The sequence below is a fragment of the Burkholderia perseverans genome (assembly GCF_022870505.1).
GTDB lineage: Bacteria > Pseudomonadota > Gammaproteobacteria > Burkholderiales > Burkholderiaceae > Burkholderia > Burkholderia plantarii.
Genome location: NZ_CP045094.1, coordinates 1,863,982 through 1,920,990, shown reverse-complemented (window position 1 = coordinate 1,920,990; position 57,009 = coordinate 1,863,982). Strand labels below are relative to the sequence as shown.

Annotated in this window: 47 protein-coding genes and 3 tRNA genes (2 of these 50 cut by a window edge); 18 read left to right on the top strand and 32 right to left on the bottom strand. The window is 67.6% G+C overall.

The annotated features are described in order from the left end of the window. Window positions 1-420: the start of a ribonuclease R gene (gene rnr, locus BpN12_RS23100; protein WP_246797743.1), read on the bottom strand. It extends 2,046 nt beyond the left edge of the window; the window shows 420 of its 2,466 coding nt (coding positions 1-420); its start codon is at window positions 418-420; the stop codon falls past the left edge of the window. A gap of 217 nt (window positions 421-637) precedes the next feature. Here rnr and BpN12_RS23095 point away from each other — a divergent pair. After that, window positions 638-724: transfer RNA gene (locus tag BpN12_RS23095), tRNA-Leu, on the top strand. A gap of 379 nt (window positions 725-1,103) precedes the next feature. Here BpN12_RS23095 and BpN12_RS23090 read toward each other — a convergent pair. The 4 genes from BpN12_RS23090 to BpN12_RS23075 all read right to left on the bottom strand — a co-directional run bounded on the left by BpN12_RS23090 (window position 1,104) and on the right by BpN12_RS23075 (window position 4,188). Continuing rightward, window positions 1,104-2,162, bottom strand: coding sequence for an NAD(P)H-dependent flavin oxidoreductase (locus BpN12_RS23090; protein WP_246797742.1), 1,059 nt, complete (start codon window positions 2,160-2,162; stop codon window positions 1,104-1,106). A 121-nt stretch (window positions 2,163-2,283) separates the two neighbouring features. After that, the gene (locus BpN12_RS23085; RefSeq protein WP_246797741.1) at window positions 2,284-2,532 is read right to left on the bottom strand and encodes a tautomerase family protein; all 249 of its coding nucleotides are present in this window, start codon (window positions 2,530-2,532) and stop codon (window positions 2,284-2,286) included. 118 nt (window positions 2,533-2,650) lie between these two features. Continuing rightward, window positions 2,651-3,364: an SDR family NAD(P)-dependent oxidoreductase gene (locus tag BpN12_RS23080; RefSeq protein WP_246797740.1), complete on the bottom strand. Its 714-nt coding sequence runs from the start codon at window positions 3,362-3,364 to the stop codon at window positions 2,651-2,653. 101 nt (window positions 3,365-3,465) lie between these two features. After that, window positions 3,466-4,188 carry an MBL fold metallo-hydrolase gene (locus BpN12_RS23075; protein WP_246797739.1) on the bottom strand — a complete coding sequence of 241 codons (723 nt, stop codon included), beginning with the start codon at window positions 4,186-4,188 and terminating at the stop codon, window positions 3,466-3,468. Between the two features lie 92 nt (window positions 4,189-4,280). Here BpN12_RS23075 and BpN12_RS23070 point away from each other — a divergent pair, with 92 nt between their 5' ends. From BpN12_RS23070 to BpN12_RS23055, 4 genes are all read left to right on the top strand, one after another. Then, entirely contained in the window at window positions 4,281-5,168 is an 888-nt protein-coding gene (locus tag BpN12_RS23070; protein ID WP_246797738.1) for a LysR family transcriptional regulator, read from the top strand. Between the two features lie 87 nt (window positions 5,169-5,255). Continuing rightward, window positions 5,256-5,342, top strand: a tRNA-Leu gene (locus BpN12_RS23065). 367 nt (window positions 5,343-5,709) lie between these two features. Next, window positions 5,710-6,003, top strand: a complete 294-nt coding sequence (locus tag BpN12_RS23060) for a hypothetical protein (protein WP_246797737.1) — start codon at window positions 5,710-5,712, stop codon at window positions 6,001-6,003. Between the two features lie 115 nt (window positions 6,004-6,118). Beyond that, window positions 6,119-6,205, top strand: a tRNA-Leu gene (locus BpN12_RS23055). A 99-nt stretch (window positions 6,206-6,304) separates the two neighbouring features. On the opposite strand, the gene BpN12_RS23050 is transcribed toward BpN12_RS23055, so the two are convergent. Together BpN12_RS23050 and BpN12_RS23045 are read right to left on the bottom strand one after the other, a co-directional pair. Then, a complete protein-coding gene (locus BpN12_RS23050) occupies window positions 6,305-8,026 on the bottom strand; it encodes a SulP family inorganic anion transporter (RefSeq protein WP_246797736.1) in 1,722 nt (573 codons plus the stop codon). A 1-nt stretch (window position 8,027) separates the two neighbouring features. After that, on the bottom strand, window positions 8,028-8,432 hold the full coding sequence (locus BpN12_RS23045; protein ID WP_246797735.1) for a ParB-like protein: 405 nt from the start codon (window positions 8,430-8,432) through the stop codon (window positions 8,028-8,030). A 327-nt stretch (window positions 8,433-8,759) separates the two neighbouring features. On the opposite strand from BpN12_RS23045, the gene BpN12_RS23040 reads away from it, so the two are divergent. From BpN12_RS23040 to hfq, 5 genes are all read left to right on the top strand, one after another. Further along, entirely contained in the window at window positions 8,760-9,980 is a 1,221-nt protein-coding gene (locus tag BpN12_RS23040; RefSeq protein WP_246797734.1) for an MFS transporter, read from the top strand. Window positions 9,981-10,188: 208 nt separating this feature from the next. Then, window positions 10,189-10,986 carry a TetR/AcrR family transcriptional regulator gene (locus BpN12_RS23035; protein ID WP_246797733.1) on the top strand — a complete coding sequence of 266 codons (798 nt, stop codon included), beginning with the start codon at window positions 10,189-10,191 and terminating at the stop codon, window positions 10,984-10,986. A gap of 176 nt (window positions 10,987-11,162) precedes the next feature. Next, entirely contained in the window at window positions 11,163-12,917 is a 1,755-nt protein-coding gene (locus BpN12_RS23030) for an AMP-binding protein (protein ID WP_246797732.1), read from the top strand. Between the two features lie 32 nt (window positions 12,918-12,949). Continuing rightward, window positions 12,950-13,876, top strand: coding sequence for a DUF1571 domain-containing protein (locus BpN12_RS23025; RefSeq protein ID WP_246797731.1), 927 nt, complete (start codon window positions 12,950-12,952; stop codon window positions 13,874-13,876). Window positions 13,877-14,219: 343 nt separating this feature from the next. Further along, the gene (hfq, locus tag BpN12_RS23020; RefSeq protein WP_246797971.1) at window positions 14,220-14,795 is read left to right on the top strand and encodes an RNA chaperone Hfq; all 576 of its coding nucleotides are present in this window, start codon (window positions 14,220-14,222) and stop codon (window positions 14,793-14,795) included. A 164-nt stretch (window positions 14,796-14,959) separates the two neighbouring features. On the opposite strand, the gene BpN12_RS23015 is transcribed toward hfq, so the two are convergent. The 14 genes from BpN12_RS23015 to BpN12_RS22950 all read right to left on the bottom strand — a co-directional run bounded on the left by BpN12_RS23015 (window position 14,960) and on the right by BpN12_RS22950 (window position 29,055). Then, window positions 14,960-15,682 carry a DUF2968 domain-containing protein gene (locus tag BpN12_RS23015; protein WP_246797730.1) on the bottom strand — a complete coding sequence of 241 codons (723 nt, stop codon included), beginning with the start codon at window positions 15,680-15,682 and terminating at the stop codon, window positions 14,960-14,962. A 53-nt stretch (window positions 15,683-15,735) separates the two neighbouring features. After that, the gene (locus BpN12_RS23010; RefSeq protein WP_246797729.1) at window positions 15,736-17,127 is read right to left on the bottom strand and encodes a sigma 54-interacting transcriptional regulator; all 1,392 of its coding nucleotides are present in this window, start codon (window positions 17,125-17,127) and stop codon (window positions 15,736-15,738) included. A 19-nt stretch (window positions 17,128-17,146) separates the two neighbouring features. After that, window positions 17,147-19,012 carry a TadG family pilus assembly protein gene (locus BpN12_RS23005; protein ID WP_246797728.1) on the bottom strand — a complete coding sequence of 622 codons (1,866 nt, stop codon included), beginning with the start codon at window positions 19,010-19,012 and terminating at the stop codon, window positions 17,147-17,149. Between the two features lie 14 nt (window positions 19,013-19,026). Further along, window positions 19,027-19,557 carry a DUF3613 domain-containing protein gene (locus BpN12_RS23000; RefSeq protein ID WP_246797727.1) on the bottom strand — a complete coding sequence of 177 codons (531 nt, stop codon included), beginning with the start codon at window positions 19,555-19,557 and terminating at the stop codon, window positions 19,027-19,029. 77 nt (window positions 19,558-19,634) lie between these two features. Continuing rightward, complete coding sequence (locus BpN12_RS22995) at window positions 19,635-20,465, bottom strand: tetratricopeptide repeat protein (RefSeq protein WP_425306361.1); 831 nt, start codon at window positions 20,463-20,465, stop codon at window positions 19,635-19,637. Window positions 20,466-20,499: 34 nt separating this feature from the next. Then, a complete protein-coding gene (locus BpN12_RS22990) occupies window positions 20,500-21,492 on the bottom strand; it encodes a type II secretion system F family protein (protein ID WP_246797726.1) in 993 nt (330 codons plus the stop codon). Window positions 21,493-21,502: 10 nt separating this feature from the next. Further along, a complete protein-coding gene (locus tag BpN12_RS22985) occupies window positions 21,503-22,531 on the bottom strand; it encodes a type II secretion system F family protein (RefSeq protein WP_246797725.1) in 1,029 nt (342 codons plus the stop codon). Continuing rightward, window positions 22,524-23,870 carry a TadA family conjugal transfer-associated ATPase gene (locus BpN12_RS22980; RefSeq protein WP_042624735.1) on the bottom strand — a complete coding sequence of 449 codons (1,347 nt, stop codon included), beginning with the start codon at window positions 23,868-23,870 and terminating at the stop codon, window positions 22,524-22,526. The genes BpN12_RS22985 and BpN12_RS22980 overlap by 8 nt, the downstream gene beginning before the upstream one ends. A gap of 3 nt (window positions 23,871-23,873) precedes the next feature. Continuing rightward, on the bottom strand, window positions 23,874-25,121 hold the full coding sequence (locus BpN12_RS22975) for a fimbrial protein (RefSeq protein WP_246797724.1): 1,248 nt from the start codon (window positions 25,119-25,121) through the stop codon (window positions 23,874-23,876). A 75-nt stretch (window positions 25,122-25,196) separates the two neighbouring features. Then, window positions 25,197-26,630 (bottom strand): type II and III secretion system protein family protein, encoded by a 1,434-nt coding sequence (locus tag BpN12_RS22970; RefSeq protein ID WP_246797723.1) that lies wholly within the window; start codon window positions 26,628-26,630, stop codon window positions 25,197-25,199. 66 nt (window positions 26,631-26,696) lie between these two features. Further along, window positions 26,697-27,623 carry a Flp pilus assembly protein CpaB gene (cpaB, locus tag BpN12_RS22965; protein ID WP_246797722.1) on the bottom strand — a complete coding sequence of 309 codons (927 nt, stop codon included), beginning with the start codon at window positions 27,621-27,623 and terminating at the stop codon, window positions 26,697-26,699. Between the two features lie 186 nt (window positions 27,624-27,809). After that, on the bottom strand, window positions 27,810-28,280 hold the full coding sequence (locus BpN12_RS22960) for a TadE/TadG family type IV pilus assembly protein (protein WP_246797721.1): 471 nt from the start codon (window positions 28,278-28,280) through the stop codon (window positions 27,810-27,812). Next, a complete protein-coding gene (locus BpN12_RS22955; protein WP_246797720.1) occupies window positions 28,277-28,777 on the bottom strand; it encodes an A24 family peptidase in 501 nt (166 codons plus the stop codon). Before BpN12_RS22955 ends, BpN12_RS22960 begins: the two co-directional genes overlap by 4 nt. A gap of 83 nt (window positions 28,778-28,860) precedes the next feature. Next, entirely contained in the window at window positions 28,861-29,055 is a 195-nt protein-coding gene (locus BpN12_RS22950; RefSeq protein ID WP_246797719.1) for a Flp family type IVb pilin, read from the bottom strand. A gap of 653 nt (window positions 29,056-29,708) precedes the next feature. Here BpN12_RS22950 and BpN12_RS22945 point away from each other — a divergent pair. The 4 genes from BpN12_RS22945 (at window position 29,709) to BpN12_RS22930 (ending at window position 35,365) form a co-directional block, all read left to right on the top strand. Next, on the top strand, window positions 29,709-31,514 hold the full coding sequence (locus BpN12_RS22945) for a collagen-like triple helix repeat-containing protein (protein WP_246797718.1): 1,806 nt from the start codon (window positions 29,709-29,711) through the stop codon (window positions 31,512-31,514). 43 nt (window positions 31,515-31,557) lie between these two features. Beyond that, window positions 31,558-32,919 (top strand): collagen-like triple helix repeat-containing protein, encoded by a 1,362-nt coding sequence (locus tag BpN12_RS22940; RefSeq protein WP_246797717.1) that lies wholly within the window; start codon window positions 31,558-31,560, stop codon window positions 32,917-32,919. Window positions 32,920-33,053: 134 nt separating this feature from the next. Next, a complete protein-coding gene (locus BpN12_RS22935; protein WP_246797716.1) occupies window positions 33,054-34,736 on the top strand; it encodes a ShlB/FhaC/HecB family hemolysin secretion/activation protein in 1,683 nt (560 codons plus the stop codon). Between the two features lie 167 nt (window positions 34,737-34,903). Then, window positions 34,904-35,365, top strand: coding sequence for a DUF2147 domain-containing protein (locus tag BpN12_RS22930; protein WP_246797715.1), 462 nt, complete (start codon window positions 34,904-34,906; stop codon window positions 35,363-35,365). A gap of 132 nt (window positions 35,366-35,497) precedes the next feature. Here BpN12_RS22930 and BpN12_RS22925 read toward each other — a convergent pair whose 3' ends face one another. The 6 genes from BpN12_RS22925 to typA all read right to left on the bottom strand — a co-directional run bounded on the left by BpN12_RS22925 (window position 35,498) and on the right by typA (window position 45,281). Next, window positions 35,498-35,929: a transposase gene (locus BpN12_RS22925; RefSeq protein ID WP_246797714.1), complete on the bottom strand. Its 432-nt coding sequence runs from the start codon at window positions 35,927-35,929 to the stop codon at window positions 35,498-35,500. 203 nt (window positions 35,930-36,132) lie between these two features. Next, window positions 36,133-37,230, bottom strand: coding sequence for a cell division protein ZapE (zapE, locus tag BpN12_RS22920; protein WP_246797713.1), 1,098 nt, complete (start codon window positions 37,228-37,230; stop codon window positions 36,133-36,135). A 118-nt stretch (window positions 37,231-37,348) separates the two neighbouring features. Further along, complete coding sequence (lpdA, locus tag BpN12_RS22915; RefSeq protein ID WP_246797712.1) at window positions 37,349-38,779, bottom strand: dihydrolipoyl dehydrogenase; 1,431 nt, start codon at window positions 38,777-38,779, stop codon at window positions 37,349-37,351. Window positions 38,780-38,867: 88 nt separating this feature from the next. Continuing rightward, window positions 38,868-40,145, bottom strand: a complete 1,278-nt coding sequence (odhB, locus tag BpN12_RS22910; RefSeq protein ID WP_246797711.1) for a 2-oxoglutarate dehydrogenase complex dihydrolipoyllysine-residue succinyltransferase — start codon at window positions 40,143-40,145, stop codon at window positions 38,868-38,870. A gap of 123 nt (window positions 40,146-40,268) precedes the next feature. After that, a complete protein-coding gene (locus BpN12_RS22905) occupies window positions 40,269-43,136 on the bottom strand; it encodes a 2-oxoglutarate dehydrogenase E1 component (protein WP_246797710.1) in 2,868 nt (955 codons plus the stop codon). A gap of 324 nt (window positions 43,137-43,460) precedes the next feature. Beyond that, a complete protein-coding gene (gene typA, locus BpN12_RS22900) occupies window positions 43,461-45,281 on the bottom strand; it encodes a translational GTPase TypA (protein ID WP_246797709.1) in 1,821 nt (606 codons plus the stop codon). Between the two features lie 397 nt (window positions 45,282-45,678). Between typA and BpN12_RS22895 the strand changes: the two genes are divergently transcribed. The 4 genes from BpN12_RS22895 to BpN12_RS22880 all read left to right on the top strand — a co-directional run bounded on the left by BpN12_RS22895 (window position 45,679) and on the right by BpN12_RS22880 (window position 50,658). Further along, a complete protein-coding gene (locus tag BpN12_RS22895; RefSeq protein ID WP_246797708.1) occupies window positions 45,679-46,185 on the top strand; it encodes a MarR family winged helix-turn-helix transcriptional regulator in 507 nt (168 codons plus the stop codon). 50 nt (window positions 46,186-46,235) lie between these two features. Continuing rightward, complete coding sequence (locus BpN12_RS22890) at window positions 46,236-47,795, top strand: efflux transporter outer membrane subunit (protein ID WP_246797707.1); 1,560 nt, start codon at window positions 46,236-46,238, stop codon at window positions 47,793-47,795. Between the two features lie 64 nt (window positions 47,796-47,859). Then, window positions 47,860-49,077 carry an HlyD/EmrA/EmrK family protein gene (locus BpN12_RS22885; protein ID WP_246797706.1) on the top strand — a complete coding sequence of 406 codons (1,218 nt, stop codon included), beginning with the start codon at window positions 47,860-47,862 and terminating at the stop codon, window positions 49,075-49,077. Window positions 49,078-49,095: 18 nt separating this feature from the next. Next, window positions 49,096-50,658, top strand: a complete 1,563-nt coding sequence (locus tag BpN12_RS22880) for a DHA2 family efflux MFS transporter permease subunit (protein ID WP_246797705.1) — start codon at window positions 49,096-49,098, stop codon at window positions 50,656-50,658. Window positions 50,659-50,770: 112 nt separating this feature from the next. Here BpN12_RS22880 and truB read toward each other — a convergent pair whose 3' ends face one another. From truB to rimP, 5 genes are all read right to left on the bottom strand, one after another. Then, a complete protein-coding gene (gene truB / locus BpN12_RS22875; protein WP_246797704.1) occupies window positions 50,771-51,733 on the bottom strand; it encodes a tRNA pseudouridine(55) synthase TruB in 963 nt (320 codons plus the stop codon). Between the two features lie 37 nt (window positions 51,734-51,770). Further along, a complete protein-coding gene (rbfA, locus tag BpN12_RS22870) occupies window positions 51,771-52,139 on the bottom strand; it encodes a 30S ribosome-binding factor RbfA (protein WP_015875994.1) in 369 nt (122 codons plus the stop codon). Window positions 52,140-52,252: 113 nt separating this feature from the next. Then, entirely contained in the window at window positions 52,253-55,243 is a 2,991-nt protein-coding gene (infB, locus tag BpN12_RS22865; protein ID WP_246797703.1) for a translation initiation factor IF-2, read from the bottom strand. Between the two features lie 93 nt (window positions 55,244-55,336). Next, window positions 55,337-56,812, bottom strand: a complete 1,476-nt coding sequence (gene nusA / locus BpN12_RS22860) for a transcription termination factor NusA (protein ID WP_198252470.1) — start codon at window positions 56,810-56,812, stop codon at window positions 55,337-55,339. Next, window positions 56,809-57,009, bottom strand: partial view of a ribosome maturation factor RimP gene (gene rimP / locus BpN12_RS22855; protein ID WP_015875997.1) — the 3' end only. Its footprint extends 261 nt past the window's final position; the window shows 201 of its 462 coding nt (coding positions 262-462); the start codon falls outside the window, past its right edge; its stop codon occupies window positions 56,809-56,811. The genes nusA and rimP overlap by 4 nt, the downstream gene beginning before the upstream one ends.

The following is a 57,009-nucleotide window of genomic DNA, read 5'->3' as shown; positions in this document are numbered from 1 at the left end:
GCGCTTGTTGGCGCGGTCGGTGACCTCGACCACGTGCCCTTCCGGGCGGCCGCGGCGGTCGTAGCCGACGATCCGCGCGAGCACGCGGTCGTTGTGCATGACCTTCTGCATCTCGCCGCTCGGCAGGAACAGGTCGTCCTGGCCGTCGTCGCGGATCAGGAAGCCGTAGCCGTCGCGATGGCCCTGCACGCGCCCGGCCACGAAATTCGACGGATGGGTCAACTGATAATGCCCGCGCTTGTCGAGCCGGATCTGGCCGTCGCGCTCCATCGCGGCGACGCGCCGGAAGAAGCCCTCGCGCTCCTGGCGCTTGATCGACAGCGCTTCGGCGATGTCGTTCGCGGCCAGCGGGGCGTCGCTCGTGCGCAGCACGCCGAGGATTTCTTCGCGGCTCGGGATGGGATACGGATACTTGCTCAAGGGCTTGTCGATGGTTGTTCTCGTTGCGTGGACTACTCGTCCGGTTCGAACGATCGGACGCCAGGTTGCGGGCCATTCTATCACCCGCCGCCGCGCCGAAAGCCGCGAAACGGGGCACGAGGCGCATGAGCGGGCCGATCACGGTTGCGATGCAAAAAGGTGTTGACACAATTATCCGCGCTGCTATGATTACGGTCTTGCTTGATAAGCAGCTTGTGCCCAGGTGGCGGAATTGGTAGACGCACTAGGTTCAGGTCCTAGCGGTGGCAACACCGTGGAGGTTCGAGTCCTCTCCTGGGCACCACAAGTTTAAAAAGGTCGGCTTCATGCCGGCCTTTTTCATTTCCGCCCAGGAAGCAAAGTGCCTGCGCACTTTGCGTGGGGACTCGAAAGGTTTCGCTTGCCAGCGAAACCGGGGTCGCGCCTGCGTGACCGAGTCCTCTCCTGGGCACCACAAGTTTAAAAAGGCCGGCTTCATGCCGGCCTTTTTCATTTCCTGCCCAGGAAGCAAAGTGCCTGCGCACTTTGCGCGGGGACTCGAAAGGTTTCGCTTGCCAGCGAAACCGGGGTCGCGCCGCGTGACCGAGTCCTCTCCTGGTTAAAGCTAAAAAAGCCGGCTTTCCAAGCCGGCTTCTTCATTTGTCGCCCCTCGCGAAGCGACAAATCAACAAAACAAACGCACCTTAATCCCACGCCCCAACCAGATACCGCGTCAACTCCGCCGTCGACATCTCGCGCGCGAGCCGCGCCGCCTGCCCCGCCCACATATTGCTGAAATCCGCCTTGTCGGCCTTCTCGGTCACCGCGCGCAGGGGCACCAGCGCGCCGCCCGCAGTCGGGAACACCGGCGCCGCCGCCGAGATCGGGCCGATCTCGCGCATCAGCCGGTTCGTGATGCCGCGCGCCGGGCGCCCGGTAAACAGGTTGGTCAGCGCCGTCTGGTCCTCGCCGGCCGTGCGCAGCGCCTCGCGATGGAACGCGCTGACCTTCGCCTCGGGCGTCAGCAGATAGGCCGTGCCGACCTGCACGGCCGACGCGCCGAGCGCGAACGCGGCCCGCACGCCGCGCGGATCGGCGATGCCGCCCGCCGCGATCACCGGCACCGGCACCGCGTCGACGATCTGCGGCACGAGCGCGAGGGTGCCGACCTGGGTCGACATGTCGTCCGACAGGAAATTGCCGCGATGGCCGCCCGCCTCGTAGCCCATCGCGATGATCGCGTCCACGCCGCGCTCCGCGAGCCAGCGCGCCTCCGCGACCGTCGTCGCCGACGAGATCACGCGCGCGCCGGTACGCTTCACGCGCTCGACGAGCCGCGCCTCGGGCAGGCCGAAATGGAAGCTGACCACTTCCGGCCGGTACGCCTCGACGATCTCGCAGTAGGCGTCGTTGAACGGCGCGCGGCTCGAGGACGGCACCGGCTCGGCCGGATCGAGTCCGAGCTCGACGTAATAGCGCGCGAGCGCCGCGCGCCACGCCATCTGCGCGGCCGGGTCCGGCGCCGGATCGGTATGCGAGAAGAAATTGACGTTGATCGGCTTGCGCGTCGCGCCGCGAATCTCGTCGAGCGCGGCCTTCATCTGCTCGACCGACAGCAGCGCGGCCGGCAGCGAACCGAGGCCGCCCGCCTCGCTCGCCGCGATCACCATCGCGGCCGTGGTCGCTCCCGCCATCGGCGCCTGGATGACCGGCAGTTCGATGCCGAACAGATCGAGGATACGCGTGTCTTGCCCGTTGCCCATGAGTGCATGCTCCATCGAATGACGTAGTGAATGGCGCCCGGCCGGCGCGGGGTGCGTGACAGCCTTCGCGCGCCATCGTACCGCAGGCGGCTGCCGGACGGCGCCGGGCCGCCGACGCGTGCTATTTCGTTTCGCCCGTCGCGGCCTTGCGCTGCTGCTCGCGCCACTCGGGCGTGGTCACGCCGCCCACGCCCCAGCTGTCGAGCTCGACCTCGTCGATCACGACGAACGTGGTGTGGGGCGGCTTGCCCATCACCTCGAACAGCAGGTCGCTGACGCCCTTGATCAGCGCCTGCTTCTGCTCCGGCGTGGTGGCCGTCGCGCCCGGCGCGGTACCTTCGCGGGTCACCTTGATGTTGACGTATGGCATGGCGTTGTTCCTGTGAGGTTGTTCCCGTGAGTAGCAACACGCGGCGCGGCGGCTCGTGCCTGCCGGCAGCCGCACCGCGCGTGCCGGAGGGCGGCCGCACCGCCCTGCACGGTGCGATTTACCAGCGGCCGGCGTGCTGGCCGCCGTCCACGTTCAGCGTCTCGCCCGTCACGAAGTTCGCGTGCTCGAGGTACATCGCCGCCTCGACGATCTCCGAGATTTCACCCATGCGGCCCATCGGGTGCATCGTGCCGAGCACGTCATGCGTTTCGGCCGGATGCATCGGCGTCTTGATGATGCCGGGGGCGATCGCGTTCACACGCACGCCGCGCTTCACGTACTCGATCGCGAGGCCGCGCGTGACCGCGTCGAGGCCGCCCTTGGTCAGCGTCGCGAGGCCCGTCGGCGCGTCGGCGATCGCCTGGCGCACCAGCGTCGTCGTGATCTGGACGATATGGCCGTGGTGCCGGGCGAGCATCGGTTCGAGCGCGAGCTGCGTGACGTGGAAGAAGCCGGCCAGATTCACGTTCAGCACGTTGGTGAAATCCTCGACCGTGTATTCCGTGAACGGCTTGCCGATGAAGATGCCGGCGTTGTTGATCAGCGTGTCGATGCGGCCGAAGCGATCGAGTGCGGTCTTCACGACGCGTGCCGCCACCTCGCGGTCGCTGATGTTGCCGGGCACGGCGACGATGCCGTCGTCGGCGCCCTGGCTGATGTTGCGCGAGTTCGCGACGACCACGAACCCTTGCTTGCGGTATGCCTCGACGATGCCTGCGCCGATGCCTTGCGATGCGCCCGTCACGATGGCGACTTTCGGTTGATTGCTCATCACAACACTCCTTTTCCTTAGGTTAACTAAATAATCCGAATCGTTTTCGGACCTGCCCTCACGGGCCTGGCTTCCAACACCTGCTTCAGTCCATCACGCGATCACCCGGTAATCGCGAGCGGCCTGCCCTTCCTGACGAATTTCAGTCGCCCGGCCAGCCCGACCCGGGCGAACGTGAGCGCGAGCGGCTCACGGCATGGGGGCCGCGCGTGGCCGTCATCGCCTGCCGCCACCAGCGTCGCGCCCGGAAACGCCCGCGCGGTCCGCAGCGCGTCGTCGCCGCTCATCGCGGCACGCCCGATCCCCCGTGCGTCGAACGCCGCCGCGAACAGCAGCACGGCCCTCGGTGCAAAGCGATCGGCCACCTCGGCCATGCCTTCATGCCAGACGGCCGCGCCCGCCACGTACAACAGATCGCCGGGGCGATCGGCGCCGAGTGCGAACCCGATCGTTTCGTCGCCGACGGCGTCGTGCCCGACCGGCGTCGCCGTGACCAGCAGCAGGCTGCCGTCGTCGCGGCAGAGCGGACTGGTCTCGAACGGCGCAAGGCCGATGGCGTTGCCGCCCAGGCGCGCCGCGGCCTGCCGCGTCGCACAAGTCCGGCGCGGCGGCGCGGCCAGACGGGCCACCCGTGCCGCCAGATCCGCCCTGCAACCCCGGCCGTCGCCGAGCAGCACCGCGTCGAGCGCCGCGCCCGCGGCCTTGCTCGCGCGCTTGCCCATGCCGGCCGGCGAGGCCGGACCGACACCGGCCGGCTCGCTCAGCAGCCGGATCGAGCCGAACTCGATCAGGACCGCCGGACCGCCGACGAGGGTGAGTGTCAAGCTTGCGTCTCGCATTCGAGGCACCGTGTTGCATTGCGTTGGACGTAGCGTATGCCGGTTGCCGCTGTTGCAAAATCCGCTATCCTCTCTCAATGGCTGAGAAAAAACGCACAGAGGTGGATTGGCAGGACGTCCGCGTATTTCTTGCGCTCGGGCGCCACGGCAGCTTGTCGGCGGCGGCGCGGGCGCTGGGGGTCAATCACGCGACGATTTCGCGGCGCATCCAGTCGCTCGAGGCGACGCTCGGCGAGAAGCTGGCCGAGCGCCGGCCGGAGGGCTACGTGCTGACGCCGGCCGGCACGCTCGCGCTGAGCGTCGCGAGCGACATGGAGACGGCGGTGCAGACGCTCGGGCGCGGCGGCACCGATGGTTCGCCAAAGGGCGTGGTGCGGGTCAACGCGCCGCCGGCGCTGTCGCAGGGCTTCCTGATCCGGCAGCTGGCCGAGGTGCCAATACGGCATCCGGGGCTCGACATCGATCTCGCCACCGATCTGCGTTCGATCAGCCTGGAGCGGCACGAAGCCGACATCGCCGTGCGCGTCGACCGCCCTGAGGACGGTGATTTCATTGCGAAGCCGGTGGGGTCGATGGCCTATGGTTTCTATGGCACGCCGGCGCTGTGCGAGCGCATCGAGGGCGGTGCCGCGCCGGTGCTGGTGGGTTTCGACGAGGCCAACACCTACATCCCCGACTCGGGCTGGCTGGCCCAGCAGTTTCCGCAGACGCGCGTGGCGTTCCGTGCCAACAATCACATGGCGCAGGCGGCCGCCGCACGCTCGGGCGTCGGGCTTGCCCTGCTGCCGCACTATGTCGGGCGCCAGGAGGCGGAATTGCGGCTATGTCACATGGGGCCGGTCAGGCCGCCGCGCGAGATCTGGCTGTTGATCCGGCGGCAGGACCGCAAGGATCTGCCGATCCGGACCGTCGTGGATTACCTGACGCAGGTATTCGACGAGGCGCGGCCGTTGTTTCAGCCATGAGATCGCAAACGCGGCCATGATCACAGAAATTGTTGACACATTCTGCTGGCACGCTATAATCGCATTCTTGCTTGATAAGCAGCTTGTGCCCAGGTGGCGGAATTGGTAGACGCACTAGGTTCAGGTCCTAGCGGTGGCAACACCGTGGAGGTTCGAGTCCTCTCCTGGGCACCACAAGTTTAAAAAGGCCGGCTTTCATGCCGGCCTTTTTCATTTTTGCCCAGGAAGCAAAGTGCCTGCGCACTTTGCGCGGGGACTCGAAAGGTTTCGCTTGCCAGCGAAACCGGGGTCGCGCCTGCGTGACCGAGTCCTCTCCTGGTTGGAGTTGAAAAAGCCGGCTTTCCAGGCCGGCTTTTTCATTTGTCGCTCCTCGCGAAGCGACGAAAATCCCCCACGTCCCTCCTCAAAACCCACACGCACCAACTGGCGTAAACACCCCTAAAGTTGGCGTTTGTGCATTTAGCGATTGCGCCTGCCGTCGCTAGACTCCTCCCTGTTGCGCAACACTCCCCATCCTTTCACACATCTGCAGGAGTCGCCCATGAAGGTTCTCGCCATCGGCAACATCGTCAAGCCTGTCACGCAGGAACAACGCAGCACGATCATGCCGCAGGAAGTGCCGGCCACGCTGAAGCTTTACCTCGACGGCAGCATCGAGCAGTTCTGGTATCGCCAGGACAAGCCGGGCGTGGTGTTCCTGATGAACGTCGATTCGCTCGATGCCGCGCGCGCGGCCACGGGTTCGCTACCGCTCGTGGCCGAGGGCATTGCCGAATACGAGTTCATGCCGCTCGGCCCGCTGGCACCGCTCGGCATGCTGATCCAGGGCCATTAATGGGCGGGCGAACGGCGACATCGCCCGCCCGGCACGAACTATCGATTTGTCCCGAAAAAGCATTGACAGGACCGTGGAGAGCTATATAATTGCGGTCTTGCTTGATGCAGCTTGTGCCCAGGTGGCGGAATTGGTAGACGCACTAGGTTCAGGTCCTAGCGGTGGCAACACCGTGGAGGTTCGAGTCCTCTCCTGGGCACCACAAGTTTAAAAAGGCCGGCTTCATGCCGGCCTTTTTCATTTTCCGCCCAGGAAGCAAAGTGCCTGCGCACTTTGCGTGGGGACTCGACAAAGAACAAACCTACCCCGCCAACCTCCCCACCGCATCATCCACGCTCAATTCCGACAGCGCCTCGTCCCTAAGCCCCGCACCACTGGCCCGCCGCAGCACCTCGAGCACCTCCGGCTTCAACCGCACCAGCATCAACCGCCACCCGCGCGCCTCGCACTCGATCGCGAACGTGATCAGCGCCTCGACCGCCGTGCCGTCGAGATCCGGCGACTCCTCGAGACTGAGCACCACCGTCCTCAAGCCCTTCACCCCGTGCGCCAGTCCCCTGACCCGCGCCAGCACGCGCTCCGCGTTCGCGAAAAACAGCTGCCCCTCGGGCCGCACGATCAGCATGCCCGGCACCGGCGTCGCGTCGGCATGATTGCGCACGTCGACGAAATCACGGCTGTCGCGCAACCGACCCAGTTCGCTGAGCTTCGGTTCGGACAGCTTGCGCACGGTCAGCAGCAGGCTCGCCGCGATCGCCGCGAGCAGGCCGTTCAGCACGCCGAGCACGAGCACCGCGAGAATCGCGGCCAGCACCAGCAGCCGGTCGCGATGCCAGCGCCAATACGGCTGAAACACGCCCGGATGCAGCGAATGGCTGACCGCGAAGATCACGATCGCGGCGAGCACCGGCTCCGGTGTGCGCGCCAGTTGCGGCAGCAGCAGCCAGACGATCAGCGCGATCACCACGGCCGCGCAGGCGCCCGCGAGCCGGCTCTGCGCGCCGGCCGCCTCGTTGGCCGAACTCGCCGAATAACCGGCGCCGACCGGCATGCCGTGCAGCAGCCCCGACACCAGGTTCGCGCAGCCGAGCGCGACCAGGTCGCGGTTCGGCGCGATCGGATCGCCGTGCTTCAGCGCGAAATTGCGGATCGAGCCATACGACTCGGCGTAAAGGATCAGCATCAGCGCGAAGCCGAGCTCGACAGTCTGCGTCCAGGCGGTGCGATCGAGCGCCGGCAGCCCGAACGCGAGATGCTGCAGATCGATATGCCCGACCACGGCGATGCCGTGACGCGTCCAGTCGATCCCGTAGCCGGCCGCGATGCCGAGCACGATCACGATCAGCGTGGCCGGCGCGCGCGAACGCCGGCCGAGCGCGAACAGGATCGCGAGCGCCGCGGCGCCGAGCACGACGCTGGCGAGGTTCGTCAGCGGCAGGCCACGCACGAGGTCCAGCACCACATGCGGCGTATCGCTGTGATGCACGGGGACCACGAGGATCTTCGGCAATTGCTTGATCACGATCGTCAACGCGAGTCCGAACGTGAAGCCGCGCAGCACGGGCCGCGCGATGAAGTCCGAGATGCCGCCGAGCCGCGCGGCGCCGGCGATCACGAACAGCAGGCCGGTGGTGGCCACCAGCGCGGCCGCGAGCGCGAGCTGCGCCGCCGCGGTGGTGCTGGTCTCGGACAGCACGGTGGCGGCCAGCACGGCGGCCGACGACGAGGTTGACGAGACGATCGCGAAACGGCTGCTGCCGAGCGCTGCGTAGACCACCAGCCCGACCAGCAGCGCGATCAGGCCGGCCTGCGGCGGCAGGTTCGCGAGCCCGGCATAGGCGACCGCCTCGGGAATCAGCAGCCCGGCGATCGACAGGCCCGCCAGCGCGTCGCGCCAGTTCCGCTCGCCGCGCGGCATCTCGGGCGCGGCGAGCGCCGAGAATTGAGCGGCGTCGCGCGGCACCGCCTCGGGCACCGGTTGGGCGGGCGCTGGCCGGCTCGCGGCACGGTGCGGCTGGCGCATCTCAGGGCCTCGGCTCGAACACGCCGACCCAGCCGGGCAGATAGCGCGCGTCGGGCGCGCGCGCATGGACGAGCGCCGCGTCGAGCGCTTTCGAGACATGCTTGCGCACGGTCGCCGCCAGGATCTTCGTGCGCAGATAGTCGGCCCACAGGAATTCGCTGAACGGCGTGGCGTCCTTCGCATAGCCGCCGGCCGTGCGCAGCTCGCCCGCCAGGCTCCGATACGGGTCGTCGCTCAGTTCGGTCAGTGCGGGAGGCAGGCGGTCGTAATCGCGGCGCGCCGCCTTGCCGAGCGATTTCCAGTGCTCACGCTTGGCCTTCACCTCGCGATAGCCGACGGTCATCGGCGTCGGCCGCAGGCTTGCGAGGCGGGCGGGGATCAGGCGGACGTCGCGGCCGGGCGCCATGGTCGTGCTCCGGTGAAAAGATCCGCCACGATAACCCACCGCGAGCGCGCCGTGCGAACCGGCATGCATGCCTCGCCCTCATCCGGCCGCGATAACAATTTACAGAATCAAAAATCGATTCATTCAATATCGATACGTTTCTTTCAAAACATATTCAAACCTGTTCATATTCCCGTTCAATACTGTTTTTTATCTAGGGATTAATCCCGATCCGTGAACGGAAAGCGGACGCGGAAACAATTCCCCGGCGTACACTGAATCCGCCGTGTGCCCCGCCGGGCGGCCCTCGCCGCCCTCCGCGCCAACCCCACCAAGGAGACCTCCGCCATGAGCTGGACCCGGGAACAGAGAAACGTGACGATCGCCGCCTATTTAGGCTGGACCCTCGACGCATTCGACTTCTTTCTGATGGTATTCGTGCTGAAAGACATCGCGGCGGAATTCCATACCAAGATCCCGGCGGTCGCCTTCGCGGTAACCCTGACGCTGGCCATGCGGCCGCTCGGTGCGCTGATCTTCGGCCGGCTCGCCGACCGCTTCGGCCGCCGTCCCACGCTGATGATCAACATCGCCATCTACTCGCTGCTCGAACTCGCCTCCGGCTTCGCGCCGAGCCTCGCCGCGCTGCTCGTGATGCGCGCGCTGTTCGGCATCGCGATGGGCGGCGAATGGGGCGTGGGCTCCGCGCTGACGATGGAAACGGTGCCGCCCCAGTCGCGCGGGATCGTCTCGGGGCTGCTGCAGGCCGGCTATCCGAGCGGCTATCTGCTCGCCTCGGTGGTGTTCGGCGTGCTCTATCAGTACATCGGCTGGCGCGGGATGTTCATGATCGGCGTGCTGCCCGCGCTGCTGGTGCTCTACGTGCGCTCGCACGTACCCGAATCGCCGGCCTGGAAGCAGATGGAGAAGCGCCCGCGCCCGAGCCTGGTGGCCACGCTGCGGCAGAACTGGAAGCTGTCGATCTACGCGGTGGTGCTGATGACGGCATTCAACTTCTTTTCGCACGGCACGCAGGATCTGTATCCGACCTTCCTGCGCGAACAGCATCACTTCGATCCGCACACCGTGTCGTGGATCACGATCGTGCTGAACATCGGCGCGATCGTCGGCGGCCTCGCGTTCGGATCGCTTTCCGAAAAGATCGGCCGGCGCCGCGCGATCTTCATCGCCGCGCTGATCGCGCTGCCGGTGCTGCCGCTGTGGGCATTCTCGACCGGCGCCGTGGCGCTGGCCGCCGGTGCGTTCCTGATGCAGATCTCGGTGCAGGGCGCGTGGGGCGTGATCCCGGTCCACCTGAACGAGATCTCGCCGGACGAGATCCGCGCGACCTTCCCCGGCTTCGTCTACCAGCTCGGCAACCTGCTCGCCTCGGGCAACGCGACGATGCAGGCGCAACTGGCCGTCGACCACGGCAACGACTACGGCCATGCGCTCGCGCTGGTGGCCGGCGTGGTGGCGGTGGTGATCGCTTCGCTGATCCTGTTCAGCCGCGAACGGCGCGGCATCGACATGACGCAGAGCGCCGCGCAGGTCTCGGCGGCCCGCTAGCGCGCACGCAGCGCATCATCGCGTGAAGCGCGCCACGCCGCGCTTCACGCGAAACGATGCTGCAATGCACATCGCCTCTAGAGGAATCCGCCCACAAACAACGCTTGCCGCCCGCCCCCGCGCTTTTTTATCTTAATAAAAACGCTTGTTTCAATTACAGATTTGAATCGCTCGTTCGGTAACCGAAACAGCGATCATGGGAGGCGACATGGCGGTTCGGCAAGCCAGCCGGCAAACCGGCGGCACGAAGGCGCGCATTCTCGACGCGGCGGAAGACCTGTTCGTCGAACACGGCTTCGAAGCCATGTCGATGCGACAGATCACGTCGCGCGCCGCGGTGAATCTGGCGGCGGTCAATTACCACTTCGGCAGCAAGGAAGCGCTGATCCACGCGATGCTGTCGCGCCGCCTCGATCAGCTGAACGACGAACGGCTGCGCATCCTCGACCGCTTCGAGGCGCAGCTCGGCGAAGGCATCACCTGCGAGCACGTGCTCGGCGCGATGTTCATCCCGGCGCTGCAGGCCTCGCGTGATCCGCAGCGCGGCGGCCGCGCGTTCCTGCGCCTGATCGGCCGCGCCTATACCGATCCGTCCACCTTCGTGCGCAGCTTCCTGGCCGCGCACTACGCGAGCGTGGCCGGCCGCTTCTTCGAGGCGTTCCAGCGCGCGCTGCCGCAGCTGCCGCGCACCGAGCTGGGCTGGCGCCTGCACTATGCGATCGGCGCGCTGTCGGGTGCGCTCGCGGGCGCCGAGACCGACAGCCTGCTCGACGATTTCTCGCAGGGCCGCACCATGAATGACGTGCAGATGATCGCGCGGCTGTCCTCGCTGATCGTTGCCGCGCTGAAGGCGCCGATGCCGGACGCGGCGCAGATGTCGATCTTCGCGGCCGTGCTCGACGACGCGCAGCGCGGCAGCACCGCACCGCCGAACGGCGGCGAGCTGCCGGCGGGGCCGTTCGGCGCCGCGGCCGGCACGCGGCTGCATGCGCGGCACGCGTCCTGAGCCGCGAGCCACGCACGAACCGCCGACACCGCAGGCACCGCACCCGCATTCGCATCCGGCACGCCGGACCCAGCAACGGCACGCCCCCTGCACCGGATACACCGCGCGCCACGCGCGGCGGCACCGCTCGCGCACGAGCGGCCGGCCGCCTGACATCACGACTCTGGAGACAAGCGATGAACGCCTCCGCTGCTTCGCTCGGCACGCCGGTGCCGAACACCGACGGCATCTGGTTCCCCTCCTATCCGCGCGGTGTCCCGCACGAGATCGACATCACGCAGTACAGCTCGCTGGTCGAATACTTCGATGAGTGCACGACACGCTTCGCCGAGCGCGTCGCCTATGTCAGCGCCGGCTCGAATCTGAGCTATGCCGCGCTCGCGCGCAAGGCCGAGGCGTTCGCGGCCTACCTGCAGCACTCGCTCGGCGTGAAGCCGGGCGACCGTGTCGCGATCATGCTGCCGAACTCGTTCCAGTATCCGGTCACGCTGTTCGGCACGCTGAAGGCCGGCGCGGTGGTGGTCAACGTCAATCCGCTCTACACCGCGCGCGAACTCGCGCATCAGCTGAAGGACAGCGGCGCGCAGACCATCGTCGTGTTCGAGAACTTCGCGCGCACGCTCGAGGAGGCGCTGCCCGGGACCGCGGTGCGCAACGTGGTGGTGACCGCGCTCGGCGACCTGCTCGGCGAGGGCTTCAACGCGAAGGGCCGGCTCGTCAATTTCGTGCTCAAGCGCGTGAAGAAGCTCGTGCCGCCCTACCGCCTGCCGCAGGCGGTGCGGCTGCGCGCGGCGCTGGCCGCCGGCGCCCGCTCGCGCGCCACGCCCGTCACGCTCACGCGCGCCGACCTCGCGTTCCTGCAATACACGGGCGGCACCACCGGCGTGGCGAAGGGCGCGATGCTCACGCACGGCAACCTGATCGCGAACCTGCTGCAGGCCAAGGCCTGGATCGCCGACCAGATGTCGGACGAGATCGAGACCGTGCTCACGCCGCTGCCGCTCTATCACATCTATTCGCTGACCGTGAACGCGCTGATCTTCATGGGACTGGGCGGACGCAACATCCTGATCGCGAACCCGCGCGACACGACGATGATGATGAAGATACTCCGCAACGAGACCTTCACCGGCATCACCGGCATCAACACGCTCTACAACGCGTTTCTCGACAACGCCGAATTCCGCGCCCGCGATTTCTCGAAGCTGAAGCTCGCGATGGCGGGCGGCATGGCGATGCAGCGCGCGGTCGCCGAGCGCTTCAAGGAGGTCACCGGCCAGCCGGTGGTGGAAGGCTACGGGCTCACCGAATGCTCGCCGATCGTGACGATGAATCCGGTCGACCTGAACGACATGCACGACTTCAGCGGCTCGATCGGCCTGCCGGCGCCGTCCACCGTGGTGCGCTTCCGGCGCGAGGACGGCACCTGGGCCGCGATCGGCGAGCCCGGCGAGCTCTGCGTGCGCGGCCCGCAGGTGATGCTCGGCTACTGGCAGCGCCCCGACGAGACCGCCAAGGTGCTCGACCGCGACGGCTGGCTCGCCACCGGCGACATCGGCGTGATGGACGAGCGCGGCTTCGTGCGGCTGATCGATCGCAAGAAGGACATGATCCTGGTATCGGGTTTCAACGTGTATCCGAACGAGATCGAGGAAGTGCTGGTGATGCATCCCGGCATCAGCGAGGCCGCCGCGATCGGCGTGCCCGACACGGCGCACGGCGAGCGGATCAAGGCCTTCGTGGTGCGACGCGACCCGGCGCTCACGGTCGACGAGGTGCTCGCGCACTGCCGCAAGAACCTGACGGGCTACAAGATGCCAAAGGCAGTGGAGTTTCGCGAGGCGCTGCCGCAAACCAATGTCGGCAAGATCCTGCGCCGCGCGCTGCGCGACGAGGAACTCGCGAAGCTCAAGCAGCCGGCGCAACCGTGATCCGGCATTCCCGACGTTTCCAGGAGAGTTGCATGCGTTCGAGTTTCACCCCGCGCCCGTTGCGCCGCTTCGCGCTGCCGTTGACGATCGCCGCCGCGAGCGTGGTTGCCGCCACCGCGTTCGCCCCCGTGGCCCGCGCCCAGACCGCGGCGGACACGGCGCCCGCCGCTGCGCTGCCGCCCGAACTCGCGCGCGTCACCCGGCAGGACGTCGCGCAACAGGCCGCGTGGCTCAAGGCGGCCGCGCGCGACGGCACGCTCGAGAAGCTCGACGACGCGACGCTGACCGCCCTGTTCAGCGCGCTCGATCCGATGACGGTGCCGGCCTACATCGCGGCCGGCCCGAACGGCTATCCCGCGTATGAATTCACGATGACACGCCAGGAGCGGATCGGCGACAGCTGGGCCGACAAGCCCGACCACATGCTCGTGAAGATGACGCGCGAGCCGCTGCGGATCTACGCGAAATGGCTGCCGGGCGGCCCGCACGCGGGCCAGGAGGCGATCTACGACGAGACCAAGCGCAAGGACGAGATGTACGGCCACCTCGGCGGCCTGCTCGGCAAGTTTCCGCTGTGGACCGCGATCGACGGCAGGCTCGCGCGCGCGCAGTCGAACCATACGATCCGCGACCTCGGCACCGAATTCGTGGCGGAGCAATACCTGAGCGAAGGCAAGAAATACGCGGCGGCCGGCGTCAGCAAGCCGACCCACGTCGAGGCGAAGACGATCGACGGCGTGCGCGTGGTGGCGCTGACCTACGAAACCCCGACCGGCCGCCCGCAGTTCTACGCGAAAAAGGAAACGCTCGGCCTGGACCTGCGCCACCCCTATTTCCGGACGGTCGAGTCCTACGGCAACGACGGCAGGATCTTCGAGCGGATCGTGTTCGAGACGATCACGCCGAAAAGCTTCGACGACGCCACGTTCGACCCGAAGAACCCCGACTATAAATATTGAGCGGCGCGCCCGGGTCGGCCGCCGGAGGGCGGCGCGCCGGCCCCGGCGCCCCGACCGCCGGTCCGCGCCAGCACAATGGCGCGACAAAATGACCAATTTCCTTTCGCCGCCGCCGCGCCAGCCCCGCTTCGCCGGGGGCGGCACCCGCGCTCCACGGGCCGTCCAGGCCATTCGGCCGATCACACTTCGCGCGCCGAACGTCTATAGTGGGTAACGGTTGGACACAAACGTCCCCGCACGCATCTCATATGAACAGGGTAGAATCCCGCACAAGCGCTCCGCAGACAGCGCGGCGCGCAACCATGCAAAACCCTCATCTGACGCCGGCTCAAGCCGCTTCTCAATGGCCAATCCTGCAGAATCCCATCCGCAAAACGACTTCATCAACGCCGCTCGCAAGGAACGCAAGCGCGTCGAAATCTACCTCGTCAACGGCATCCGCCTGACGGGCTGTATCGAGTCGTTCGATCAGTACCTGGTGATGCTGCGCACGCCCGTCGGTTTGCAAGGCATCTACAAACGCGCGATCTCCACGATCCAGCTCGACATGGGCGGCTCGCGGCCCGGTGGCGGCCGCGGCGGCCCCCGCACGGGCGGCGGTGGCGGTCACGGCGGCGGCCGGCCGCCGCGCGAAGGCGGCGGTCACAACCCCTACGGCTCGCATGGCGGCCCGCGCGAATCGCGCGGCGAAAGCCGTGGTGAAGGCCGCAGCGAAGGCTACACACCGCGTGAACCCCGCGAACCGCGCGAGCCGCGTGAATACAGCGCGCCGCGTGAATACAGCGGCTCGCGCGACTATCACGCGCCACGCGAATCGCATGAAGGCGTCTCGACGCCGCCCGAGCGCTCCGGCAACAGCCCGGTGATCGTCACGCGCCGCCGGCGCCCGCTCGGCCCTACCGGCGGCAACAACGAGTAAACGTGAAACGGGCAAGCTGCAAGGCTTGCCCGTCTTGTTTCTTCGTTTCACGTCTCCGCTGCATTCCGGCCAGGATCCCCCGCGGCCACCCTCCCGCCAGTTTTCCCGTCCAGCCAGCCGGCCTGGCATCCGCTCGATCGGCGCATGCCAGGCCGCGAGCCGTCCTAGCGGTTGCCCGGCAGCCCGGCGTCGGCCTGGCGCTGCAGCGACCGGACCTGCATCTGCAGCTGACGCAACTGCGCCTGCAGCGCGTCGCGCTGGGCCTGCAGTGCCGCCGCTTCGGTGCGGGTGGCCTTCTGGCGATTGTTGACGGCGGCCTGCTGCTCGCGCGCGACCTGCAGGTCGGCCTGCAGGCGGCTCGCGCGCTCCTGCACGACGGCGATCTGCTTGTCCGTCTGCGCCTTCTGGGCCTCGAGCCGCGTTGCCTGCAATTCCGAGGTGGCGAGCGATTCGGCCTGCTTCGAGAAGTCGTGGAACACCGCTTCGGCACGCGCCTCGTTGCTGGTCTTGACCACGCGCCAGAACGCCTTCTGCTGGAACAGCGCCACGTAGTAGGTGGCGTTCTGGATGCTGAACAGCAGGCTCGCGCCGTAGCTGCCGTTGTAGGCGGTGCGCATCTCGGTCAGCGAATGCGACTGGATCAGCTGCTGCAACTCGTCGATCGTGCTCTGCGCGGTGGCGCCGCCCGCCGGCGCCTGGGCGGCCGGCGTGGTCGGCGGCAACGCACCGACGGCGGCTGGCGCCGCGTTCACCACGCCGCCCGACGCGGCGACGGGCGCCGCCGCGTCGTCACTGCCGGCCAGCCCCTGCGCCAATGCAACCTGTAGTCCCCCCGCCATCATCAAACCTGCAACAAATGTGCGCCCCAAAACCCGTTTATGACTCATGTAGAGATTCCTGCACAGATTTAGTTGTATTTCTGACCGCAATCCAGCCATTATCACTCACTTTCGCGCGCCTCGGGCTCTTCGTCAAAAATCTGGTACTTGCGCATCTTTTCCCACAGGACCTTCCGACTGATACCGAGATGCTGCGCGGTATCCTGGCGGCGCCAACCGTTTGCGTCAAGTGCCGCGATCACTCGATTGCGTTCGGTCATGTCCCACTTGCTGCGGTCGACGTAGACTTCGGCCGCGCTTTCGGCCGGCACCGGCTGCACGGCGCGCGCGTGGGAGATCAGCCGCTGCAGCCGCGCGGCGTCCCAGGCCCCGGTCTGGCGCACCGTCACGCCGACCCGCTCGGCCAGATTGCGCAGCTCGCGCACGTTGCCGGGGAAGTAGGTGTCGGCCACCGCGTCGGCGAGCCAGTACGGCAGGTCCGGCAGCGTGCCGAGCCGGTCGTCGCCCACCACCTCGGCGACGAACGACTTGAACAGCGCGATCTTGTCGACGGCGCCGCGCTCCTCCAGCGACGGGATGCCGAGCTCGATCACCGCAAGCCGATAGTAGAGGTCGGCGCGGAACGTGCCCTCCTTCACGAGCTGCGGCAGCTTCTTGTTGCTGGCCGCGACGAGCCGGAAATCGACCTTGAGCGGCGCGCTGGCGCCGACCCGCAGCACCGTGCCGTCCTCCAGCACGCGCAACAGCTTCACCTGCTGGTAGAGCGGCAGGTCGCCGACCTCGTCGAGGAACAGCGTGCCGCCGGCCGCCTGTTCGAAGTAGCCCTTGTGCGCGACCACCGCCCCCGTGAACGAGCCCTTCGCGTGGCCGAAGAACAGCGACTCGAACAGGCCGTCCGGAATCGCGCCGCAGTTGACCGGCACGAATTCGCCGTGCCGGTAGCGCGAGTGCTTCTCGTGCAGCAGCTGCGCGATGCGCTCCTTGCCCACGCCGGTCTCGCCGTGCAGCAGCACGTTGGTATCGCAGTCGGCGAACGTGTCCACCTCCTGCAGGAGCGCCTGCATCGGCTCGGAATGCGCGACCAGCATGGCCGGCGCCGACGTCTTCGCGGCGTGCGCGCGCAACTGCGCGACCAGCTTCGTCACGAGGCCGCGCAGCTCCGCGCAGGTGAAGTCGAGCGGCAGGATGTGCGAGTACTCGGGCGGATACGAGGTGGCGTCCGCACCGCCGCGCGCGGCGCCGACCCACACCACCGGCATGCCGATGTTGGCCTGCCACTCCGACAGGAAGGCCGCGCCGCTCTCGATCATGCTGATGCTGATGATCGCGAGCGACGGCCGCGCGGCGGCCCGCTCGGGCGACAGCGCGACGTTGTCGGCACGGATCACCTCGACGTCGAAGCTGGCCATGCAGCGCGCGACGCGATCGACGATGTCCGCCTTGCCTTCCCAGACGTACAGGTCGAGTCCCTCGATTGCAGGTGTATTTCTCATCGGATACCAGTCAGTGCATTCAGTAGACCGTTTGCGCGACCCCGCAATTCAGCGAGATCTGATGAACGGTGGCCGCCCCGACCTGCACCCCGAGCAGGTTCAGCAGCGGAACGATGACGGCGTCGAGCGAGCTCAGCAGCGGGCTCAGCGCGCTGGTCAGGATGCCGAGCACGGTCGAGACGAAATTCCCCGGCACGCTGACGACGGACGCGCCAAACAGCGTCACGTTCGGCGAGATCTTCGCGCCGGACAGCTGCGTGAGCGCGTTGGCCAGCGTCGAGCCGAGCGCATTCGAGTTGACCGTCCAGTAATTGGCGTCGAGCCCCGCCACGCCGCTGAACACATGGGTGGCCTTGGCGCCCTGCACCTGCACCGAAACGTTCGCCAGCGACACCGTCAGCTGCGCGATATTGACTAAATTCAGCAGCGAAAGCTTGGCATTGACGATCTGCGCGGGACTCGTGCAGCTGTACGACGACGACAGGTTGATCAGCCCCTTCGCATTCAGCGGCGGCGTGCCGATGCAGAGATTGGCGATGCCCGGCGTGGCCGTGATGGTCGCCGTGCTCGCCTGCGGGGTCTGCGCGCACTGGGTCGATTCGAGCACCGCGGTGCCGGTGCCGACCTGGATGTAGACCGGCAGCATGACGTTGACGTTGACGCCGACCAATTGCAGCAGCGGGCCCAGGATCGGCAGCGTCTGGGTGCCGAGATCGACCACCAGGTAGATGCCGACCGCGGCCGTCGAGGCCTGGGTGCGCCAGTTGCCGCTGGCGTCCTTGCCGCCCTCGCCGACGGCGATCGACGGCGGGCTGATGATCTGCACCTGCAACTGCGTGCCGGCCAGGCCGCCAAGCGCGAGCGCCGGCATGTTGAGGGCCACGGCGTTGCCGGAATTGGCGATCTCGGCGCCCACCATCACCAGATCGAGCAGGTTGACCTGGGCGTCGGCGGCCGACTTGGTGTTGGCCAGCGCCACGTTGAGCACGCCGTTCGGGCCGCCGAGGTTGATGTTCGCGGAATTCAGGTTGGCCGAGCCGAGCGCCTGCAGCGCGCCGATGGCCGCCTGCAGGTTCGCGTTGACCACGCTGGTCTGGCTCGCCGCGCTCGCCACCACGCTCAGAAACTTGCTCAGCGACAGCTTCGCGGCCAGCAGCTGGTCGATCGTGCCCGCCTGGGCCGCCAGCGCGAGATCGCCGAGCTTGATGCTGGTGCAGGCCAGCGCCTGGTAAGACACGAGGCTCAGGTTCAAGCCCGACTTGGCGCCGAGCAGCGCGCCGAGCAGCCCGTTGACGAGGCCCGGGTTCGCGCTCGACGAGGCCGGCGTGCCCGCGCAACTCGTGCCGCCCAGCTGCGCGAGCGTGGCGCCCACCGAGAACGCGTCGATCGCGGTCGCGCGCGAGGTCGACATCGCGTACACCGTGCGGGTCGGCCCGAGGAAGAAGTACGGCACCTGGCGCGACACCGCCACCTGCACCGCGTTCAACTGCACGGCCGGGCTCGACGCGCCGGGGTTCGGGACCGGCACGTAATAGCTCGGCGCGGGATTAATGGTCGGGTCCCAGCGGCCGCAGCCGATCGAGATGGTGTCGCCGGCGCTCGCGTCGAGGCCGTTGTTGGTCGCGCTCTGCTTCGCGCTGACGGGCGCCTGCGTGCAGGTGGTGTCGAGCCGCTGCACGCCGGCGAGCGCCGCCATGTCGGCGATGCGTTGCAGATCGCGGCGCTGGAAGAACACGTTGCCGATATCGAGCATGCCGAGGATCGCGATCATGACCGTCATGAAAATGATCGTCATCATTGCGAACGCGCCGCGCTCGCGGCGCCGTCCGGCGATCGCGCCAGCGTGGATCGGCTGGCGCGGGCGGCGCGTCTGGACGGGTTTCATGATCGCCTCGACCGTTATTGCGACTGCAGATCGCCTCCGCCGGACGAACCGCCGCCCGACGAACGCTGGACCGACGTGAACCAGGTCGGAATCGGCTTGGCAAACGACTGCAGGTAGCGCTGATACGCGGACGATGCCGCCGCGCCTTCGAACGGATGCGCCTCGGGGGACGCCGCGCGGTTGCTGCGCTGGAGGTCGAGCCAGGCCGTCGTCGCCGGCCCGACCACCGACGGGCGATGCATGACCAGCGGCGGCTGGGCCACGGCCACCGGCCGCGGAGGGGCCACAGCGGCCTGCGGCGGCGCCTCCGCAGCCGGAGCCTGCGCCTGTGCCGGCGAAAGCGGCCGGACCACCGGCAGCGGCTGAGGCGCCGCCTGCACCTGCTGCACCTGCTGCACCTGCTGCACGGCCGGCGATGCCTCGGCCGGCGCCTGCAGCTGCGCGCCCGAGATCGGCTGCAACTGCTGCTGCAACTGCGCGAGCGCCGGATCCGCGGCCTGCTGGGCGAATCCGGCCGGCACCGGACCGACCAGGGCGGCCAGCACCACCCACGCGGCAGGACGGATGGGCGGGCGCGGGCGCCAGGATTGGGAATGTCGCATCGTCGGCTCCGTGTCGTGGGTCATTTTTGCGAGAAGCGCTGCAACAGCGGCGCGGCCAGGTCGAAGCCTTCGTTGCTCGCGATCGGCGCGGCGCCGGGGCCTGCCGGCCCCGGCGGCACCACGGTCAGCTGCCGCGTGCGCTGCGCGGCCGTGATCCGGGCCGCGTCGTCGCGAATCTCGGCGCGCACCTGCGGCGTCAGGCGCTGCTGGTCCATCAGGCCCTGCGCGTGCTCCGGATGCCCGCTCGCCATCAGGAACAGCGCGACGTTGCTCATGATCCGCGGGTTGCGGTGATCGAGTTCGGCGGCCTTCAGCAGCGGCACGCGCGCGCCGCCCGGATCGCCGGCCCGCATCCGCGCGTAGGCGAGATCCGAGAGCGCCGCGGCGTCGGTCGGCGCGAGCAGCGTGGCCTGTTCCAGCAGCTTCGCGGCGCGCGTGAAATCGCCGCGCGCGCCCGCGATCAGGCCGATGCCGCGATAGCCGCGCGCCGCCAGCGGCGTGTTCAGCAGTTGCGTATAGGCCTGCTCGCTCGCATCGAGCTGCGAGGTGGCGCGCAGCGCGTCGGCGCGCAGCAGCCGGGTGTCGGGCGTGGCGCCGTACTGCTTCTCGTATTCGTCGATATGCGCGAGCGAGGCGTAATAGAGCCCCTGCTGCTGCATGCGGTCGATCAGGCCCAGATACATGCCCGGCGTGTCGGGCGGGTCGACCTTGTCCGCCGCGGCCTGGATCATCGCGGCCCGTTCGGCCTGCGCGCCGACCCCGTAGTTCGCATCCTTGAACAGCGAGCAGCCGCTCGCCAGCCCGGCGACGAGCATGCCGGCCAGCACGGTGCGTCCCTTCGATCGTTTCATCTCGCTGCGCTCCTCTTCATAGTGTCGCCCGCCGTCAGCGCTTCATGTTCGCGAGCGCGAACACCACGGTCATGATCCCCGGCCCGGCCGTCACGATCAGCAGCGCCGGCAGCAGCGTGACGATCATCACGCCGGTCATCTTCACGGTCAGCCGGCCGATCCGCTCGCGCAGGGTGGCGCGGCGCCCGTCGCGCAGCCGGTCGCCGAACAGCCGCAGCGGCTCCTGCACCGCGCCGCCGTGCTTGTCCACCTGGATCAGCAGCCGCACGATCGAGCGCAGGTCCTCGTTGTCGAAGCTGCTGGTCAGGCGCGCCAGCGACTGCTCGCGCGTGCGCCCCGCCGCGAACTGCCGCTGCGCGACGCCCAGCTCCCACGACAGCACCGGCAGCATGGTGGTGAAGTCGTGCGTGATCACCTGCATGCTCTGGTCAAGCGACAAGCCGACGCCCTGCAGCAGGCGCAGCATGTCGACGAACAGCGGCATCTCGTCGGCCACGCTCTCGCGGCGCGCCGCCGCGCGGCGGCGCACGTAGATCTTCGGCAGCATGAAGCCGGCCGCGAGCGCGAGGAACAGCCCGAACAGCCATTTGCCGGCCCCGCCGTGCGCGACGAACGGCAGGATCGCGAGCGGCAGCCCGATCGCGCAGGCCAGCCGCGCCACCAGGAACAGGCCGCGCGAGCGCGCCTCCACGTAGCCGCACTGCTCGAGCAGCTGGCGATCTTCGTCGGCCACCAGCTGCTTGCCGAGGCTGGTGTCGAGCCAGCGCATGCCGATCCGCTCGGCCTGCGCGCGCCACGCCGCGAAGCCGGCCGGCCGCGCCTCGGCCGGCTTGAGCTCGGCCGCCTGGGCCTGCCCGGCGCGCGCGGCCGCGGCGCGGCTCGCCGCCAGACGCTGGTCGAGCGCGGTCGCGAGCGTGCGCTCGCTGCGCTGCAGGAGCAAGGCGCGCACGATCGCCACGCCGGCCAGCAGCAGCACGCCGATCGCCCCCAAGCCCAGCGCCATCGCGCCCAGGTGATGTGCCTCCATTACGCCTCCCCTACCTGAGCCGCGCCATCCGGTACAGCAGATAGCCGCCGAGCATCTGCAGGCCGAACGCCACGTACAGCACGAGACGGCCGGACTCGTTGATCCACATCGCCGTGAAATACTGCGGATTGGTCGACACCACGAAGCTGCCGACCGCAATCGGCAGCAGGCCGAGCACCCAGGCCGACAGGCGCGTCTCCGCCGACATTGCGTGCAGTTCGCGCTCGGCCTGCTCCAGATCGCGCATGAAGGTCGCCATGCGTTCCAGCATCACGTCGGCGCGCCCGCCGTACTTGACCGACAGGCGCAACACCGAGCCCACCAGCTCGAATTCGCGCACGCGGTATTCCCTGGCGATATGCAACATCGCGCGATCGATCTCCACGCCGGTGCGCAGCATCCTCGACACCTGGTCGAGGCAGCGGCGCAGCGGCATCTCGGTGGTGCCGAGCGCGCCCTGGAACGCGGCCGGCACGCTGTTGCCAAGCGTCACGAGCCGCACCACGCCGTCGAGGAACGACGGCAGTTGCTGGACGATCTTCAGGCGCCGCGCCGAAATCCGCCGCAGCACCCACAGGCAGACCAGCGCCGCGCCGCCGAGCAGCGCCGCGCCGGCCGCCACCAGACCGCCGCGCGCGCCGGCTGCCAGCATCGCCAGCAGCACCAGCCCGGCCAGCACGTAGAGCAGGCCCCGGACCTCGTCGAGGCCGGCGCGATCGCTGATGCCGAGCCACCACGCCTGGGCCTTGGCGCGCCACGCCGCGAGGCCCGCGGCGGCCGTCGTCGGCTTGCTCGCCTGCCCGGCCGGCTGGCCCGCGGCCGCAGCCTTCTGGCGCGCGGACGCGCTACCGGCACCGCCCGCCGCGCCACCCGCCGCCGCGGCCGGCATGGCCACCTTCGCCCCCGCCTCCAGGCGGCTGTCGAAGAAGCGCCGCGTGTGGGCACTCTGCTCGCGCAACTGGCTGCCGCGCCACAGCATCACGCCGGCCGCGGCCAGCAGCAGCGCGAACGACAGCGCCCACAGCACGCCGCTAGACATTGAAGCCTCCGCCGCGGCCGAAGCCGTCCATGCCACCGCCCAGGTTGCCGATCAGCACGCTGCGAAAGCGCGCGAGCTTCGGCGAATGCGGATGGATGCCGAGCGACTCCCAGTGATCGATCTCCTCGCCCTCGGGCGTCACGCGCGCGTCGTAGCGATAGAGCTCCTGGGTCGCGACGATGTTGTCCGACATGCCGGTCACCTCGGTGATCGACAGGATCCGGCGGCGCCCGTTGGAGAGCCGCCCGATCTGCACGATGAAGTCGATCGCGTTCGAGATCTGGCGGCGCAGGCTCGATTCGGTGCCCTGGAAGCCGGCGAAGCCGGCCAGCATCTCCAGCCGGTACAGGCATTCGCGCGGCGAGCTCGCGTGGATCGTGCCCATCGAGCCGTCGTGGCCGGTGTTCATCGCCTGCAGCATTTCCAGCACCTCGCCGCCGCGCACTTCGCCGACGATGATGCGGTCCGGGCGCATCCGCAGCGTGTTGCGCAGCAGGTCGCGGATGGTCACCACGCCGGTGCCGTCGAAGCCGCCCGGGCGGCTCTCGAGCCGCACCACGTGCGGATGGTTCAGCGACAGCTCGGCGGTGTCCTCGATGGTCACCACGCGTTCGTTCTCGGGTACGTGGAACGCCAGCGCGTTGAGCAGCGAAGTCTTGCCCGAACTCGTGCCGCCCGACACCAGGATGTTGCAGCGCGCCTCCACGGCGGCCTCCAGCAGCGTGCTGATCTCGTCGTTGTAGGTACTGTTCTCGAGCAGGTCCGACGGCTTCAGCGGGTCCTTGCGGAACTTGCGGATCGACACCACCGGCCCGTCGAGCGAGAGCGGCTCGATCACCACGTTCACGCGTCCGCCGTCGGGCAGCCGCGCGTCGACCATCGGGTTCGATTCGTCGAGCCGGCGCCCGACCGGCGCCAGGATCCGCCGCACGATGCGCAGCAGGTGCGCGTTGTCGGTGAAGCGGATCGGCAGCTTGGCGAGGATCCCGCGGCGCGACACGTAGATGTCGTTGTAGCCGTTGATCAGGATGTCCTCCACCAGCGGATCGCCGAGCAAGTCCTCGATCGGCCCGAAGCCGGCCAGCTCCTTGGTCAGCGCCTCGGCAATCTCGCGCACCTCGCTCTCGTTGAGCGGAATCCGGCGCAGCCGCACGAAGCTGTCGATCTCCAGATCGACGAACTGGTTGATCGCCTGCCGCGACCAGCGCCCGAACTCCGAACCGAGTTCCTCGATGCGGTTCAGCAGATGCTCGTGCGCGGCGTCCTTGATGTCGTGGAACTGCTGCGACTGCGAGAACGGCGCGGCGCCGTCGGCGAATTGGATGTCGTCGTGTGCCATCGCTTACGATCGCTTCGTGGAGGAATGGATGAACCGCTTGAGCGCCGACAGGCCGCTGCCGGCCGCCTGTGGCGGCGGCACCGGATCGGGCGCGGCGGCCGCCGTGAGCCGCTCGACCAGCGCCTCGAGCGCCTTCACGTAGGGATCGCGCTCGGCCGCCTCGACGATCAGGCGGCCCTGGTTCGCCGCGTGGCCGATCGGCACGCGCCGCGCCGGCAGCGTCGCGGCGAGCGGCAGCTCGAGCCGCTCGGCGATCTGCGCGGGCAGCAGGCCGATCGCCGCGTCGTACTGGTTGACCACCAGCCGCACGCGCGCGAGGTTCACGCCCTTCTCGCGCAGGTCGTCGAGCAGCTCGACGGCCGACACCACCGAGGCCACGCCCTGGTCGCAGACCAGCCAGGTCTCGTCGCCGAGCGCGACGATCTGGGCGATGAACTCGCGGTTCGTGAAGCCGCCCAGATCGACGAGTTGCTGGTCGACGAACGCGCGCAGCCGGTTGAACAGCCCCGCGCAGGCCGCCGCCGACACCTCGCGCAGGTCGGCCAGGTTCGGCGGCAGCGTGGTCAGCGCCACGCCGCTCGTGTGATGGGCAAACGCGGTATTCACGAAGGTGCGATCGAAGCGGCGCAGGTTGCGCACCGCCTCCACGAAATGCAGCTCGCAGCGCGTGTTGAGGAACAGCGCGCTGTCGCCGGCCGGCAGGCCTAGATCGATCAGCGCGGTACGGCGGCTTTGCGCGGCCACCTTGCGCTGCAGCAGCACCGACAGGTTCGCGGCGAGCGTGCTCACGCCCATCCCGGCGCGCGCGCCGAGCAGCGCGAGCACCTTGCCGTGGCGGCTGGTCGGCTCGCCGAGGTTGTCGAGCAGGCCGCGCGTGATGCGCAGCGCCTCCTCGGCCGGCGCCGAGAAATCGACGAAGTCGCGCACCCCCGCGCGCAACGCCGAGAGCGCGCTCTCGGGCTCGGTGAGCGTGCCCAGCGCGATCACCGGCAGGCCCGGATAGGCGGTGCGCACCGCCGACACCGCCGCGCTCGCGCCGGCCTGCTCGCCCGCGAAGTCGATGAACACCAGGGTTGGATTGAGCCCGCCGATACGCTGCACCAGCACCGCCGGATCGAGCGGCGAAGCCTCGACCGCGCCGGTCGCGAGGAGCGTCTGCGCGAGCCAGCGCACGCGTTCGGCACGCGGCGAGGCGCAGATGAAATGATCGGTGACGGCGGGCTCAGCCAATGATTGAGTTCTCGCGTTCATGTTGAACACTCCCCGTTGTACCGCGCGCGCGAGCCGGCCAGGGCCGCCCGTGCGCGCTCCGTTGCGCCGGCGCGCTCATTTCGAGAACCCCGGGGCCGCGTCCGGCACCAGCATGCCGCCGAGGAACGAACGCCAGACCGGTCCGTCGCGCTGCTCGGACAGCTCGCCCGGCGCCGACGGCAGCGTCGTGCCGGCCGCGATCGGCGACACCAGATGCGGCGTCACGATGATCACGAGTTCCTTGTCGTTCTGCTGGTAGCTCAGACTCTTGAAAAACGCGCCGATGATCGGCAGATCGCCGAGAAACGGCACCTTGCTCAGATTCGATGTGGTCTCGCGATCGACCAGCCCGCCGATCACGTAGCTCTCGCCGTCGCCGAGTTCGACCGTGGTGTCGGCGCGGCGCGTGGTCAGCGCCGGCACCGTCACGCCATTGATCGTGATGGCGTTGACGAAATCGAGCTGGCTCGCCTCGGGCGCGACCTTCAGCGCGATGCGGTTCGGCCCGAGCACGGTGGGCGCGACCGTCAGGCCGATGCCGTAGGGCTTCCATTCGATCGAGACGGTGCCGAGCGCCTGCGGCACCGGCACCGGGATCTCGCCGCCCGCCAGGAAGTTCGCGCTCTGCCCGGACAGCGCGACCAGCGTCGGCTGCGCGAGGATCCGCGCGAGATTGTTCTGTTCGAGGATCGACAGGTTGCTGGTGATGCCGCGCGAGGCCGAGCCCACCACCAGGTTGAACGCCGAGGCGATCGGCTGCGCGGCCGTCACCGCCAGCCCCGAGGTCGCGCTCGAATTGAGCGAACTCAGCGAACTCGGCGCGAACGAACCGAACGCGAAGCCGTTGCTGCTCTTGAAGAAGTTCAGGCCGGCCTGCTTGACCGCCGAGCGGCTGAATTCGACCACCCGCACGTCGACCTGCACCACGTTGCGGCCGCTGATGGTCGAGGCGTCGACCACCGACGGCGCGGCGCCGCTGCCCGCACCGCCGCCTCCGCCACTCGCGGCGCCGGCCTTGCCGCCCGTGCCCGTGCCCGCGCCCGCGCCGCCGCCGGCCTGCGCGGCCGCGCGCGCGGCCGCCGCCGCGTTGGCCACGTCCACCGCGCGCTGGTGCGCCTCCAGCGTGGTCGCCGAGCCGGCGATCACGGTGGTGTCGCCATAGGTGTCCACGCGCGGCGTGTCGGCGCCGAGCAGCGCCCTGGCCGCACCGCTCGTCACATGCACCGGATAGACATCCGGTTCGCTACGACCTCGTTCCCAGAGCATCACGTTCGTGGTCCCGGCACTCTTGCCGATCAACAGCACACCGCCGCCATTTCCCTTGACGACCAGCACGTCGGCCACCGCGGGATCGCCGATCGCGACGCGCTGCAGGCTGCGCCCGGTCGCGATCTGCCGCTGCGCGCCGACCGCCAGATCGACGCCGGCGTCCGGGCCGGCTGCGTTTGCCACGGACGACACCATCACTGCGCTCATTGCCATGGCCAGTGCAATCAGTTTCTTTTTCATTGTGTCGGAGATCCGCAGCCGGACCTCTCCGTATCGGTTGCAAGACTGCCTGCTGCCGTGCTCGTTTCAATAGGCGACCGACTCGGCGCGCCCACCCCGTATCACTTCGATGCTGCCGCCGTCCGGGCTGCGCGCCACCACGCGGGCCGGCGCCGTCCGGCGCGGCGCGGCGGCGGCCGGCGCATCCGCCACGCCGCGCGACAGCTCGGAAAGGGACAGCCCCAGTGCCGCGCGCGCCGACGGATCGGCGGCCGTGTCCACCCGCATCGCGACGGTCTGGGTCGCGACCTCTTCGTCGCGCGGGCTGCGCAGCGCGAGCGTCAGGTTGCCGCTCGCCTCGGCCAGCGTCAGCGCGTCGATCTGCGCGGTCGGCACCGCCAGCACGGCGGTACGCACGCCGCCCGCGGCGCCGCCCGACTGGTCGCGCGCGGTGGTCGCGTCGCCGAACGCCAGCACGCGGATCTTCGAGAGCAGCAGCTTGGCCTGCGTCTTCGGAATCTCCGGCCCGCTCGAATTGGTGCCGGGAATCCCGCCCGCGGCGTCGCGCTTCAGGTTGACGAACACGTCGACGAAGTTGCCGGGGCGCACCCGGTTGCCGACCGCGTTGTTCTCGTCGACCTTGACCGCGATCGCGCGCTCGCCTGGCTCGACCAGATCCGCCATGCCCGAGGACAGCGAACTCTCGACCACCGCGGCCTGCTCCGGGATGTCGGCGCTCGGCACCCGGCCGATGATCTGCACCGGATCGACGAACGCGCCGTCGGGCCGTGCCGCGACCTGCTGGACCTTCAGGCTGCTGGCCACGATCGGCACGCCCGCCTTCAGCGGCTGGACGGCCACCACCACCGGCACCTGCCGGGCCTGCGCGGCCGGCTGCCCCGGCACGACCGGCGCGGACGACGACCGGCTGCCCAGCACCCAGGCGTATACGCCGAGCAACAGTGCGATCACGATCAGCGCCACCGCGAGGATCTTCGTCAGATTGTTGGCCATGGTTGTTCTGCGAACCTGCGATTCATGAAATCGGGTGTCCCGCGCCTGCCTTGCCGGTATCCGGCCAGTCCGGTTCCGCCCGCCGCCGCCACTGCTGTCACTGCGCTTGCTGTCACCGCCTTTGCCGCCGCTTCCGCCATTCCGCGCGCCGCCTCGTCACGGCGCGCCGTACCGCAAACCGGCCTCCTAGATGATGTTGACGGGACTGATCTGCACCGTGGCCGTCCCGGTCAGCGAATCCGGCACCGGCAGCAGCATGCCGACGAGCGGCAGCGGCGCGATCAGCGGGCTGGTGCCGTAGGGATAGGTGAGCGTGACCTTGATGCAGTACATCGACGCGTCGTAGCTGCAGTTGCCGGCCGGCGTCGACGCGCAGCTCACGCCGGTCAGCCAGCCCGTCAGGTGGGTCGCGGCCGTGCAGGCGGCGGTGGCGCGCGCGGTCAGCGCCGCCTGCGGCGTCGAGCTGATCTGGTAGTTCAGCGCGGCACGCGCACCCTCGGTGGCCGCGAGCGTCAGGTTCTGCTGCGCGGCGAAGATCAGCCCGTAGGTAATGACCGCGTAGAGCACCATGAAGAACGCCGGCAAAATCAGGGCGAATTCGACCGACATCGAGCCGCGCTCACCGCGACGCAGCGGGGCGTGAAGTAACGGCTTCATCGCAGATTCCCCGTAACGATCAGATATATCAGCCACCCGGCCGCCGGTATGACGAGAAACGCCGCATAAGGCGAACCGCGGCGCGTGCCGAGCGCCAATGCCGGCGAACCTCGTTGCCACAATGCCCCGATTGGCGTGCGGGTCCAGTACATCAGGCCGAGCACGTGAATCAGCGCCGCCAGACTCGCGACAATCCAGCACCAGAACAAACCCCGGAATCCGCACCATAGCCCGAGCACAGTAAATACCTTCACATCGGCGGCACCCATCAGGCGCCATGCGAAAAACGGAAACAATCCGACGAAACCGATCGCGGCCCCGATTATTGCCTCGGCCAGTGTTATATCAAACGGGTTATATCGAACCATTGTCGATACAAATCCGCAGATCAGGCCGGCCACTACCAAGGAATTGGGAATACGCCGAAAACGAATATCGCCCACCGCAACCATCACTACCCAGGCCAGGAACACCCCGACGCTCAAAAGCAGAATCATTCAGATTCTCGCAGGGCAGGTATGACGAACGCGGGCGCCGAAGCGGCGACCCGCGCATCCGCATGCGGAAAAACGGGATCGGGTTAGCCGCCCGAGCCGCCGGTGGCGCCCAGCCCGGTGAGCTTGTTGGCGATATAGCTGAATGCGTTGGTAATGCCGCCCGACAGGACGCCGACGGCCGTGACGAGCGCCACTGCCATCAGGCCCGCGATGAGGCCGTATTCGACAGCGGTAACCCCGTCTTCTTCCTGGAGGAAGCGATTGATGAGTGTGTTCATGGTAATCCCTCGTGCCTTGAGTTTCGTGGGCCTGATGCGCCTGGCATATTTGGCCGTCCAACCGTCACCGGCTTCGACGTCCGGCTCCGGCCATTTCTTTATAGCTCGTTTTTTCAGGAGCTCTTAACCTATTTCGATGCCGTTTAACAATCTTGCAATCGTTTCGATAGGCACCTCCACTTTGTGTTTGTGATGCGGTAGGAACACGCACCGGCAAATCTTAAAGCCGAACAGCTTTTCTTTTCAACTTTTTTTATGTATTTCCTGAGCATCAGCTCGGCTTGCGGCCTCATTTTTACTATCTTTCGGTGGTACCCCCATAAGGGCTAACGATAGGTTAGATCCACCCGTCTAATCCATCAGTAAAACAATCGTTCGAGTGAACCGTTTTCATGCGCCCCACGTTACGCGACGTGCGTAACGGAAATCCTGTGCCGTTACGTTACGTCCCTCGAATATCGCCCCGCGCTCCGGCATTTCAATCCGCGTGAGAATCGTTTTCAACCATCGTTAAAACGAGACGGCGCAAGGCTTTGCGGCCGGCGCGAATGGTCGTACCGCGGTCGAGGCGTGCCCTCCGAATCGCATGGCATGAGTGTTGCAGAGTATTGCTCGCGGTAACACAGATCACACAACACCACTGCGAGGACGACATGGATACCCAACCGATTGCCCAAGGCATGCTCCGGACGACGCTGATCGCCGCCACCGTGGCAGCCATGCTTTCCCTCTCCGCCTGCGGCGGCTCCGGCTCGCTTAGCCAGGGCACCGGCGGTTCCAGCTCGGGCTCTTCCGGCACGTCCGGCACGAACACGCCGCAAGGCACGAGTTCGGGCACCAGCGGCAGCTCGGGAACCAGCGGCACGTCCGGTACCAGCGGTACCTCGGGAACCAGCGGCACGTCCGGCACCAGTGGTACCTCGGGAACCAGCGGCACGTCCGGCACCAGCGGTACCTCGGGAACCAGCGGCACGTCCGGTACCAGCGGCACGAGTTCGAGCAACGCGGTGGGCAGCGTGGTCGCCAGCACCAGCAACATCGTGTCGAGCGTCGGCACCACGGTGTCGGGCCTCGGCACCGTGATCGGCAGCCAGTCGGTGCCCGGCCTCGGCAGCGCGCCGACCCAGGCGCTCGGCAGCGTGGTGGGCAGCGTCGGCGGCGCGGTCAGCGCGCTCGGCAACGGCCTCGCGGGCGGCCTCGGCCAGCTCGGCGCCACCGCCGACCCGCTCGGCACCACGCTCGGCTCGACCGGCAACGTGGTGTCGCAGCTCGGCAACGCCGTGACCGGCACCGGCAACCTCGTGACGAGCCTCGGCAGCGGCCCGCTTTCACCGCTCGCCCCGGTCACCTCGACGGTCGGCGGCCTGGTCTCGACGCTCGGCACCGCGGTGGCCAACGGCGGCACGACGCTCGGCAACGTGCTGAGCACCGGCCCCGTGCAGCAGATCACGCAGACCGTCAGCTCGGCGATCACGCCGATCACCTCGGTGGTCGCGAACACCACGCAGACGGTCGGCAACGTCACCGGCCTCGGCGCGCCGGTCAACACGCTGCTCGGCACGATTGGCGGCGGCCTGAACCAGGCCGGCTCGCTGATCGCCTCGACGGGCGGCGGCAATCCGGTCACCGCGGGCCTCGGCTCGACGGTGTCGGCCACCGGCAACACGGTCGCCTCGCTCGGCGGCCTGCTCACGGGCGGCAGCGGCGGCAACCCGCTGGCCCCGGTCACCTCGCTGGTGGGCGGTCTGACCAACACGCTCGGCGGTCTCGGCGGCACCAGCGGCGGCAGCGGCCCGCTCGCGCCGATCACGGGCCTCGTCTCCAACGTCACCGGCGCGCTCGGCAGCCTGGGCGGCACCACCGCCGGCGGCGGCGCGGGCGGCCTGCTGGCACCGGTCACGGGCCTCGTCTCGTCGGTCACCGGCGCGCTCGGCGGCGCCACCGGCGGGGCCACCGGCGGCGGCGCGAGCGGTCTGCTGGCGCCGGTCACGGGTCTCGTCTCGTCGGTCACCGGCGCGCTCGGCGGCGCTACCGGCGGGGCCACCGGCGGCGGCGCGAGCGGTCTGCTGGCGCCGGTCACGGGCCTCGTCTCGTCGGTCACCGGCGCGCTCGGCGGCGCCACCGGCGGAGCCACTGGCGGCGCCGCGGGCGGCCTCCTGGCGCCGGTCACGGGCCTCGTCTCGTCGGTCACCGGCGCGCTCGGCGGCGTGGCGGGCGGCGGCGCGTCGGGCGGCAGCGCCGGCGGCCTGCTGGCGCCGGTCACCGGCCTGCTGGGCGGCGTGACGGGCGCGGTGGGCGGCGCGGTGGCGGGCGCCACCAGCGGCGCCACCTCCGGCGCGACCACGGTCGCGACCGGCCTGAGCGGTTCGAGCAACGGTGCGGCGGCGAGCGGTTCGGGCGGCCTGCTGGCACCCGTGACGTCGCTGGTCGGCGGGCTGCTCGGCGGCGGCAAGAAGTAACGGTGTTTCGTCAGTCAGACCAAATAGCGTCAGGAGACCCATCATGAAACCGATTCAATCGCTCTCGTCCCCGTCATCCTCGCCGGCGTTGCGTGCGTGGCGGCTCACGCTGACCGTGGCGGCGGCGGCCACCCTGTCCGCGCTGGCCGCCTGCGGCGGCAGCGATATGACGACGCAGGCCGGCACCAGCGGCGGCAGCAACGTGCCGCAAACGACCGGCAGCAGCGGCACCACCACCTCGTCGTCGAGCAGCGGCACCACCGGCGTGCTGACCACCGCCGGGCAGACCGCCACCGATCTCGGCAACACCGTCGGCTCGGTGACGATCCCCGGCGTCAGCAGCGGCGTCACGCAAGGCCTCGGCAGCACCGTGTCGAGCGTCGGCACGGTCGTCAACGCCGCCGCCAACGCGCTCAGCAGCGGCCTCGGCCAGACCGGCACCACATCCGATCCGGTCGGCACCACCGTCGCCGGGCTCGGCGGCGTGGTCAGCGCGGCCGGCACCACGGTCGCGGGCCTCGGCCAGACCGTCAATTCGCTCGGCACCGGCCAGCTCTCGGCGCTGGCGCCGATCACCACGCCGGTCGGCACGCTGCTGAACACCGCCGCCAACGGCGTGGAAGCCGGCGGCATGACGCTCGGCAACGTGCTGTCGTCGAGCCAGGTCCAGGCGGTCACGCAGCCGCTCAGCTCGGCCATCACGCCGATCGTCACGACGGTCGGCCAGACCACCCAGACGGTCGGCTCGGCCACCGGCCTTGGCGCACCGGTCTCGGGCCTGCTACAGCAGTTGGGCGGCGCGGTCGCCTCGGCCGGCACGCAGATCGGCAGCACCTCGTCGCAGCCGCTGGTCGGCGACGCGGGCACGCTCGTGACCTCGCTCGGCAACACCGTCACCAACGCGGGCGGCCTGGTCGATGCGTCCGGTCCGAACGGCGCGCAGCCGGTGGCCGGTCTGATCACGAGCCTGGTCGGCAGCTCGACCGTGACGGTCGCCAACGGTTCGTCGTCGGGCAGCGGCGCGAGCAACCCGCTCACCGGCCTGATCGGTTCGCTGACGGGCTCGCTCGGCGGCGCCACGGGCGGCGCAAGCGGCCCGCTCGCGCCGGTCACGGGGCTCGTCTCGACCGTCACGGGCGCGCTCGGTTCGGCCACCAGTGGCGCCACCGGCACAGGCGGGACGAATCCGCTCGCGCCCGCCACCGGTTTGCTCAATACTGTCACCGGCGCACTCGGCGGTGCCGCGGGCGGTACGACGTCCGGCTCGGGAGCGGGCTCGCTGCTCTCGCCCGTCACCTCGCTGGTCAGCTCGGTCACCTCGACGGCGAGCTCGGGCGGCAGCTCGACGGGCCTGCTCGCACCGGTCACCGGACTGCTGGGCACGCTGGGCAGCGTCGGGAAGTAATGGCGGTCAACGTCCGTGCCGGCGGGAGGCACGGACGGTCATCACAGGTTGCACGGGACGGACGGCATCGATCGCGATGCCGTCCGTTCGCAGTCGAAAATTAAAAGCAGCAGGCCTACGAGGACTCACCGACAATGCGAACCCAGAAACAGGTTTGGACGTTGCTGTGCGCGCTCGCCGCCACGGCCGCCGTTCCCGCCCAGGCACAGACCCGCCCCGCCGGCAATCCGCTCGAATCGCTGCCGCCGGTCAACCCGCCCCAGCGCTCGACCGTCACGGTCCAGGTCGAACCGCAGGCGCAGCAGGTGCAGCAACTGCTCGCGCGCCATCTCACCCCCGCCACGATCCGCATCGAAGGCGTCAAGTCGATTCCGTTCGAGGAAGTGTCGGCACGCTTCACGCCGCTCGTGGGCAAGGACGTGACGATAGGACAACTGATCGAAACCGCGAATGGCGTGACCAAGCTCTACCAGGACGAGGGCTATGCGCTGTCGTTCGCGTTCGTGCCGGCGCAGACCTTCGAGGACGGCGTGGTCAGGATCACGGTGGTCGAGGGCTTCGTGTCCGACGTGCAGATCACCGGCAACCCCGGCGCGATGGAATCGAAGCTGCGCGCGGTGGCCGCGCACATCACCGCCGACCGGCCGCTGCGGCGCGCCACGTTCGAGCGCTACGTGAATACCTTCGGCCTGCTGCCCGGCATCACCGTGAAGGCCAACGTGCCGCCGCCGCAGAACACCGACGGCGCGACCACGCTGTCGCTCGACGTCAAGCGCAAGCCGATCAACGTGAGCAGCGGCATCGCCACCAGCAACCCCGGCGTGCAGGGGCTGTTCACCGTGACCGAAAGCGGCCTGACTTCGCTCGGCGAGCAGCTGAGCCTGTCGGCGCTCGCGCCGAAAGGCCCGAACAACGTGACCTACGTGGCCGCGAGCGGCTCGGTGCCGATCGGCAGCAACGGCCTCACGGCGCGCGTCGACGCGAGCCATTATCGCGGCAACCCGAGCGACAACCCGGGCCTGCCCTCCTATGTGAAGCGCACCGTGGTCAACGACAAGCTCGGCGTCTCCGCGTCGTACCCGATCCTGCTGAACAACCAGCGCAGCCTGCTCGCGACGGTGTCCGGCTACGCCTCGCACAGCGAGGACCAGTACCAGAACCAGATCGGCGGCCAGTTCGTCGGCCTGCGCTCGCAGGTGCGCGTGCTGCAGGCGCAGATGGATTTCACCAACGTGCGGCCGACCTCGGTCACCAAGGTCAGCTTCAACGTCGCGAAGGCGTTCGACATCCTCGGCGCGTCGAAGTCGGCCGACACCAACATCCCCAACTCGACGCAGACCAACCCGGCCTCGATCACCTTCGTGCGCACCGGCGCGACGCTCGTGCAGACCAACCAGTGGCCGTTCAAGATCGGCACGACGCTGCAGCTGACCGGCCAGTTCAGCCCGGTCTCGCTGCCCACCACCGAACAGATCGCGTTCGGCGCGCAGCGCTTCGCGCTCGGCTACGAGCCCGGCGAAACCTCGGGCGATTCGGGCTGGGGCATGTCCGCCGAGATCAACCGCTCGTTCGCGCTCGGCTTCGCCTATCTTAAGTCGATCACGCCGTACATCGCCTACGACATGGCGCGCGTCTACCTGCATGCCGGCACGCCGCTGCCGAACCGGCTCTCGTCGGTCGGCCTCGGCGTGCGCGTGTCGGACGGCCAGCACTACAACATCGACGTCTCGGTCGCGAAGCCGGTCGGCGACGCGCCGATCGAAAGCGCCTCGCGCAGCCCGCGCGTCAATGCGTCGTTCTCCTATCAGTTGAACTGACCCCGGCAGGCCGCCGCGCGCCAGGCGGCCGCCTCGATTAGAGGCACCTCTATCAAACGCGACGACGGCTTTCACGTATTCTCGGTAGCGGCTCCCGGCGCCTCGCGAGGCCCGGGTATCCGCATCAGAATCCGCACAAAAAGACAATGCATTCAAGGAGGAAGACAATGATCCGCTTCAATTCCCACCTGCGCCGGCTCGCCGTCGGCGGTGCCTTGCTGATGTCCGCGCTGAGCGCCTTCGCCCAGGCCGACAGCCCGATCGGCACCTGGCAGACCATCGACGACCACACCGGCAAGCCGAAGGCGCTCGTGCAGATTTCCCAGGACGGCAACGGCGAACTGTCGGGCGTCGTCAAGCAGGGCCTCGGCGACAACGATACGCCCGAGCGCCGCTGCACCGCCTGCACCGACGAGCGGAAGGATCAGCTGATCAAGGGCATGACGATCATCAAGGCCATGAAGGCCGATGGCGATCACTGGGATGGCGGCAACATCCTCGACCCGGAAAACGGCAAGGTGTACCGCTGCAAGATGACGCTCGAGGACGGCGGCCAGAAGCTGATCGTGCGCGGCTATATCGGCGTGTCGCTGCTCGGCCGGTCGCAGACCTGGGTCCGCCAGCAATAAGCGTATTGCGCTGGAGGGCGGTGCCGCCTGCGCCTGCAGGCGGGCAAAGCGAGAGACAAGGCGCGAAGCGAGGCCCCGGACAGCCCTCAAGGCAAGCGGGCGCGGGCGGTGCGGCGCCGCCCGCGTCCGGCTTCATGCCGCGGAACGCGGCGGCAGGTGCGGCTCCGGCGTGAAGGCCGGATCGATACGCGACAGACGGATCCGGTTCGGCTGCACCGCATGGCGCAGCTCCGCCGCATGGGAATGCACATGCTTGCGCATGCGGATCGTCATGGTTTCGTAGAGATCGTCGCTGGCCGGGCCAAACAGCTCATTGAGCACGGCGCGCAGCGTGCCCGACTCGTACCAGATCATGAAGCGGCGATGGCAGGTTTGATACGCCGGATAGCGGCGCGGAATGGCCGACCATGACGCGCCGCTGAAAATGACCCACAACACGCCATTCAGCACGCTGCGGGCATCGGCCAGCGGCCGTCCGCGCAGCTCCTTGCGTGGCCGCAATTCCGGCAGCAGGCTGGCAACGCGCTGCCATTCGCCATCGGTGATGTCTCGATATGGTGTCATGTGACTCTCCATTTACAGGAACATGACACACGATATCGGGCGGCTTTCGCGCTGGATATTGAACGATTCCGAGAATGCTTGAGTAAAGCGGAGTCGCTCGGCAAAATCGAAATAGTACGATCCCGCAGGCGCGGGATGCGGGCGCGATTCGCCCCGCCCGCGCGCTCGCGCCGGGCAGCGCGGCCCGCAGCGCGGCGAATTAATCAGGTCAGCGAGGTATCGACAATGCGTCGCGGTGTCTCAAGGTATTCCTGAGACTGCATCTCGACGATGCGCGACACGGTCCGGCTGAACTCGTTGGCCATCGGCCCTTCCACGTACAGATCCTCGGCCGGCACCGCCGCCGACATCAGCAGCTTCACCTTGTGGTCGTACAGCACGTCGATCAGCCAGGTGAAGCGGCGCGCCTCGGAGGCCATCCGCGGCGACATCTGCGGCACCCCGGACAGCACGATCGCGTGGAAGCGCGAGGCCAGCTCGAGATAATCGTTCTGCGAGCGCGGGCCGCCGCACAGCGTGGCGAAATCGAACCAGACCACGCCGTCGGCCTTGCGCAGCGCCTTCAGCTCGCGCTTCTCGATGTGCAGGATCGGGCTCTCGTCGGGCACCGCCGCGAGCTTCGCGAACGCGCTGCGCAGCTCGCGGTCGGCCTCGGCGCCGAGCGGCGTGTGATACATCTTCACCTGCGTCAGCGTGCGCTGGCGGTAGTCGACGCCGGCGTCGACGTTCATCACGTCGAGCTTCTGCTTGATCAGCGCGATCGCGGGCAGCATGCGGTCGCGGTGCAGGCCGTCCGGATAGAGCAGGTCCGGATCGTAGTTCGAGGTCATCACGAACTGCACGCCGTTGGTGAACAGCCGGTCGAGCAGCCGGTAGAGGATCATCGCGTCGGCGATGTCCGACACGTGGAATTCGTCGAAGCAGATCAGCCGGTAGCGCCTGGCGATGCGGCGCGCGAGTTCGTCGAGCGGATCGGCCTGCCCTTTCAGCTCCTCGAGTTCGCGATGCACCTCGCGCATGAATTCGTGGAAATGCAGCCGCGTCTTGCGCTGCACCGGCACCACCGCGAAGAAGCTGTCCATCAGGAAGCTCTTGCCGCGGCCGACGCCGCCCCACATGTAGACGCCCTTCGGCAGTTCCGGCCGGATGACGAGCTTCTTGAACGCGTTCGAGCGCCGCGCCTTGTAGGCGACCCATTCGTCGAAGCACTGCTGCAGTCGCGTGATCGCGGTGCGCTGCGCGGTATCGGCCTGGTAGCCGCGCGAGCCCAGTTCGCGCTCGTAGTATTCGGTGACGTTCATCATCCAAACCGGAAAAAAACAAAGGCGAGCGGAAAATTCCCGCCCGCCTTCGGCATCAAACGGCGACGCCGGCCGGCGAACCGGCGCGGCGCCCAGGCGGCCCTCGGGGCCGCGTCGATCAGCTGTTGATCGAACGCTTGTCGGTCGCGAGCGCGGCTTCGCGCATGACTTCCGACAGCGACGGGTGCGCGTGGCAGATGCGGGCGATGTCTTCCGACGCCGCCTTGAATTCCATCGCGACCACCGCCTCGGCGATCAGGTCCGACGCGTTCGCCGAGATGATGTGGACGCCCAGCACTTCGTCGGTCTTGGCGTCGGCGATCATCTTCACGAAGCCGTCCGGCGCATTCATGCCGAGCGCGCGGCCGTTGATCGAGAACGGGAACTTGCCGGTCTTGATCTCGCGGCCTTCGGCCTTCAGCGCCTGCTCGGTCTTGCCGACCCAGGCGATTTCCGGCGAGGTGTAGATCACCCACGGAATGCAGTTGTAGTCGATGTGCGGCTTCTGGCCGTCGATCACTTCGGCCACCAGCACGCCTTCGTCTTCCGCCTTGTGCGCGAGCATCGGGCCGCGCACCACGTCGCCGATCGCGTAGACGTTCGGCAGCGCCGTGCGGCAGTGGTCGTCCACGTCGATGAAGCCGCGCTCGTTGGCCTTCAGGCCGATCGCCTCGAGGCCGAGGTTGTCGGTGTTCGGCACGCGGCCGACCGACACGATCAGGCGGTCCGCCTCGAGCGTCTTGGCGTTGCCGTCCTTGTCGGTGTAAGCGATCGACACGCCGGCGTCGCTCGCCTTCACTTCGCCGATCGTCACGCCGAGGTTGATGTCGAGGCCCTGCTTCTTGAACAGCTTCGCGGCTTCCTTGGCGATCGCCTCGTCGGCGGCGGCGAGGAACGCCGGCATCGCTTCGAGCACCGTCACGTCGGCGCCGAGGCGGCGCCACACCGAGCCGAGTTCGAGGCCGATCACGCCCGCGCCGATCACGGCGAGCTTGTTCGGCACCGTATCGAAGTTCAGCGCGCCTTCGTTGTCGGCGACGATCTTGTTGTCGACCGGCACGTTCGGCAGGTGGCGCGCCTTCGAGCCCGTCGCGATGATCACGTTCTTCGCCGTGACCACTTCCGTCTCGCCTTCGCCGCTGACTTCGATCTGCACGCCGGCATCGGTCTTGCCGGTGAACTTGCCATGGCCCTTGAGCCAGGTGATCTTGTTCTTCTTGAGCAGGAACTCGATCCCGCCCGTCATCTTCTCGACGATGGCGTCCTTGCGGGCCAGCATCTTCGCGTTATCCATCTTCACGTCGCCGACCGAAATGCCGTGGTCGGCCAGGTGATGCGACGCCTTTTCGAACTCTTCCGACGAAGCGAGCAGCGCCTTCGACGGGATGCAGCCGACGTTCAGGCAAGTGCCGCCGAGCTTCAGCGCGCCGGCCGGGTTCTTCCACTTCTCGACCACGGCAACCGTGTTGCCGAGCTGGGCTGCGCGAATCGCGGCCACATAGCCGCCGGGGCCGGCGCCGATCACGACGACGTCAAATTCCTTGGACATGACTATCCTTCTCTGTTGCCCGGCACGCGGCCACACGCAATGCGTGTGCCGCGCGCCCGGGGCGATTCAATACGGGAGCAACGCAGGCTTACAGGTCGAGCAGCAGGCGTGCCGGATCTTCCAGCGCATCCTTCATCGCGACCAGCGACAGCACCGCTTCGCGGCCGTCGATGATCCGGTGGTCATACGACAGCGCGAGGTAGTTGATCGGACGGATCACGATCTGGCCGTTCTCGACCACCGGGCGCTCCTTGGTCGCGTGAACGCCGAGGATCGCCGACTGCGGCGGGTTGATGATCGGGGTCGACAGCATCGAGCCGAACACGCCGCCGTTCGAGATCGAGAACGTACCGCCCGTCATTTCCTCGATCGACAGCTTGCCGTCCTTGGCCTTCTGGCCGAACTCGGCGATCTTCTTCTCGATGTCGGCCAGGCTCAGCTGGTCGGCGTTGCGCAGGATCGGCACCACCAGGCCGCGCGGCGAACCGACCGCGATACCGATGTCGAAGTAGCCGTGGTAGACGATGTCGTTGCCGTCGATCGACGCGTTCACGAGCGGGAACTTCTTCAGCGCGTGGACCGCCGCCTTGACGAAGAACGACATGAAGCCGAGCTTCACGCCGTGTTCCTTCTCGAACTTGTCCTTGTACTTCGTGCGCAGGTCCATGACCGGCTGCATGTTCACTTCGTTGAACGTCGTCAGGATCGCGTTGGTCTGCTGCGATTCGAGCAGACGCTCGGCGATCCGCGCGCGCAGGCGCGACATCGGCACGCGCTGCTCCGGACGGTCGTTCAGCCAGTTGGAGGCCGAGGCCGGCACCTTCACGTCCGGCAGCGCGGCCTTCTTCGGCGCGGCGGCGGCCGGGGCGGCAGCGGCCTTGGCCGGCGCGGCGTTCGCGGCCAGCGCGTCGCCCTTGGTGATGCGGCCGTCGCGGCCCGTGCCGGCGACCTGGTTCGCGTCCACGCCCTTCTCGGCCAGCAGCTTCGAGGCGGCCGGCGAGGCGGCGTTGCTCGAACCCGCGGCGGCAGCCGGCTGCGCGGCCGGTGCCGGCGCCGCGGCGACGGGCGCCGGGGCCGGTTGCACTTCGGCTTCGCCGGCGGCCGCGGCGACGGCACCTGCCTTCGCTTCGGTGTCGATGGTGGCGATCACCTGATCGGCCACGACGGTGTCGCCGTCGTTCTGCAGCACTTGCGACAGCACGCCGGCGGCCGGCGCCGGCACTTCGAGCACGACCTTGTCGGTTTCGAGTTCGATCAGGATTTCGTCCTGCGCGACGGCTTCACCGGGCTTCTTCTTCCACTGCAGCATGGTCGCTTCCGACACCGATTCGGAAAGCTGGGGGACTTTGACTTCAACGATAGCCATGACTTGATTCCTGGATGCTTGATCTGGGTAATGTCGGGATCCTGCGGACGGGCGCGCGCCTGCGTTGCGCGTGCAACGACGGCCCGGGCGCGCTTGCCGCGCGCACCGGGCCGTGACGTCCGATTATTTTGCGATCGACGCGCTCTTCAGGCGGCCGAATGCCCCTTCGATCAGGGCCTTCTGCTGCTCGTAGTGCTTCGCGTAATAACCGACCGCCGGCGAAGCCGAAGCCGGGCGGCCGCTGTACGCGAGCTTCTGCCCTTCCTTCATGCCTTCCTTCAGGTGGTGTTCGATGTAGAACCACGGGCCCTGATTCTGCGGCTCGTCCTGCACCCAGACCACTTCAGTCGCGTTGTCGTACTTCTTCATTTCCGCTTCGAACTGCTTGTGCGCGAACGGATAGAGCTGCTCGATCCGGACGATCGCGACGTCGTGCGCCTTCGCTTCGCGGCGGTGCGCGACGATGTCGTAATAGACGCGGCCCGAGCAGGCGATCACGCGCTTGACCTTCTTCGCGTCGATCGTCTCGTCGACCTCGCCGATCACCGGCTGGAACGAGCCCTTCGCCAGTTCCGACAGGTCCGACACGGCTTCCTTGTGGCGCAGCAGCGACTTCGGCGTCGCCACGATCAGCGGCTTGCGGAACAGGCGGATCATCTGGCGACGCAGCAGGTGGAAGATCTGCGCCGGCGTGGTCGGCTGGACCACCTGCATGTTGTGGTCCGCGCACATCTGCAGGAAGCGCTCGATACGCGTCGACGAGTGCTCCGGACCCTGGCCTTCATAGCCGTGCGGCAGCAGCATCGTCAGGCCCGAGACGCGGCCCCACTTCACTTCGCCCGACGAGATGAACTGGTCGATCACGACCTGCGCGCCGTTCACGAAGTCGCCGAACTGCGCTTCCCACAGCACCAGCGTGTTCGGTTCGGCGGTCGAGTAGCCGTACTCGAAGCCGAGCACCGCTTCTTCCGACAGCACCGAGTCGATCACCGTGAAGTTCGCCTGGCCTTCCGAGACGTTCTGCAGCGGCACGTAGGTGCCGTCGTTCCAACGCTCGCGATTCTGGTCGTGCAGCACCGCGTGGCGGTGCGTGAACGTGCCGCGGCCCGAATCCTGACCGGTCAGGCGCACGGCGTAGCCGGACGAGACCAGCGAGGCGAACGCGAGGTGCTCGCCCATGCCCCAGTCCAGCGGCTGGTCGCCCTGCGCCATCTTGCGGCGGTCGTTGATCACGCGCTCGACGAGCGGGTGGACCTTGAAGTTCTCCGGCACCGTCGTGATGCGTTCGCCGATGCGCTTCAGTTCGGCGAGCGGCACGGCCGTGTCGGCCGCATCGGTCCACTTGCGGTTCAGGAACGGCACCCAGTCGACCGCGTACTTGCTCTTGTAGTTCGAGAGCACCGGATCGACCGTGTGGTGGCCGTCGTCCATCGCCTTGCGGTAGGCCTTGACGAACTCGTCGCCCTGCTCGGCGGTGATCACGCCCTGCTGCACCAGCTTCTCGGCGTACAGCGCACGGGTGCCCGGGTGCTGCGCGATCTTCTTGTACATCAGCGGCTGCGTGACGGCCGGCGTGTCCTGCTCGTTGTGGCCCAGCTTGCGGAAGCAGACGATGTCGATCACGACATCCTTGTGGAACTGCATGCGATAGTCGATCGCGATCTGCACCGCGAGCACCACCGCTTCCGGATCGTCGCCGTTCACGTGCAGCACCGGCGCCTCGATCATCTTGACCACGTCGGTGCAGTACAGCGTCGAGCGCGCATCGCGCGGGTCCGACGTCGTGAAACCGATCTGGTTGTTGATGACGACGTGCAGCGTGCCGTGCGTGCCGTAGCCGCGCGTCTGCGCGAGGTTCAGCGTTTCCATCACGACGCCCTGGCCCGCGAAGGCCGCGTCGCCGTGGATCTGCACCGGCAGCACCTGCAGGCCGTCCGCGTCGCCGCGACGGTCCATCCGTGCCTTCGCCGAGCCCTCGACCACCGGGTTGACGATTTCCAGGTGCGACGGGTTGAATGCCAGCGACAGGTGGACCGGACCGCCTTCGGTCGCGATGTCCGACGAGAAACCCTTGTGATACTTGACGTCGCCGGCCGGCAGGTCGTCGACGTGCTTGCCTTCGAATTCGGCGAACAGGTCCGCCGGCATCTTGCCGAGCGTGTTCACGAGCACGTTCAGGCGGCCGCGGTGGGCCATGCCGATCACGATCTCCTGCACGCCCTTCGAGCCCGAGTGCTGGACCACTTCGTCCATCGCCGCGATGAAGCTCTCGCCGCCTTCGAGCGAGAAGCGCTTCTGGCCGACGTACTTGGTGTGCAGGTAGCGTTCGAGGCCTTCGGCGGCCGTCAGGCGGTTCAGCACGTGCTTCTTCTTGTCCGCGCTGAAGTTCGGCGTGGCGCGCGTCGATTCGAGACGCTCCTGCCACCAGCGCTTCTGCTCCGGATCGCCGATGTACATGTACTCGACGCCGATCGTGCCGCAGTACGTGTCGCGCAACGACTTGACGATGTCACGCAGCGAAGCCTGCTCGAAACCGAAATACAGGTTGCTCGCGCTGAACGTCTGGTCGAGGTCGGCTTCGGAGAAGTCGTAGAACGCGGGTTCGAGTTCGGGGATCGCGGGACGCTCGCGGCGCTTCAGGGGATCGAGATTGGCCCATTGCGAGCCGAGGAAGCGATACGCGCTGATCAGGGACTGGACGTGAACCTGCTTGCGGGCGGTGGCGAGATTGCCGCCGCTGCTTTCACGCGGAATGAAGGCGTTGGCCTTCGCGCGCTGGGCGAACGATTCGACGATCGGATTGTGGGCGACATCGTTCGCATTCGAACCGTCCGTCGCCGGCACATTCTGCAGCGCGTCGAAATACTCGCGCCAGTTGTCCGGCACCGATGCCGGATTGTCCAGGTAGGCTTCGTACAGTTCTTCTACATACGAAGCATTGCCGCCGAACAGATAGGAGTTCAGCTGGAACTGCTTCATTACATCTGACATTTTACGCTCACCTTTCTTCGAGCTTCTCGAGAAATAGCGGGTTACTCAACCTTCCGCGACACGGCCTGACCGTTTAGCGGATTGCGCGAATCAAGTCTTGCTTGGAAGGACCTAAAACTTGCGTGCGCGCAGCATATCACAATACGCACCACTGAAGGTCACAATGTCGCACCCCGGAAGCCGGTCTACCCCGGTTTTCGCGGCAAAAAGCCTCGATTTCCCCGGCCCACGCAACAGTGTTTTACTCAAAACCATACCGCCAGAAGCAAAAAAAGCCGCCCGAAGGCGGCTGGCATGACGCGTCGCGGCAGCGGCGCCCGCCGATCACTCGGCTTCGCGGCTCGCGCGGCGGCGCTCATGTTCCTTCAAGTGGCGCTTGCGCAGGCGGATCGACTGCGGCGTCACTTCGACGAGCTCGTCGTCATCGATGAATTCGACCGCATACTCGAGCGACATCTGGATCGGCGGCACGAGGCGCACGGCTTCGTCGGTGCCCGAGGCGCGCACGTTGGTCAGCTGCTTGCCCTTGATCGGGTTCACGACCAGGTCGTTGTCGCGGCTGTGGATGCCGATGATCATGCCTTCGTACAGTGCGTCGCCCGGCTTCACGAACATGCGGCCGCGATCCTGCAGCTTCCAGAGCGCGTAGGCGACGGCCGCGCCGTCGTCCTGCGAGATCAGCACGCCGTTGCGGCGCTCGCCGACCGAACCGTCCTTCACCGGCGAGTACGAATCGAAGATGTGGCTCATCAGGCCCGTACCGCGCGTGAGCGTCAGGAACTCGCTCTGGAAGCCGATCAGGCCCCGCGCCGAGATCTTGTACTCGAGACGCGTGCGGCCGCGGCCGTCCGAGGCCATGTCGAGCATTTCGCCCTTGCGGCGGCCCAGTTCTTCCATCACGCCGCCCTGGTGCTCGTCCTCGACGTCCACCGTCAGCAGCTCGTAGGGCTCGTGCTTCTCGCCGTCGATTTCCTGCATCACCACGCGCGGACGCGACACGGCCAGCTCGTAGCCTTCGCGGCGCATGTTCTCGACCAGGATCGTCAGGTGCAGTTCGCCGCGGCCCGACACCTCGAACACGGTTTCGTCGCCGGTGTCGCGCACGCGCAGCGCCACGTTGTGGTTCAGTTCCTTCATCAGGCGGTCGCGGATCTGGCGGCTCGTCACGAACTTGCCTTCACGGCCCGCCAGCGGCGACGAGTTGACGAGGAAGTTCATCGTCAGCGTCGGCTCGTCGACGGTGATCATCGGCAGCGCCTCGGGCGTGTCGACGGCGCAGATCGTCGCGCCGATGCCGACATCCTCGATACCGTTGATCAGCACGATGTCGCCCGCTTCGGCCGACTCCACCTGCACGCGCTCGAGACCCTTGAACGACAGCACCTGGTTGATCTTGCGGCTCAGCACGTCGCCTTCCGGACCGAAGCGCATCACCACCGGCTGGCCCGGCTTGATGCGGCCGCGCGTGATGCGGCCGACGCCGATCCGGCCGACGTAGGTCGAATAGTCGAGCGAGGTGATCTGCAGCTGCAGCGGCGCGTCCGGATCGGCCGGGCGGACCGGCACGTGCTTGAGGATCGCCTCGAACAGCGGGCGCATGTCGCCGTCGCGCGCTTCCGCGTCGAGCGAGGCGTAGCCGTTCAGACCCGACGCGTAGACGATCGGGAAGTCGAGCTGTTCCTCGGTCGCGCCGAGCTTGTCGAACAGGTCGAAGGTCTGGTTGATCACCCAGTCGATACGCGCGCCCGGGCGATCGATCTTGTTGACCACGACGATCGGCTTCAGGCCGAGCGCGAGCGCCTTCTTCGTGACGAAGCGCGTTTGCGGCATCGGGCCTTCGACCGCGTCGACCAGCAGCAGCACCGAGTCGACCATCGACAGCACGCGCTCGACCTCGCCACCGAAGTCGGCGTGCCCCGGCGTATCGACGATGTTGATGTGGGTGCCTTCGTATTCAACCGCGCAGTTCTTCGCGAGGATGGTGATCCCGCGCTCTTTTTCGATGTCGTTCGAGTCCATCACGCGCTCGACCATCTGCTGGTTCTCGCGGAAGGTGCCGGACTGGCGCAGCAGTTGGTCCACGAGCGTAGTCTTGCCGTGGTCGACGTGGGCGATGATGGCGATGTTGCGAAGGGCGCGGGTCATAGAAACCTGAAATCGAAACCTGATGATCGGACACGCAAAAACGCGCGTGGCTGATTACCCCTCACGCGCGCTGCTTGACTGAATTGCATGTCCTGGAAAGCCTACGATTATAGCATGCCAGGATGTCGCGGGCGGACCGCTTCGCTGCACCGCACACCGAGTGTCGCGCGAACGCCAAGTCGACATGCTCCGGCCCCACCCTTTTCTCGCCGTCTTTGCGGCCTCGCCGGCCGCTTTCCTGCGCTTGCCGGCCGGCTTCGCGCCCCGCGCCGCAAGCCCCGCGACCGGGTCTCGGTATCGCTCCCGATTGCCGCCGTCGCGCCCGTCGATCATATTTGTCGCGGCAAGCAATCGCGCCTATACTGCTGCCTAGTCAACTATTGCAGAATCAGAGAATATGCCGGATCCTTCCACGCCCTCGCCGGCCGGCCCGTCCGTGTCCGCGTATCCGATCAACGACAGCGTCGGCTACCTGCTCTCACGCGTGCGCTCGCTGATGACGAACCTCGTCACGCAGCGCACCCAGACGGAACTGGGGATCACCGGCACCCAGGCCAGCATGCTGTTCATGCTCGCGGTCGGCAAATGCTCGACGGCGGCCGAGCTGGCGCGCGAATATGCGATCGACGCGAGCGCCGTGACGCGCCTGCTCGACCGCGTCGAGAAGCGCGGGCTGCTGTCGCGCGTGCGCAGCCACGAGGACCGGCGCGTGGTGCGCCTCGAACTGACCGACGAGGGCCGCGAACTCGCGGAACGGATGCCGGAGATCTTCATCAGCGTGCTGGACCGCCTGCTCGACGGCTTCACGCCCGAGGAGGTCGGTTTCCTGAAAAGCATGCTGCGCCGCATCCTCAGCAACTACTGCGGCGAGAGCAACACCGGCGGTGGCACCACCGCTTCGTAACACGTCACGGCAATCATCATCCGATGCATCGACATAAGGAAATCCTTGCAATGTCCACTTTCGAGTCACGGGCGGCGGCACACGTGCCGCGCAAGGGCTTGTGGCCGGCCAGCGCCGCCGGCTCCCTCGCCGGGGCCGCGCTGGCGCTGGCGTTGGGCGGCTGCGCGAACTACGCCGGCATCCACAGCGACAAGCAGGTCGCACCGGCCTCGCAGTTCGACAGCGCGCAGAGCCTGCCGGCCGGGGGCGGACACTGGCCCGCGCTCGACTGGGCCAACCAGTTCGGCGATCCGCAGCTGCCGCGCCTGATCGACGAGGCCGTGGACGGCAATCCGACCATCGCGCAGGCGCAGGCACGGCTCGCGAAGGCGTCTTCATACATCGAATCGTCGCGCGCGACGCTGTTCCCGAAGATCGAGGGCCGCTATTCGTGGAACCGCGAGCTGTATTCGGGCAATGGACTCTATCCGCCGCCCTACGGCGGCAACTGGTTCAGCGAGAACAACGTGCTGGCGAGCGCGTCGTGGGAACTCGACATCTGGGGCAAGAATCGCGAGAAGCTGAAGGCAGCGGTGTCGCAGCAGAAGGCCGCGCAGGCCGAATACCAGCAGGCGCGCATCACGCTCGCGGTGTCGATTGCACGCGCCTACAACCAGCTCGCCCAGCTCTACGCGCTGCGTGAGATCGCACGACACGAGATCACCAACCGCGAGACGGTCGGCAAGATCACCGAGGGCCGCGTCGGTGCCGGGCTCGACACCAACGTCGAGCGGCAGACCGCGCGCGGCAACGTCGCCACCAGCGAATCGACGCTGTCCGATCTCGACGGCCGGATCACCACGGTGCGCTACCAGCTCGCCGCGCTGCTCGGCAAGGGCCCCGACCGCGGCCTGAAGATCGACACGCCGGTGCTGAACCCGGGCGGCGCGATCGCGCTGCCCGACAACATCCCGGCCGATCTGGTCTCGCGCCGGGCCGATCTGGTCGCCGCGCGCTGGCAGGTCGAGGCGACGATGCACGACGTGAAGGAAACCAAGGCCGAGTTCTTCCCCGACGTGAACCTCGCGGCCGGCTTCGGCTTCGATGCGTTCGGCTGGGGCCAGTTCCTGAAATTCGCGAGCCGCCAGGCGCAGTTCGGCCCGGCCATCCACCTGCCGATCTTCTATGGCGGCGCCTTGCGCGCGCAGTTGAAGGGCGCCTACGCCGACTACGACCTGAGCGTGGCGAACTACAACCAGACGCTGATCGGCGCGCTCAACGACGTCGCCACGCAGGTGTCTTCGATCCGCGCGATCGACCGGCAGATGGGCGACGCGCAGCGCGCGCTCGACGCCTCGACACGCGCCTACGAGCTTGCCGTGATCCGCTACAAGGCCGGCCTCTCGCCGCAGCTTCAGGTGCTGAGCGCCGACAACAGCCGGCTCGACGCCGAGCAGTCGGTGACGAGCCTCGTGATGCGCCGCCGCGACCTGCAGATCGGCCTGATCAGCGCGCTCGGCGGCGGCTTCGACGCGGCCGGCACGCCGCTCGCGGCCGCCGGCGCGGCAGCGCAGGCGGCAGCGTCTACCGCGCCGGCACCGGCACCGCAGCAGCAGCAGGCCGTCAACTGAAGCCTTCGCCCGACACCACCCGTATCACTCGCACCACACACAAGAATCGACGGAGAAACTCGCCATGAGCGACGCTCAACAGAACACGGCCGGCCCGGCACGGCCGAACAACACGAAACGCAAGCGGATGATGACGATCGTGATCGTGATCATCGTGCTTGCCGCGATCGCCTACGGCATCTACTACTCCCTCGTCGCGCGCTTCCACGAAACCACCGACGACGCCTATGTTAACGGCAACGTGGTGCAAATCACGCCGCAGGTGACAGGCACGGTGATCGCGGTCAACGCCGACGACACGCAGACCGTCACGGCGGGCGCCCCGCTCGTCGTGCTCGACCCGGCCGACGCGCGCGTCGCGCTGCAACAGGCCGAGGCCAATCTCGCGCAGACCGTGCGCCAGGTGCGCGGCCTGTTCGTCAACGACGACCAGTACCGCGCGCAGGTCGCGCTGCGCGAAACCGATCTGTCGAAGGCGCAGGACGACCTGCGCCGGCGCCTGGCCGTGGCGCAGACGGGCGCGGTCTCGCAGGAAGAGATCTCGCACGCGCGCGACGCCGTGAAGGCCGCGCAGGCGTCGGTCGACGCCGCGCAGCAGCAGCTCGCCTCGAACCGCGCGCTGACCGCCAACACCACCGTCGCCGATCATCCGGACGTGCTGGCCGCGGCCGCGAAAGTGCGCGACGCCTATCTGGCCAACGCGCGCAACACGCTGCCCGCGCCCGTCACCGGCTACGTGGCGAAGCGCTCGGTGCAGGTCGGCCAGCGCGTTGCACCGGGCAACCCGCTGATGTCGGTGGTGCCGCTCAACGGCGTGTGGGTCGACGCGAACTTCAAGGAAGTGCAGCTCACCCATATGCGGATCGGCCAGCCGGTCGAGCTGACGGCCGACGTCTACGGCTCGTCGGTCAAGTACCAGGGCAAGGTGGTGGGCTTCTCGGCCGGCACCGGCTCGGCGTTCTCGCTGCTGCCGGCGCAGAACGCCACCGGCAACTGGATCAAGGTGGTGCAGCGCCTGCCGGTGCGTATCGCGCTCGATCCGCAGCAGCTGCAGCAGCATCCGCTGCGCATCGGCCTGTCGATGCAGGTCGACGTCGACATCAAGGACGACCACGGCGGCCAGCTCGGCAACGTGCCGAACACGGTCTACCAGACCGACGTGTTCGCGAAGTACGGCGACGAGGCCAATGCCGAGATCGCCCGGATCATCGCGGAGAACGCCGGCAGCGCCACGCCGGCCGCCACGAAGCCCGCCGCCGGCGCCACGCCGAAGCGGATGTAAGCCCGGAACCGAACGCCCATGGCCAAGTCCCAACCCGTCACCTACCCTCCGCTGGAGGGCGGGCAGCTGCTGCTCGGCACCATCGCCGTGTCGCTCGCGGTGTTCATGAACGTGCTCGACACCTCGATCGCCAACGTCGCGATCCCGACCATCTCGGGCGACCTCGGCGTGTCGTCGGACCAGGGCACCTGGGTGATCACGTCGTTCGCGGTCGCCAACGCGATCTCGGTGCCGCTGACCGGCTGGCTGACCGACCGGATCGGCCAGGTCCGGCTGTTCTTCGCCTCGATCATCCTGTTCGTGATCTCGTCGTGGCTCTGCGGGCTCGCGCCGACGCTGCCGTTCCTGCTGGTGGCGCGCGTGATCCAGGGCGCCGTGGCCGGGCCGATGATCCCGCTCTCGCAGTCGCTGCTGCTGTCGAGCTATCCGCGCGCACGGGCGCCGATGGCGCTCGCGCTGTGGGCCATGACCACGCTGATCGCGCCGGTGGCCGGGCCGATCCTCGGCGGCTGGATCTCCGACAACTACTCGTGGCCGTGGATCTTCTACGTGAACATTCCGGTCGGGATCGTCGCCGCGATCGTCACCTGGATGATCTACCGCAGCCGTGAATCGACCACGCGCAAGGCGCCGATCGACGGCGTCGGGCTCGCGCTGCTGGTGATCTGGGTCGGCTCGCTGCAGGTCATGCTCGACAAGGGCAAGGATCTCGACTGGTTCTCCTCGACCACGATCGTGGTGCTCGCGCTGACCGCCGTGATCGCGTTCGCGTTCTTCGTGATCTGGGAGCTGACGGCCGAGCACCCGGTAGTGGACCTGTCGCTGTTCGCGATGCGCAACTTCAGCGGCGGCACGATCGCGCTGTCGGTCGGCTACGGGCTCTACTTCGGCAACCTCGTGCTGCTGCCGCTGTGGCTGCAGACGCAGATCGGCTACACGGCGACCGACGCCGGGCTCGTGATGGCGCCGGTCGGCTTCTTCGCGATCCTGCTCTCGCCGCTGACCGGCAAGTACCTGCCGCGCACCGATCCGCGCTACATCGCCACTGCCGCGTTCCTGACCTTCGCGCTGTGCTTCTGGATGCGCTCACGCTACACCACCGGCGTCGACCAGTGGTCGCTGATGCTGCCGACCTTCGTGCAGGGCATCGCGATGGCGGGCTTCTTCATCCCGCTCGTCTCGATCACGCTGTCGGGCCTGCCCGGCCACCGGATTCCGGCCGCCTCGGGCCTGTCGAACTTCGTGCGGATCATGTTCGGCGGCATCGGCACCTCGATCTTCCAGACCGCGTGGGACCATCGCAACAACTTCCACCACGCGCAGATCGTCGAGGCGACCAACGTCTACAACCCGGTCTACAACCAGGCGGTCGCGCAGATGGGCAGCCTCGGGCTCTCCGAGCAGCAGGCCAACGGGCTCATCAACCAGATGGCCACGCAGCAGGCCGCGCAGCTCGGCGTCAACGACCTGTTCTACGTGTCGGCCGTGATCTTCGTGGTGCTGATCGGCCTGATCTGGATCACCAAGCCCGAGCGCGCGGGCGGCGGCGATTCGAGCGCGGCGGCATCGGCCGCGCACTGACGCCGCGCATCGAAGTCATCGCCTCCTGAAAAGCACAACGCCCGGTCTTCACGACCGGGCGTTGTGCCATGTGGCGGGACTTCGCGGCAGCGTGGCGTATCGCCGTGCGCCGTCAGCCGGCCGTCTCGCCGCTGACGACGAGCCGCTCCGGCGCCAGCACGCCATCGCGCAGGCGCGCCACGCCGAGCAGCTGCCCGGCCTCGTCGTACACGCGCACCCGCGGGCCCGCTTCGTCGGCGTCATCGGCGCCGGTCTCGGGGGCCGCGGCGAGCCGCAGCCGCTGGCCGTGCCGGAACCGCTTCGCTTCGTCGGCGTCGAGCCGCACCGGCGGAAACGTCGACAGCAGCGCATCGACGGGCTGCAGCCAGCCGTCGCGCTCGGCGGCTTCGGCGTCCGACAGCGCATCGAGCGTGACCGCGTGCTCGAGCGTCAGCGCGCCGACGCCGGTGCGCCGCAGCGCCACCAGATGCGCGCCGCAGCCGAGCGCCTCGCCGATGTCCTCGGCGAGCGTGCGCACGTAGGTGCCCTTGCTGCAGGTCACGCGGAACGTCACGTCGGGCAGTTCGCAGGCGAGCAGTTCGAGCACGTGGATCGTCACGTTGCGGCCCTCGCGCTCGATGGTCTGCCCGGCGCGCGCGTATTCGTAGAGCGGTTTGCCGTCGCGCTTGAGCGCCGAATACATCGGCGGCACCTGCACGATCTCGCCGAGAAAGCGCGGCAGCGCGGCCTCGACGGCGGCGCGGTCGACCCGCACCTCGCGCGTCTCGACCGCCTCGCCCTCGGCGTCGCCGGTGGTCGTGCGGATGCCGAGCCGCATCGTCGCTTCATAGGTCTTGTCGGCTTCGAGCAGATCCTGCGAGAACTTGGTGGCCTCGCCGAAGCAGAGCGGCAGCAGGCCGGAGGCGAGCGGATCGAGCGTGCCGGTGTGGCCGGCCTTCTTCGCGAGATAGAGGCGCTTGGCGCGGATCAGCGCGTCGTTGCTCGACAACCCGACAGGCTTGTCGAGCAGCAGCACGCCGTCGAGCAGGCGGCGCGGCACGCGCGGCCGCTGGGAGCGTTGGGGAGCAGTCGTCATGGCGAAATCGGGAGTCGGCGGAAATCGGCGGCGCGGATCAGTCGTCCTTCGCGCGCGTCGAATTCGCCTGTTCGATCAGGCGCGACATCTCGACGGCTTTCTCGATCGTCTTGTCGTAATGGAAATGCAGCGTCGGCACCGTGTGGATGTGCAGGCGCTTGAACAGCAGGTTGTGCAGGTGGCCCGACGCGTGGTTGAGCGCTTCCTGCGTCTGCACGGGGTCGCCCGTCAGCGCCGTGAAATAGACCTTCGCATGCGCGTAGTCGGGCGTCAGCTCGACGCTCTGGATCGTGACGATCCCGATACGGGGATCCTTCACTTCGCGCATGATGAGTTCGGACAGATCGCGCTGGATTTGATCGGCGATCTGGACGTTGCGATTGGGAGAACTGCGTTTCTTCGTCATGGTGAATCCGTCTTTCCGTTCATTGGACGACCGGTCGCCTGGCGGCCGGCGCCATGAAAATGGGCGGGACCGGCCTCAAGCCTGTCCCGCCCATGAGAGCCTTCACGCCGGCATTACAGCGTACGCGCGACTTCCGTGACCTCGAACACTTCGAACTGGTCGCCTTCGACGATGTCGTTGAAGTTCTTGATCGACATACCGCACTCGAAGCCCTGGCGCACTTCCTTCACGTCGTCCTTGAAGCGCTTCAGCGAATCGAGCTCGCCCGTGAAGATGACCACGTTGTTGCGCAGCACGCGCACCGACGAGGAGCGCTTGACCACGCCGTCCGTGACCATACAGCCGGCAACCAGACCGACCTTCGGCACCTTGATGACCTGGCGCACCTCGACCGTACCGGTCTGGACTTCGCGCTTTTCCGGGGCCAGCATGCCCGACATGGCCGCCTTCACCTCATCCACTGCGTCATAGATGATGTTGTAGTAGCGGATATCCACGCCGTTCGACTCGGCAACCTTGCGGGCTTGAGCATCGGCACGCGTGTTGAAGCCGATGATGACCGCCTTCGAGGCCACCGCCAGGTTGACGTCGCTTTCGCTGATGCCGCCCACCGCGCCATGGACGATCTGCACACGCACTTCGTTGGTCGACAGCTTGAGCAGCGACTGCACCAGCGCTTCCTGCGAACCCTGCACGTCGGCCTTGACGATGAGCGGCAGGTTCTGCACTTCGCCCTCGCTCATCTGTTCGAGCATGCTCTCGAGCTTCGCGGCCTGCTGCTTGGCCAGCTTGACATCGCGGAACTTGCCTTGGCGGAACAGCGCGATTTCACGCGCCTTGCGCTCGTCCGGCAGCACGATCACTTCCTCGCCCGCGCCCGGAACTTCCGACAGACCCTGAATCTCGACCGGAATCGACGGGCCGGCCGTCTTGGTCGGCTTGCCGTTCTCGTCGAGCATCGCACGCACGCGGCCGTAGGCGGTACCCGCCAGCACCACGTCGCCACGCGTGAGCGTGCCCGACTGCACCAGCACCGTCGCGACCGGGCCCTTGCCCTTGTCGAGCTTCGCCTCGATCACGATGCCCTTGGCGGGCGCCTCGACCGGTGCCTTGAGTTCCAGCACTTCGGCCTGCAGCAGTACGTTTTCGAGCAGGTCGTCGATCCCGGCACCGGTCTTCGCAGACACTTCCACGAACGGCGAATCGCCACCGTATTCTTCCGGCACGACGCTTTCGGCCACGAGTTCCTGCTTGACGCGGTCCGGGTTCGCATCCGGCTTGTCGATCTTGTTGATCGCGACGACGATCGGCACCCCGCCCGCCTTCGCGTGCGCGATTGCTTCCTTCGTCTGCGGCATCACGCCGTCATCGGCCGCGACCACCAGAATCACGATGTCGGTGGCCTTCGCGCCACGCGCCCGCATCGCGGTAAACGCTTCGTGACCCGGCGTGTCGAGGAACGTGACGACGCCGCGCGGCGTTTCGACGTGGTAAGCGCCGATATGCTGCGTAATCCCGCCCGCTTCGCCCGCCGCCACCTTCGCGCGACGGATGTAGTCGAGCAGCGAGGTCTTGCCGTGATCGACGTGACCCATCACGGTGACGACCGGCGGACGCGTCAGCTGCTCGGCGTCGACGCTCACTTCGCCCTCGACCAGCAGTGCTTCCGGATCGTCGAGCTTCGCGGCCACCGCGCGGTGCCCCAGTTCCTCGACGATGATCATCGCCGTTTCCTGGTCCAGCACCTGGTTGATCGTGACCATCTGGCCGAGCTTCATCATGATCTTGATGACCTCGGAGGCCTTCACCGACATCTTGTGCGCGAGATCGGCGACCGAAATGGTTTCCGGCACGTGGACTTCGCGGATGATCGGCTCGGTCGGCGCCTGGAACGACGACGCGCTGTCCTGGTGACGGCCGCGCCCCTTCGGGCCGCCGCGCCAGCCGCGATCGACGCCGCCACTCGAATCGCCGCGCGTCTTGATCCCGCGGCGCTTCGAGGCGTCGTCCTGCCAGCCGCTCTTGCCCGCGCCCGGCTTCTTGTTGCGGTCGGCCGCGCCCGGTGCCGTGGTCGTGCTGGCCGGCGCCGCTGCCGCCGGTTTCTTCGCCGCAGCCGGATTCGCCGGACGCGCGCCCGCCTCACCAGCCGGCTTGGCCGGCTTGTGCAGCGTGCCCTTCGCCTCGGCCGCCTTCGGCGGTTCGACCGGCTTGGGCGGCTCCGGCGCCTTGACCTGCGCCTTGCGCGGCGTGGCCATCATCTCGCGGATCGCGCGCGCTTCGGCCTCGGCCTTCTCGCGGCGCTTGCGGATTTCCTCCTGCTCGGCGCGTGCCTTGTCGGCGGCTTCGCGCGCCGCGTCCTCGGCCTTCTTCGCCGCTTCACGCTGGGCTGCCCGTTCGGCGGCCGCGCGCTCTTCGTCCTGGTTCGACTGCGCCGCCGGTTGCGTCGGTTGCGGCGCGGCCGGTTCCTGCGGGGCCTGCGCCTGCTGGGCACGCGCCGCCGCCTGCTCGGCCGCCGCCGCGGCCTGCGCCGCCTGCTGGGCCTGAGCCGCCGCCGCTGCCGCCGCGCGCTTGGTGGCCGCTTCTTCCTCGGCGCGACGGCGTTCCGCCTCGGCCGCTTCCTCGCGTGCACGGCGCTCGGATTCCTCGCGCTCGAGGCGTTCCTGGCGCTCGCGCAGCTCCTGCGCCTGCTGCTCGAGCAGCTCGGCCTCGCGGCGTGCCTCTTCCTCGCGGCGCTTCAGCTCCGCGTCGGCCGCCACGTCGTCTGCCTGGTCCTGCGAAGCGTCCGCGCCGTTCTCGGCGACATCGTCGCGCTTGACGAACGTCCGCTTCTTGCGCACCTCGACCTGAATGGTGCGAGCCTTACCCGTTGCGTCGGATTGTTTGATTTCCGACGTGTGCCGGCGGGTCAGCGTGATCTTGCGTTTGTCGGCGTCGGACGCACCGTGCGATTTACGCAAATGATCGAGCAGACGCGCCTTGTCGGTTTCCGACAGCGCATCGTCTTCACTCGCTTTCTGGACGCCCGCTGCCTGCAGCTGTTCGAGCAGCACACCAGCAGGCATTTTCAGTTCCGCGGCAAATTGGGCTACGTTGTTACTCGCCATTCATTCCTCTTAGTGCAAGGACCGATTCCTTGCGGTTAGCATCGGGTCATGCGGCCTTCCGGCCGCCAAATTTCAGTGCGCCATGGTCATTTCTCACTGGAACCAGTGTTCACGTGCTTTCATGATCAGCGCTTTCGCGGCTTCCTCTTCCACTCCGGTCATGTCGACCAGTTCGTCGACGGCCAGCTCGGCGAGATCGTCGCGCGTCTGCACGCCGTTTTCCGCCAGCTTCGCCAACAGCTCCGACGTCATGCCGTCCAGGCTCTTCAGATCGAGCGCAGCATTTTCCACCTTTTCTTCGTTGGCGATCGCCATCGTCAACAACGCATCGCGCGCGCGGTTGCGCAGCTCGTGAACGGTTTCCTCGTCGAACGCCTCGATCTCGAGCATTTCGTTCAGCGGTACGTAAGCGATTTCCTCGAGACTCGTGAAGCCTTCGTCGATCAGGATGTCGGCCACCTCTTCGTCGACATCGAGGCGCGCCATGAACAGGCCGCGCAGACGATCGCGTTCTTCGTTCTGCTTCAGCGCGGATTCGTCCGGCGTCATGATGTTGATCTGCCAGCCGGTCAGTTCGCTTGCGAGGCGCACGTTCTGACCACTCCGGCCGATCGCGACGGCCAGTTCGTTCTCGTCCACGACGACGTCCATCGAATGCTTTTCCTCATCGACGACGATCGACTGCACGGCAGCCGGCGCGAGCGCGCCGATCACGAACTGAGCGGGATCTTCCGACCATAGCACGATGTCGATGTTTTCGCCACCAAGCTCATTGCGCACCGCCTGCACGCGCGAGCCGCGAATGCCGACGCAGGTGCCGATCGGATCGATCCGCTTGTCGTAGGCGACCACGCCGATCTTCGCACGAACGCCGGGATCGCGTGCTGCCGCCTTGATTTCCAGCAGGCCCTGCTCGATTTCCGGCACTTCCATCTCGAACAGCTTCATCAGGAATTCCGGGGCCGTGCGCGACAGCTCGATCTGCGGGCCGCGCGCGGTGCGATCGACCTTCGCGATGTAGGCACGCACACGGTCGCTGACGCGCAGGTTTTCCTTCGGGATCAGCTGGTCGCGGCGCAGCAGCGCCTCGACACGGCCCGATTCGACAATGAAGTTGCCCTTGTCGAGACGCTTGACCGTGCCGGTCATGATCTTCTCGCCGCGCTCGAGGTAGTCGTTCAGGATCTGCTCGCGCTCGGCGTCGCGAACCTTCTGCAGAATCACCTGCTTGGCCGCCTGCGCGCCGATCCGGCCGAACTCGATCGACGGCACCGATTCCTCGATATAGTCGCCGACATCGATTTCCGGCTTCTGCTCACGTGCTTCGAACAGCAGGATCTCACGATCCGGCTCCTGGAGCCCCGCTTCGTCCGGCACCACGAGCCAGCGCCGGAACGTCTCGTGTTCACCGCTCTCGCGATCGATCTGGACGCGGATTTCGGCGCCTTCGTCGAACAACTTCTTGGAGGCCGATGCCAGTGCCGCTTCGAGCGCACCCAGCACGACATCCTTGTCGACGTTTTTCTCGCGCGCCAGCGCATCCACCAGCATCAACACTTCGCGACTCATTGTTTGCGGCTCCTAAAGTCAACTTGCGGAATCAGACGGGCTTTGTCGATGTCGGCCAGCGTGAAATCCAGCATGGCCGCCTCGCCCTTCTTCATCTCGAATTCCAAACCGATCGTTTCGCCGTTCGGCGCATGCAGGATGCCCCTGTAGGTCTTGCGGCCTTCCAGCGGCTTTTTCAGGGTGACGGAGATTTCGCT

What these genes read in the sequence shown, in the direction of transcription:
- BpN12_RS22880 (WP_246797705.1), top strand. Translation starts at nt 49,096, where the DNA reads ATGGCCAAGTCCCAACCCGTCACCTACCCTCCGCTGGAGGGCGGGCAG.
- BpN12_RS23010 (WP_246797729.1), bottom strand. Translation starts at nt 17,127, where the DNA reads ATGAGAAATACACCTGCAATCGAGGGACTCGACCTGTACGTCTGGGAA.
- BpN12_RS23080 (WP_246797740.1), bottom strand. Translation starts at nt 3,364, where the DNA reads ATGAGCAATCAACCGAAAGTCGCCATCGTGACGGGCGCATCGCAAGGC.
- BpN12_RS22985 (WP_246797725.1), bottom strand. Translation starts at nt 22,531, where the DNA reads ATGTCTAGCGGCGTGCTGTGGGCGCTGTCGTTCGCGCTGCTGCTGGCC.
- cpaB (WP_246797722.1), bottom strand. Translation starts at nt 27,623, where the DNA reads ATGGCCAACAATCTGACGAAGATCCTCGCGGTGGCGCTGATCGTGATC.
- nusA (WP_198252470.1), bottom strand. Translation starts at nt 56,812, where the DNA reads ATGAGTCGCGAAGTGTTGATGCTGGTGGATGCGCTGGCGCGCGAGAAA.
- BpN12_RS22935 (WP_246797716.1), top strand. Translation starts at nt 33,054, where the DNA reads ATGCGAACCCAGAAACAGGTTTGGACGTTGCTGTGCGCGCTCGCCGCC.
- typA (WP_246797709.1), bottom strand. Translation starts at nt 45,281, where the DNA reads ATGACCCGCGCCCTTCGCAACATCGCCATCATCGCCCACGTCGACCAC.
- BpN12_RS22950 (WP_246797719.1), bottom strand. Translation starts at nt 29,055, where the DNA reads ATGAACACACTCATCAATCGCTTCCTCCAGGAAGAAGACGGGGTTACC.
- BpN12_RS22970 (WP_246797723.1), bottom strand. Translation starts at nt 26,630, where the DNA reads ATGAAAAAGAAACTGATTGCACTGGCCATGGCAATGAGCGCAGTGATG.
- BpN12_RS23025 (WP_246797731.1), top strand. Translation starts at nt 12,950, where the DNA reads ATGCGTTCGAGTTTCACCCCGCGCCCGTTGCGCCGCTTCGCGCTGCCG.
- BpN12_RS23050 (WP_246797736.1), bottom strand. Translation starts at nt 8,026, where the DNA reads ATGCGCCAGCCGCACCGTGCCGCGAGCCGGCCAGCGCCCGCCCAACCG.
- BpN12_RS23005 (WP_246797728.1), bottom strand. Translation starts at nt 19,012, where the DNA reads ATGAAACCCGTCCAGACGCGCCGCCCGCGCCAGCCGATCCACGCTGGC.
- BpN12_RS22995 (WP_425306361.1), bottom strand. Translation starts at nt 20,465, where the DNA reads ATGAAACGATCGAAGGGACGCACCGTGCTGGCCGGCATGCTCGTCGCC.
- lpdA (WP_246797712.1), bottom strand. Translation starts at nt 38,779, where the DNA reads ATGTCCAAGGAATTTGACGTCGTCGTGATCGGCGCCGGCCCCGGCGGC.
- BpN12_RS22885 (WP_246797706.1), top strand. Translation starts at nt 47,860, where the DNA reads ATGAGCGACGCTCAACAGAACACGGCCGGCCCGGCACGGCCGAACAAC.
- BpN12_RS22895 (WP_246797708.1), top strand. Translation starts at nt 45,679, where the DNA reads ATGCCGGATCCTTCCACGCCCTCGCCGGCCGGCCCGTCCGTGTCCGCG.
- odhB (WP_246797711.1), bottom strand. Translation starts at nt 40,145, where the DNA reads ATGGCTATCGTTGAAGTCAAAGTCCCCCAGCTTTCCGAATCGGTGTCG.
- BpN12_RS22990 (WP_246797726.1), bottom strand. Translation starts at nt 21,492, where the DNA reads ATGGAGGCACATCACCTGGGCGCGATGGCGCTGGGCTTGGGGGCGATC.
- BpN12_RS22955 (WP_246797720.1), bottom strand. Translation starts at nt 28,777, where the DNA reads ATGATTCTGCTTTTGAGCGTCGGGGTGTTCCTGGCCTGGGTAGTGATG.
- BpN12_RS22925 (WP_246797714.1), bottom strand. Translation starts at nt 35,929, where the DNA reads ATGACACCATATCGAGACATCACCGATGGCGAATGGCAGCGCGTTGCC.
- BpN12_RS23015 (WP_246797730.1), bottom strand. Translation starts at nt 15,682, where the DNA reads ATGAGTCATAAACGGGTTTTGGGGCGCACATTTGTTGCAGGTTTGATG.
- BpN12_RS23060 (WP_246797737.1), top strand. Translation starts at nt 5,710, where the DNA reads ATGAAGGTTCTCGCCATCGGCAACATCGTCAAGCCTGTCACGCAGGAA.
- BpN12_RS23085 (WP_246797741.1), bottom strand. Translation starts at nt 2,532, where the DNA reads ATGCCATACGTCAACATCAAGGTGACCCGCGAAGGTACCGCGCCGGGC.
- zapE (WP_246797713.1), bottom strand. Translation starts at nt 37,230, where the DNA reads ATGAACGTCACCGAATACTACGAGCGCGAACTGGGCTCGCGCGGCTAC.
- BpN12_RS22945 (WP_246797718.1), top strand. Translation starts at nt 29,709, where the DNA reads ATGGATACCCAACCGATTGCCCAAGGCATGCTCCGGACGACGCTGATC.
- BpN12_RS23070 (WP_246797738.1), top strand. Translation starts at nt 4,281, where the DNA reads ATGGCTGAGAAAAAACGCACAGAGGTGGATTGGCAGGACGTCCGCGTA.
- hfq (WP_246797971.1), top strand. Translation starts at nt 14,220, where the DNA reads ATGGCCAATCCTGCAGAATCCCATCCGCAAAACGACTTCATCAACGCC.
- BpN12_RS23045 (WP_246797735.1), bottom strand. Translation starts at nt 8,432, where the DNA reads ATGGCGCCCGGCCGCGACGTCCGCCTGATCCCCGCCCGCCTCGCAAGC.
- BpN12_RS22975 (WP_246797724.1), bottom strand. Translation starts at nt 25,121, where the DNA reads ATGAACGCGAGAACTCAATCATTGGCTGAGCCCGCCGTCACCGATCAT.
- BpN12_RS22960 (WP_246797721.1), bottom strand. Translation starts at nt 28,280, where the DNA reads ATGAAGCCGTTACTTCACGCCCCGCTGCGTCGCGGTGAGCGCGGCTCG.
- BpN12_RS22905 (WP_246797710.1), bottom strand. Translation starts at nt 43,136, where the DNA reads ATGTCAGATGTAATGAAGCAGTTCCAGCTGAACTCCTATCTGTTCGGC.
- BpN12_RS22980 (WP_042624735.1), bottom strand. Translation starts at nt 23,870, where the DNA reads ATGGCACACGACGACATCCAATTCGCCGACGGCGCCGCGCCGTTCTCG.
- BpN12_RS22940 (WP_246797717.1), top strand. Translation starts at nt 31,558, where the DNA reads ATGAAACCGATTCAATCGCTCTCGTCCCCGTCATCCTCGCCGGCGTTG.
- BpN12_RS23040 (WP_246797734.1), top strand. Translation starts at nt 8,760, where the DNA reads ATGAGCTGGACCCGGGAACAGAGAAACGTGACGATCGCCGCCTATTTA.
- BpN12_RS23090 (WP_246797742.1), bottom strand. Translation starts at nt 2,162, where the DNA reads ATGGGCAACGGGCAAGACACGCGTATCCTCGATCTGTTCGGCATCGAA.
- rbfA (WP_015875994.1), bottom strand. Translation starts at nt 52,139, where the DNA reads ATGACGAAGAAACGCAGTTCTCCCAATCGCAACGTCCAGATCGCCGAT.
- BpN12_RS23030 (WP_246797732.1), top strand. Translation starts at nt 11,163, where the DNA reads ATGAACGCCTCCGCTGCTTCGCTCGGCACGCCGGTGCCGAACACCGAC.
- truB (WP_246797704.1), bottom strand. Translation starts at nt 51,733, where the DNA reads ATGACGACTGCTCCCCAACGCTCCCAGCGGCCGCGCGTGCCGCGCCGC.
- BpN12_RS23035 (WP_246797733.1), top strand. Translation starts at nt 10,189, where the DNA reads ATGGCGGTTCGGCAAGCCAGCCGGCAAACCGGCGGCACGAAGGCGCGC.
- BpN12_RS22930 (WP_246797715.1), top strand. Translation starts at nt 34,904, where the DNA reads ATGATCCGCTTCAATTCCCACCTGCGCCGGCTCGCCGTCGGCGGTGCC.
- infB (WP_246797703.1), bottom strand. Translation starts at nt 55,243, where the DNA reads ATGGCGAGTAACAACGTAGCCCAATTTGCCGCGGAACTGAAAATGCCT.
- BpN12_RS22890 (WP_246797707.1), top strand. Translation starts at nt 46,236, where the DNA reads ATGTCCACTTTCGAGTCACGGGCGGCGGCACACGTGCCGCGCAAGGGC.